The sequence below is a fragment of the Natrialba sp. SSL1 genome (assembly GCF_001861355.1).
Taxonomy (GTDB): Archaea; Halobacteriota; Halobacteria; order Halobacteriales; family Natrialbaceae; genus Natrialba.
On the sequence record NZ_MASN01000041.1, the window covers coordinates 1 to 56,841 of the forward strand.

Consider the following 56,841-nt stretch of genomic DNA (forward strand, 5'->3'; position numbering starts at 1 on the left):
TGCGCTACGCGAGTCAGCACCCGGACAAGGGCTCGTACGCGATCTCGAACGCGCAGGATATTCCACGTGGGCGCGTTCGCGGGTGGGTCGACGACGATGGAATGCCGGACGCCGCTCGCGGAATCGAAACCGCTCGCGAGCTGGGCTGGTTGGATGCAACCTATCGCGACGATGCCTTTCTCGCGCTCAACACGCTCGTCGCGAACGTCTTTTCTGGCGGTTCGATCGCAACCGAGACGTACACGCCTTCCTTTGCGCTGAACCATCGCGACCACCGATCCCACGTGATCGACGCGCTGGAGATGGCCGGCCTCGAGCACGAGTTCTACCACGAGGAGTCCGAAGAGCGAGCAACAGAGGTCCGTCCGACCACGGGAGGGACGGTTCTCGGAAGGACGCTTGCGGTCCTCGGTGCGCCAGTCGGACCGAAAACCGAAATTGACGATTTGACTCTCCCCTCGTACTTAGCGGAAGCGCCGTCTGAAGTGCGTGAATTCTTTGTACTCGCCTATCTCGCGAATCGTGCAATCCATCATCGCGACAAGGAGACGGTGCAGATCCAGGAGGAGCGACCCAAATCCTACCGAGAAGAACTGGCTGCGCTTATCGAAGACACTGCGAACGAATCGGTGACCGTTGGGCCGAAGCAGGTGACGATCCCGGTTGCTGCTGCACGCTCGCTTGGGCTTCAGCCGCGGTATCAACAACCACACGAATCGTCTGAATAAATCACGTCTCAACTGCTACGGTTCCGGCTCGAGTTCGTCGGCCTCGAGGTCTCCGTTCAGATACGCGCGCCCGCGGTCGGTGATCTGGTAGAGTCCTTCGTCGACGCGATCGACGAGATCGGCGTCGTGCAATTTTCCGAGTCGCGTGCTCAGATAGTGTCGCGAGTAGTCGGTGTTGACCGCCAGCACTCGCGGAGAGAGGATTAGCTCGCTATCTGAGAGGGTCTCGAGAATGCGGTCGTCTGCCTGCGTCATCCACGAAACCCTCGGTCTTCGCATACAGGAAGGTGCGAGACAACCATTTTATCAATACTGGTTACTGTGATCGGTAGCAACATTCGATTCACTGTAGATTAACGTACGGTCGGTTAATTATAAGTAGGTACGATGTTTCGGTGTCGGTGACGGAAGCCAGACGGACCCGCCGCTGCCCGGTCGGGTCCCTGGAAGAACGCGGACCCGGTGTTAGGGGCACCGGCCCGCCTGGCCTCCGTACCTAAACTACGGAAGCATGCAATCGCTCGACGTAACGGGGGATAAACTCCCCGATCGACAGTATCGATTAGACTCCGGCCCACAGCCCACGGCCTGGTCAATCCGGACCCGAACCACTTCCGGAAACGGAATCGGAAAGTATCGGAAATCGGAAGACGTACGCGAGAGGCTTCAACAGCCACGAATTTCACGAAACCCCGATTTATCGGAAGAATCGGAAACGGCCCTGCAACGGCTAAGTATCAGTGGTCCTTTCGATCAGATCTACCGACGGACAGCGACCGTGCGCGCCCCCAGGTACCAACTAACGGCGCGCACGGTGAGTCCGCGGTCCCACAGACGTGAGACCATGACAAACCAGACACCCGATCACGGTAAGCGTATCGCATTTTCAGATCACAGCGGCGCGTGCGGAGTGCGTCGATGAGTCGGCGACGCCGCCGTCCGGACCCGGAAGACTTCACTCCTCGAGAAGCGGTTCGCCGGTACCTCCGTCGACGCGAAGCGGACTCCACCGAAGGGAGCCTCCACGGCTGGGAGTACCGACTGAAGCTGTGGGTCGAGTGGTGTGAGTCGGTCGGCATCGAGACCGTTGGCGATCTTCGTCCGTACGATATGGACGAATACTACGAGATTCGTGCATCCGATGTCGCCCCGGCCACGCTCGAGGGCGAGATGTGGACGCTACGGAAAGTCGCCGAGTTCCTGGAAGACATCGGTGCCGGCCAAGATGGGCTCGCTGACGCGGTCCGTATCCCCGATCTCGACCCGGAAGACCGATCGAACGATACGAAACTGCACACCGACGATGCGGCTGCACTGCTCCGGTTCTACCGGAACAGCGAGACAAAGTACGGAACGCGTGCGCACGCGTTTCTGGAACTCGCGTGGTACACCGGTGCACGACAGGGCGGGCTCCGTGCGCTCGATCTCCGCGATGTCGAGCTGGGCGACGATCCGTACGTTGACTTTCGCCACCGGCCCGATACCGGAACGCCGCTGAAGAACAAACTCGGCGGTGAACGGCCGGTCGCGCTCACTCGAGAGACCGCGCACGTCGTCAAAGAGTACCTGCGGAATCACCGGTACGACGTTCACGACGATCATGGCAGGCAACCGCTGCTCGCGAGTGCGCAAGGCCGTCCGGGAAAGAACACGCTCCGCGTCTGGAGCTATCTCGCGACGCTGCCGTGCCGATACGGCCCCTGTCCGCACGGAAAGGAGCAGGAGGCCTGTGAGTACACCGACTACGCGCACGCGAGCAAGTGTCCCTCGAGCCGGTCACCGCACCAGATCCGAACCGGGACGGTCACCTGGCTGTTGAACCGCGGCTGGCCGCCCGAGGACGTTGCAGAGCGAGTCAACGCGACGGTGAAGACGATCGAACAGCACTACGACAAAGCCGATCCCGAGGAGCGACGGCGACGCCTTCGCGAGCGCATGGAGAAGCGGCGTCGATCGCTCGTCGAGCAGCTGGATTTCCACCAATGAGACAGAGCAACACAGTTACGACGATTTCGCACAGTGAGCAACCCAAGGGTACGCAGTTTGCGGGTAGTTCCCCGCTGCGCCGGCCCATCTCCCCCACCAAACAACGACGGCGAGCGAAGCGAGCCGTTCGGACCGAGGCAAAAGAAACCAAGCAGACCCGAGCAGACGAGGCGCGCACAACGGAGCGCGCACGTCTCGGCAAGTTCGCAATCTGTGCCCATCCCCTGGATATCTCCTCGCTCCCTGCGTCCTCTGACAGGTAGCGGCCGCTTCGGAGAGTCGTCTGCTGACGGTCGCACCGTGGCTGTCCGTCGCCACTCAATCCGCGACTCCTGTCGAGCCACGTCACCGATCGGTTCCGCCGCGTCTTCGGTAGAAATCGTGATTCCAAGCGCGCAGGGTACTCGAGTACCACGTCCAAGTACCACACAGCCACAACGAGGAATCTCGACACACGAGCTATCGACGCAGACCGTATCCGGGTGGCCTATTCTGCGGTCGTCCGATCCGGTGAGGGATCATCGTCGCCGTCGCTCTCTCTGCCAGGTTCGGTTTCGATCGCTGCTTGGTCGCCGTCGCCGTCCGCATCATTGACCGCTGCTCGGTCGCCGTCATCATCCCCATCATCGACCAGCACGAAGTCGGTCGATCCACACGGGCAGCCATCACTGCCGATCATTTGAATATCGCCGTCCGGCCACCGTCGGGCCGCATAGACGGAGTCACAGTTCGCACATTTAGCTAACTCTCTGGAAACATCGTCTCGATTCGCCATCGGTTTCGACCGTGTAGTAGCAATATCTCCCGAATTAGCGTTTCTATTTCCAAATCTGTCGTCCCACTGGAAGAACCGCCCCTATCCGATTCGGTGTGGGCTGCTCTCTGGGACGAGACGGTGTCACCAACCGCTGCGAGACCGGGAAACCGCCACCCCTCATAGCGGGTGTGACACAGCTGCGACACAAGCCGTACTCGAGTTCACCCTCGGAGTTACCGCTTGCTTGTCTCCTTCCAGTCGCCGGTTTCGACGCCGTGAATCTCGCCTTTTGCACGCCGCTCTGCCGGCCAGGCTGCGATGAGCACCACGGCGAGGTAGAACAGCGCCAGCCCGGTTGCGACGGCGATTCCGGGAACGCCCGGCAACTCCGCGGCTTCGGTCCACTGTGCTTCGGGCGTAAAGAGTGTCACCTTGCTGAGCCAGGCGACGCCAACGATGGCGAACAGGAGCGCATATACCCGCCGAACCCGTCGCGAGAGCGCTTCGAAGAACGACACCTTGAACGTCGGTCGTCGGAGGTCCTCGCCGACTGCCTCGCGCCAGCGGGGGTGTTCCGCACCGGCGGGATCGAACGCGTTCGCGAAGACGTTCTCCTGCAGTAGCCGCACGCGAGCGCGCCACACGTCGTAGAATCTGTAGCGACGCACCTCGAAGAAGAGGAACATCGAGAGCAAGAGCAGGCCGACGAGCAGCAGGTACGCTGGCATGTCCGCACTCGAGAAGACCAGCGAGAGCAGCGCGGCGATCAGGGTGATCGCCCAGTCAGTGGTGCGGTCGAGTCGGTCCTGTGCGCTGCTGGCCTGGCTGACCTCGCCGCGGTAGAAGTGGGGGACCATCGCGAGGAAGTCGTCGGGATCGGTGGCAGCGGCCGCGCCGATCTCTTCGTCCTCGGTGTCGAGTGTGTCGTTGTGTCTGTGCCGGTCCATGCTGGTCGTACGTCACCGACGGCTATAGCCTCGCAGCCGTCGAGAGCCAGAAAATCGCCTGATCGGACAGTTCTGGTCCGGGAACGCTCGTTGGCCCCGGAACAGACAACAGAAGCGATGTGGTCAGCGGTTCGGCGGCGAGCCGGACAGCGGGTCAATGGTGTCGTCATCGCGTTCCGACCTGTTGCGCTCGCTGCTGGTTCGTGCCGAGTCGCGTGTTCGTTCCCGGTCGCTGTTCGGCTCTTGTCCATCTCGCTCGTCTCGGCCATCTCGCTCGTCTCGTCCGTCGTAATCGACAGCCGTCTCGAACCGATCGAGCGTCTGCGAGAGCGCGGCGGCCTGGTCTGCAAGCGAGTCGACGCTGTCGGTAACCTCGGTGAGCGAGGCCGTCTGCTCTTCCGCCGCGGCCGAGACGTTGCTGGCCTCTGCGGCCGACTCCTCGCTGCTGGTCGCAACTTCGTCGACGGCAGTGACGACCTCCTCGGTCGAGGACGCCTGGGCGTCCGTCGCCGCGGAAATCTCCGTGACGCCGTCGTTGGTGTCCTCGGCGAACGAAGCGATCTCAGTGAGCGACTCGACCGCTGGCTGTACTGCCTCGGTCCCCTCCTCGACTCGTTCGCTCGTCTCCTCGACGACGCTGACCGATTCGTCGGTCTTCTCGCGGATCTCTTCGATCCGGTCGTCGATCTCGGCGGCTGCCTCCTTCGCGTCCCCAGAGAGCGCCTTGATCTCCTGGGCGACCATATCGAAGCCACCCGCCTCACCACCCTCACCCGCTCTCGTCGCCTCGATACTCGCGTTCAGCGCGAGCAGGTTCGTCTGATCCGCAACACCCGAAATGGCGTCGACGAGTTCGGTGATCTCCTCGACCTCGTTCTCGAGTGACCGGATCGTTTCGACGGCGTGGTCCGCCTTCGTCTCGACCGCGGCCATCTCCTCAATCGCGGCAGTTGCGGCCTCACGGCCCTCGCGACTGGACTCGACGGTGCGCTCGGCGACGGTCGAAACCTCCGTCGCGGTGGAGGCGATCTCCTCGGTCGTCGCCGAGAGATCGGACATTTCGGCATCGACCGTCTGCAACTGGTCGCTCTGGCGCGCGGAGGCGTCCGAAATCTCCTGGACGGAGTCGGCGACCTGCTCGCTCGCGCGCTGGACCTCCGTACTCGAGGCGCTGACCTGCTCGCTCGCCGCGGCGACGTCCGTCGCGAACTGCTTGACGTCATCGACGGTGGACTCGAGTTCCTCGAGCATCGCGTTGAACTCGGCACCGATCTCTTGCATCTGCTCGTTGTCGGTGTCGACGTCGGCGCGGACGGTGAGGTCGCCGTCTGCGGCGGCGCGCATGGTCTGGCTGTACTGGTCTGCGGCCCACTGGAGTTCGTCGGTTACCTCGGCCAGCCGCTCGCGTTCGGCTTCGGCGTCCTCCTGTGCCGCTTCGGCGTCGGCTTTCGCCGCCTCGGCGGCCTCCTGTGCGGCTTCCGCATCAGCCTGTGCCTCGCGGGCTTCGGTGATCCGCGTCTCGAGTGCGCCGCTCATCTCGTCGAACGACTGGTAGAGCTGGCCGACCTCATCGATACGGCTCGTCGAGAGGTCGACGTCGAGGTCGCCGGCCTCCATGCGTTCGGCGCGGTTGCGGAGGTCCTCGAGCGGGGTAACGGTCTGGCGGGCGAGGAAGAAGCCGCCGACCAGCAGGGACAGAAGCCCGGTACCGATCACGGAGAGCAGGGTCCAGCCGACAGCATTGCTCGCGGCAAAGGCCTGTGCTGCTGGAACGGTGGTCACCGCGACCCAGTCGTTGTCGGCGGTTGCGCCGTAGCCGATGACGAGGCCGGCGTCGTCGTCACGTTCGAACGCGGTGCCCTCGCGGACGAGACCGAGTGATTCGACGATTTCATCGTCCGGCTCGCCGGCGAGTTCGTCGCTTGCGAGCACGGTGTCGCCGTCGGTGTTGAGGATCATCGTCTCCTGGTCTTCGTGGAGCTGTCTGAGCCCGTCCACGCGGTAGTCGATCGTCCCGACGACGACGGCGATTCGCGCTTCGTCGCCCTCGATCGGGCTGGCGAACGCGATCACCTGGTCGTCGAGCGACGTGGACTCGTAGGCTGTTGGCGAGTACCAGACGTCGTTTGCGGCCGTCAGGTCGACGCCGGGTTCGATCTCGGTCCACGGTTCGTCGACGGCACCGAGCGATTCGCCGCGCAGTTCGCCGTTGGTGCTGGTCAGGACTGCGTCGTCGTTCGTATCGACGACGTGCACTGCCCGAACGTCGACCGGGAGTTTCGCCTGTTCTTCGACGACGTACGCCTCGGCGGTCTCTGCGTCGGTACCCGCGAGAGCCGACGCCGAGGAGAGCGATCGCGTATGCGATTCCATCGCGATCGTCCACTCGTTGATCGAGTCCGCGTGCATGTCGACCGTCGCAGTGAGTTGCTGCTCGGCGTCGGATTCGACGGTCCGCTCGGCGTCGACGTAGCCGATCGCCCCGACGGCCGAGATAATCACGAGGATGAGGAGGATCGAGATGATGAACTTTGCACGGTAGCTCCCCCGAATCATCGTGGGAACCGCTGACCGAATTCGCTGTCTGACGCCACCGCTGTCGGCTGTTACTGGTGGCTCGTTTGCGGGGGCCGTCCCGTTCTCGCCCGCTGCTTCGTTGCTCGTCGGCGTCTCGTCAGCCGACGTATCAGCCGTCATTGTGCCACCCCCTCTGGCTCGTGTTCCGACAGGGGGTTGACGCTGTCCTCGCCGAACGTGAAGTACTCGTAGGTGATCGACCCACCATCGCCGCTCTCGTCGAACTCGATTTCACCGGACGCACCGCGGTATCGGATCGGCTCACCGGCAGCGGCGAGTTCGAGCCCGTCGGCGAGTTCGCCCGGCTGGATCTCTGTGCCGTCGCCGGTCGTCACCTCGATCATCTGCGATCGAATCGCCGCACCGTCGTTCTCACCTGCAGCGGCGTTCGCGAGCAAGATCGTCGCGGCCGCATCGTAGGAGTTCGCCGTGAATATCGCCGGATCTGCCCCGAACTCATCCCGATACATCCGAGCGAACGTCCCCTGCCCAGGCCCCGATGAAACCGGTGCAGTGCCGTAAATATCGGAGAACGAGGCGTCCACACCCTGTGGAATCGAGTCCTCCTGCAGTCCGTCGCTGACGAAGACAATCTCGTCGCCGGCATGCCCGTCATAGTAGTCCGAAAGCAGGCCGACTCCGTCCTCCATGTAGGAGACGAGAAACAGGATATCCGGCTCGCCCGAGAGCGCTTCAGCGATCGGCTCGTCGAAGGACTCGCTCCCCTCGTCGAACGACACCTGTCGTTGAATCTCGCCGTCGAACGACGCCGAGAACGCACCAGAGAGCTGCCGTCCGTAGTCACCCGCGGTATACAGCGTTGCTGCCGTCTCCGCATCGTGTTCGGCGACTGCAAGCTGTGCTGCGACGACCGCCTGCATCGAGTCATCCGGTGCGGTCCGGAACGAAAAGCCGCGGTCGTTGAGAATACCGACCGTCGGCGACGTACTCGCTGGCGAACAGGAGACGACCTCCGCTGGAATCGTCGCCTGCTGTGTCATCTGCAGCGTCACGTCCGACCCCGCTGCGCCGACGACTGCCGGATAGCCGTCCTCGATCAGGTCAGCGACCGCGTCGACGGCTGCCGTTGGCGTCGTTTCCGAGTCGACACCCTCGTACTCGATTGTCACATCGAGTTCCGACTCTTCGAGTTCAGCGATCGGTAGTGTCGTCGCGTTCTCGAGTGCCCCACCGACTGCACCGAGGCCGCCCGACTGTGGGAGCACGCCGCCGTAACGCAGCGTTCGCTCGGACAGTGCAGGCCGGCCATCGCCGTCGGTGTCGCCGATGAGTCCGTCTGACAGACAGCCGGCGGTTGCGACCAGTGTCGCTCCCGCCGCTGTCGACAACAGGTCTCGTCGTCCAATTCGCTGCCGTTCACGCATCGATATCCCCCGGAAGCACCCGATTGCCCCTTGCCATCCAATCCATGGCTATGTGTCCAATTTTCAGAGTTTCAACGTTGTGGCCATCTTCTGATTCGTTGACGGCTCTGTCGACACACCATCTGTCGAGGGCCACTGGCTGTCAATACGCGCCTGAAAATCGGGTGTCTTCCCTTCCTCAGAGATCGCGAAGTCGAATCCCGTCGTCGACGAGTCGTGCGTTTCGCTCCCGGTCGATATGATCCGCGAGGTCATCGTGTTCGTACAACTGGGCAACGACATCCGCGTACAGCGTCCGCCAGGCAATCGCGTAGATCGGTGACTGGCCCCACGCGCGAAGCTCCGGTACCAGGTCGTCGTAGGTCTCATAGCGCGCTTCGAACCGGTCGATCACGTCGAGCAGTTGGGCGGCCGCCGCCCGGTCGTCTTCGGCGGATTCGATTATCTCGTTTACTTGCTGTTCCCAACCGCCGACAGCCCGCTGCATATCGGATGCAGCAACGTCGTCGTCGGCCGGTAATCGCTCGAGCAACGGTTTCGGAACACCCAGTTCGATCTCCTCCATACCTCGGTGTCTGTCAGCAACCCTCAAGAAACTGTAGGCCACGCCGCGAACAGCACCTCGTCGACGTACTCTCCGTCGATCCGATAGTGCTCCGCCCGCTCGCCCTCTCGATCCCACTCCGAGAGGAACGCAATCGCCTCCGTACTCGTCGCTGGCACCCCCTGTACCAGCTTTCGGTACCCCGCCTCGCCCGCCCACTCGAGTCCGTACTCGAGGAGCGCCTGGCCGATGCCCTGTCGTCGGTGGTCTGGGTCGACGCCGACGGTTACCTCGGCTGTGTGCGAGCGGGACTCGAGTGCGGGGGTGTCGAGGTGGAGCCAGCCGACGAGTTGGTGGTCATCGTGACTGGTGGCGGGGGTGTCGGTGTCGGTGTCGATGTCATCACTGCCGGTGTCTGCGTCGATGTCGTCACTGTCGGCGTCTCCGTTACTATCGTCACCAGTGGCCGCTGCATCGGTGTCGAGCACGGCAACAAAACAGATCCGAGACGCTGCGCCGTCTTCGGTGCCGTTCACGCGAACCAGCGCTGGCGCACGTTCGAGTCGCGTCGCAAGGTCGGCAGCGACCACATAACTGCCATCGGCTGCGACAGTGCGCATCATCTCGAAGAGAGCCGTCCGATCGCGTTCCCGTGCGCGCCGGATTCGAAGTCGCCCCGCGTCGGTCTCTCGTTCCGTCGGTGCACCGGGGAGTGAGACCCGAAGGGTTCCCTCGCGCTCGGTGAGCCACCCTTCGGCTACCAGGTTGTCGAGACACGTCGCCAGTTCGGTCGGCGACAACGCCGCCTCCTGCGTGTATCGACCGGAGCGCGCCGGCTTCGAGTGGGTCGGTCCTGCATCGATCCGAACCGATCGCAGCACCTCCGTACGTGTTGCCGTTCCGTGTCGCTCGACGAACTCGTAGACCGCACGTTGACGGTCGTCGTCGAACGATGGGGTCGCGTCGCTTTGCATACCTGCTGGCCCACCGAGCGGGCGTATGAGTGTGCGGGTTGCAGACGAAACCTGCGCGTCTCGGTTCGTGAGTAGTACCTCCTGATCGCTACTCACCAGGTGCTCGTCCAGAGACGCCGGTACCGCTTCGTTGACCGATCCTCCCCGAGATCAGCGCAGGTACTCGAGTTACCGAGCAGCTAATCGCCACTATTGGGTTCTATATACCGGCATATGATTCATTGGAACGGTTTCGCTTGCGCACACCCAAAAGACACCCTTCTGTCGGTAGTCGTCAGCCACGCTCCGAGAGCACGCTCTGCCCGCACGTGCCTGAAATCGAACCTCGAGTTCGTGGCTACCAAAGAGCCGGTACTCGAGTCCCAACCTACTGCAGCTGTCGATATCGGTCCTGCCGGTGGGTGACTCGTGAATGGTAGGCCCGGTCCCGTTTCTAACACCCCAAAACGATATTTGATCACTGGTTGCCCGGTTCAGGGCCGTGTCGGCCCAGTCTGTTGTGACGGTGTGACGCGACCTTCGGATCGTGGCAGATACCAGCGTCTGTTTGTAAACCGGGTATTGTGGGGACCCATTTGACACCGAAATACGGGGGGTTTCAGGCTTCGAACTGGGTATCGAATCAGCTCGATCAGGGGGGTGCTTCGTTTGCACCCGATTTCGTGCGTGGCTGTGGAGAACGTGTTCGGGTATCGAGTGTGGATGGTCTGGGCGAGGGTTCCCACTATCGGTAACACAGAATTGTATTGCTGACCGAGATTGTTTCCACTGTGGTAACGACCGCGACCAGTGCACACTCATCGCACGCTCGCTTGCGGGTCACTTCGGTCTCCCCCTTATCTGGCCCCACTCATTTCGCTCACGACCCACACGCTGTTGCTCGTTCGCTTTTCTGCGGCTCGGAACGAACGAAGTGAGTGAGGAACCACACTCGTCTCGAACTGTACCACTCCGAAATCGCTCGTTCGTCGTCCGACCGGCGTGCAGTGACTCCCACTGTCTCCTCTGCACTGGGGTCACGGCTTGCGTTGTTTGAGGGTGCGACCGTACGATGTGTACGCCGACCTGCCTGCTCATCGTCGGATTCATTGTGAACTCTGCGAACGAGTCGCGCCAGGGATGACCGCTGCGTGGTGTCTGGTCGGTAACCAGTGGCCAGTGTCTCGCCACCGCGAGATCACCACGAACTGATTGACTAACTGGCAGTCTATTCTGATTCTTGCTCGACGAGCGCCGGCAGGCTGTCCGGTTGTAGCCACGTCCTGCACGACACCGGTGTAACGTTCTCCGGCTACCGAACAGCGGACCTTTATACCACATAACGATATACAGAATCGGGTTGAGACAGTCATCTGCACCGACCACTTATTGTGATTGGTAAGCAACCCTGTCTGTGTGATCGTCGACGACCGTGTGCTGCGCGAGGACTTCGTTCCCAGCGAAGTCGTTCACCGCCACGACGAGGTCAACCTCCTCTCCGAGTCCCTGGAACCGCTGCTTGCCGGTCACCGAACCGACCCGGCGTTCCTGTTCGGACCCACCGGCGTCGGCAAGACCTGTCTCGCTCGCTATACGCTCGCTCAACTGCAAGCACAGGACCCCGACGTGCGCGTTGCCTACGTCAACTGTTGGCAGGAGTACACGCGCTTTCGGGTACTGTACAGCCTTCTCGAGGCAATCGACCAGACGACGTCGATCCATCGGTCGACGCCGAAGGACGAACTGTTCGGCCGCCTCGACGACGCAGGCGACCGACCGCTCGTCGCCGTCCTCGATGAGGTCGACCAACTTGAGGAGACCGCTGTTCTCTACGACCTCCACCGGCTCCCACACGTCTCGCTCGTGCTGATCGCTAACCGGGAGGAGGAACTGTTTGCGAGTTTCGACGACCGGGTCCGATCGCGGCTCCACGCCGGGACCCGCGTTCAGTTCGATCGGTACGGAACGGACGAACTCGTTGCTATCCTTCGCGAGCGCGCGATACAGGGACTGGAGCCAAACGCGGTCCGGACCGAGCAGTTGCGGACGATTGCTGAGGCGGCCTCGGGGGACGCTCGCGTCGGCATTGGTATCCTGCGCTCAGCAGCGCGACGTGCCGAACAGGCTGGCGACGAGCAGGTAACCACCGCGATGATCGACGCTGCGATTCCGGATGCGCGGACGGCGATCCGACAAAAGACGGTCGAAGGGCTGCTCGAACACCAGCGGGTGCTGTACGACGTGATCAACGATGCCGGTGAAATCGAGCCAGGGACGCTCTACGAACGGTACGAACAGCGAGTCGAGGAGCCAAAGACGACTCGGACACTGCGGAATCATCTAACGAAGATGGTCCATTACGACCTGATCGAATCGGTCGGGAAACACCGAGGGCGGCGGTATCGATTGGTTGCCGACGAATCCAACGAGTCCGACCAGTCTGGCGAGAACTCGTAAGCTATCGGAGCCGCTGCAAGTCATTGTACTCCTGATCGTGCGACGGCAGCGCGGTTCGACGAGAGTGCGGTTTGGAGCGAGCGCGGTTCTCACTCACTTCGTTCGTTCCGAACCGCGGACGTGCGATCAGTGTGTAACTGGTGCAGTCGTTCCTCTAGCCCGGTACACTGACCGCTTCAGAACTCCCGTTTCTGTCTCTTTTGACGAATAGTGGCTCAAAACTATCTGACATTCAGAAGAGTCAGCCGATACGAGGTGTGAACACTACATTTATCCCTTCTAGTCGACTTTGCGGTAGTACGAGATGGCCGCTTTTCCCTGGCCGTGGTCGAACGACGATACACGCGTCCGTCCCGGTCACACTTCAGCGCTGCCTCCTAGTCCCTACTGTCGTCGAACATCCGTCTTTGACCCGACTACAGTCTGCCGTTCTCCCGTCTGGTTCCAATCGGCCGGGCACCACCGTTCCTGCTTTCCACTCTCTCTTACTTGCGAATCCCTCCAGATGTCGTCACCGGCCCGTACCACAACTCCGCGATGCGACCCCACTGACACACCCACCCAGCAATGACCACCAGACGCCCATCATCACCCACAACAGCACAGATACTCCTCGTCGAGGACAACCCCGGCGACGTCCGCCTCACCAAGGAAGCGTTCAAACAGGGTCGCATCGAGAACGACCTGCACGTCGTCTCCGACGGCACGGAGGCACTCGAGTTCCTCCATCAGCAAAACGAGTACGGGGATGCGCCGCGACCGGATCTGATCCTGCTCGATCTTAACCTCCCGCGGACCGACGGCGAGGAGGTACTCGAGGAGCTCAAGGGAGATTCGGAACTGCGCTCGATTCCGGTGATCGTGCTGACGAGTTCGCGAGCAGAAGAGGACGTTGCGAAGTCCTACGAGCTGCACGCGAACGCGTATCTGACGAAGCCGGTGGACCCGGACGAGTTCATCGAGACGGTCCGAGCGTTCGAGAAGTTCTGGTTTTCCGTCGTTCGGCTACCTCCAGAGGGTGATCAGCCGTGAGCGGTGGTCAGCGCGGGAGTGGTGGTGACGGCGACGCAGAAACTGGGGCTAAACCGGAAGCGGAAACCGAAGCCGAATCCAAATCCGGACGAACGGATATCGAATCCGAGCGAACGGACTCCAAAACTGGGCAAACGGATACGGTAATCGAGCGAGAGTTCCGAGGCGTCAAACGCACCGACGGCGGCGAATCCACCGGCACTGGCGTTGCAGAGTCATCAGAGGAAGAGACCACACCGAGCCTTCGGATCCTCCTCATCGAGGACAACCCCGGCGACGCGCGCTTAATCGAGGAGATGTTACGCGGGACCGAGGAGCTCGCACAGCGGGTAAGCTCCGACGAGACAGCCGGTCGAACGCCCGAGATAACCCGTGCCAACCGACTCGAGGAGGGACTCGAGTTGTTCGAGCAGCGCTCGATCGACGTCGTTTTGCTCGACCTGAACCTCCCCGACAGCCAGGGACTCGAGACACTCGAGACGGTCTCCGATGCGAGCACCGCAACGCCGATCGTCGTCCTGACCGGGCTCCGCGACCAGCAGGTCGGCATTCAGGCGATCCAGCAGGGTGCCCAGGACTTCCTCGTCAAGGACGAGGTAACCAGCGAACTGCTCGTCAGAACGATCCACCACGCGATCGAACGTGCACGCCAGGAGCACGAACGCCGACGCCAGCGCGAGCAACTCGAGACGGTCAACCGGTTGAACGATATCGGGCACGACATCATCAATTCGGTGATCACGACCGAGACCCGCGCCGAGCTCGAACAGGCAGTCTGTGACCGCTTTACCGCGTCGGACGGTTACCGATTCGCCTGGGTCGGCGAAGTTAATCCGGGTCGCGACGATGTCGTCCCGAAGGCCGCCGCTGGCATCGAGGAGGGCTACCTCGAGGACGTCGAGATTAGCGTCGACGAGACCGACGCCGCCGGACAGGGGCCGTCCGGAACCGCGATCCGAACCGGCGAGGTACAGGTCGCAAACAGCATCGACTCCGATCCCGACTTCGAGCCGTGGCGCGAGGAAGCCACGACGCGAGGCTATCACTCCTCAGCCGCGGTTCCGATCATCCACGAGGACCTCATCTACGGCGTGTTGAACATCTACTCGAGTTCAACACGGGCGTTCACCTCGCCGGAAACCCAGATTCTTGCTCGGATTGGTGACACCGTCGCACACGCGATCACGGCGATCGAGCGCCGTGATGCACTCGTCAGTGACGCCGTCATCGAACTCGAGTTCAGACTCGAGGAGATGGTGCCCGAGCTGGTGGGCCTCTCCGAACGCGAGTCCGGCCACATTTCGATCAATCAGCTCGTCCGCGGCGATGAAACCCTGCTCGCCTACGGCTCGGCGACGGACATTGCACAGGAGGAGTTCGAAGAGACGGTCGAACGAATCGACGGCGTTAGCGATACCCGGTTCCTCTCGGCGCGACGAGACGAGTTCGAGTTCGAGTTCGTGATGCCCGCCGCGGCCTCGCTGTTCGAGGCGATCGCAACCCACGGCGGCCGTGTCGCCTCGGCGACGATCGCAGACGGCGAGTTCCGGTTCGTCGTCGAGCTTCCACGTGGCCGTGACACCCGCCAGATGATCGAACTCATCAAGGAACAGCGCCCGGACGCCACCTATCTCGCCCAGCGGACGACCGAGCGAAGCGATCGCAGCGGCTCGAGTCGTGGCTCGAGCGCAACGGCCGTCCTCGAACAGGACCTGACCGAGAAACAGCGAGCGGCACTCGAGACGGCCTACTTCGCGGGCTACTTCGAGTGGCCCCGGGAGAGCACTGGCGAGGATATCGCAGACCGGCTGGGGATCGCACCGGCGACGTTCAACCAGCACCTGCGGACGGCAGAACGGAAGTTCTTCGATTCGGTACTCGACGACCAGGAGCAGTGAGCAAGGCAGCCGCCGCTCAGTGGTCGGCCAGTCCGACCGCGTCGGCGAGTAGTTCGTGCGACCGACATACGTCGTCGTGATCTGCGATAAGATTCTGGACGATTACGTCGTCGACACCGACGCGGTCCGTCAGCGTCTCGAGGAGCGTGCCGACTGTTTCCGGGCTGCCGGAGAGCGCACGGGGCCACTCTCCAGACGGGATCGACTGCGGCGTCGGCTCCGGGACGCCGCCGAGTTCGTCGATCGCTTCCTCGACCGACGGCAGGGAGCCGACGACGCCGCGTTGCATGCGCTTGTACGATGCTTCGGCGCTCGCACGGAGCCGTGCAGCGTCCTCGTCGGTCTCGTCGCAGGCGACGTTCACCGCGAGCATTCCCTCCGGTTCGTCCAAGCCAGCGTCTGAGTCAGTTGGCTCGAAGTGCTCGTGGTAGGTCTCGAACGCTCGTTCGGCGAGGTTTGGACGGATGAACGCAGCAAAGCAGTATCGAAGCCCGAGTTCGCCCGCGATCTTCGCGCTGGAGGGACTCGAGCCGAGCACCCAGATCTCCGGTACGTCGCTTTCGGAGCGCGCGAGGGAGAGCTTCGAGTAGGGATGGTCTGCGCCGAACTCGTCGTAGAGGTGGGCGGCAGCCTCCTCGATCTTCTCGGCGTGGTCTTCGTCGGGGTTACGTTTCCGGCGCTCGGTACGGAGCGCGCGGTCGGCGGCGGGCATACCGGTGGCACGACCGAGGCCCAGGTCGATGCGGCCGGGGGCGAGGGCGTCGAGCGTGCTGAACGACTCGGCGACCTTGAACGGGCTGTAGTGGTTAAGCAGGACGGTGCCCGAGCCGACGCGGATCTCGTCGGTGTTCGCGGCCAAGTGGGCGATCAGGACTTCGGGCGTCGTGCTCGCGATCGAGTCGGCCATGCCGTGGTGTTCGGCGACCCAGAACCGCGAGTAGCCCAGTTCCTCGGCCAGTTGGGCGAGTTCGACCGTGTTCTCGTACGCTTCGGTTGCGCTCGCGCCGTCGGGGACGGGCGCGAGATCGACGATCGAGAGGTTCACGCAGTGTGCTCGGGACCGAAGGCCGAATAACGGCTCGCTTTGTGGACGTACGTGAGGTAGTTGCTGTTTTGCTGTCTGCTGTTGGTTGGTTAGGGGGCTCCGTTGCTGTCTGCTTTGGTAGTGGTAGGGTGCTCCGTGACAGGGCGTTCGCTCACCGGTCGAGTACTGACATCGTCAAAAGAGGTCGAAAACGTTGGTAGGCGCGCGTCACGCGCTTACGCGGCCCGTGGCTCGCCCGCCGTGGTCGTTTCTTCCATGTTGCGGCCGGTGATAGCCACGATGCCCATCGAGAGGCCGGTCATGAAGAGGCTGATACCGACGAGCAGGCCGATTGCCCAGGCTGCGTCCGCCGGGAAACCGACCCAGAGCAGACCGGCCAGAACGAGCGAGAGAACGCCGCTCGCGGCGACGGACATTCGGCCGGGCTGGTCGGCCATCCGCATCGACAGCCAGAGTTCAGCCACGCCATCGGCCAGCAGGTAGGCAATCGCGAGCAGCGTGAGGGTCACGAGCCCGATGACGGGGTTCGCGAGTACGAGCACACCCGCGACGACCGAGATGACGCCGAGTGCGAGTTGCCACATCGAGCCGCTCCACCCGCGTGCGGTGAAGGCGTGTGCGCCGTGGACGATCCCGCTCAGGACGAGCAGTGCGCCGATTACGAGGGTAACAGAAATGCCCGTCGCGAGCGGGAACGCGATCGCTAGCAGGCCGATGAGCCCGACGACAGCGCCGGCGATGGCCAGTGTTCGCCATCCGCGCTTGAGTGAGTAGCCGTGCGATTCGTGGTCAGCAGTTGCTGTGTTTGAGGACATAATCGTCTCCACAGAGACGTACGCAGTGTACGGAGATAACACATTTTCACAGTTTGACAGTAGGTCGCGGATATGGACCGGTCCGAAAGTCGGATACACTCAGGTTCTGGGGCCTCGAAGGCGCGCTGCGTGGTCTCAGACGGCACCATACTGTCTGTTCGGACATATCTCCCGTCGAATCACTTCAATTGTCATATCACCCTTCACAGACGATCCAGCGTGTGTTCGCACACACCTCGAAGTCACCCTGTTCTCCCGGCTCAGTCCGAACCACATAGCTGTGGCTCAGAGATGAACTCGAGTCGGTCGATCACAGCGACACAGTCAGGGCAGCAGGTGGCGTGCGTGTGAGCCTGTTGCGAATACTCACGGATTCGACCGCGCTGTGGAAGGGAGTGTCACTACGTTCGGAACGTGACGTTGCCCCGTTCCAACCGTTTGATATCGCTTGTCGTTACCGCAACCTGGTCGACGAATTGGCTGTTGAAATGACCCTCATTTCTTCTCGACACAATAGTTGAAATTTCTCCATGGAGGCTTCTCAGGTCATTAATGTCTTTGTCAGGAACATCCCCATTCTGCTCGATCATGTTGTTTATCTCCCGTTTCTTTTTCTCATATGGTCCAATAAGTTCGTTAATCCTGTTCAGATCCTCTGAAACGGGTTTGTTGTGTATGTAGAGGAAGGGATACGCAATGGCTGCCAGAGCAAGGGTAAGTAGTGCTGAACTGATGATTGACTGACTCAGTAGTGAGAATACGACAACGCCCGGAATGCCAAGAATGAGCAAGATAGAGACGGTGAGTCCATGTGGCGTGTAGTCTTCTGCCGGAAGGGGATCATTCTGACCCAGTGTACTGAGTTGAAGCGTTGTCGTTACTGTGGGATCGGTACTTCGATCTACCGTTACACCAGCGTTGTCGGCGACTGCAGAACCAGACCGAGACCGCTGGCGTGTCGTGGTCTCGTGACTAGAGCCATAGATGTCGTCCGCAATCCGCTGGAGGTTTTCATCAGCCGGACCGTCACTGATCTTCCACGTCTGCTTGGCTGTATTCGATGACGCGGAGGAGCGTGTTGACACGGCTGGTCGATCTGTGCGTGCCTTCTCTGTCATCGGCTGGACAAAATGATCATGGGCCTCGTTGTGGCATCGCCAACAGAGAGTTACTAAGTTCGAGGGATCATCACTGCCACCTTCACTTTTGTGATGTATGTGGTGTGAATGCAGTTCAGCGGGCCCGTATTGGCGTCCCCTCACCCCACACGATTGGCAGGTATAGTTGTCGCGATCTTTGACATACTCTGAGATATCGTCCCAATTATCGGCGTATTTTGCTCCCCACTCCTGACCCATCTCCCCAAGATACTATACAAATTCTCTTAAAGCCATCTTTGTTGATACCCCACTAGATGCGCTGGTAACTTCTCGGGCTCTACTCGCCGCTCATCTGGCAGTACTGGGGAATACGCGAACTGTTCGCTGCCTTTTTATGAATAAATCGAACCTATGATTAGCGTCATATTCAGCAAATATTTACTGTAGGCGAGTGAGCAGCGACTGTACTCACTATGCGTCGTCGCCCGTTCCTCGTGGCCGCATCGGCTACGACCGTTGGCCTCGCTGGCTGTACCTCCGCTCAGGAACGCCTCGGGGACGTACGCCGCAGTGCTCCAGAGCGTCGCGTTGAGGCGGACTGGCAACCCGGACCGGGCACGTGGGCTGAGGACGACTACGGCCCCGCAAACCGCCGGTACAACCCACACGCAACACCGCCACGGACCGAACCCGAAATCGACTGGCGATACGACCTCGAGGACCCGCTCGGTGATGGTTCACTCGTCGTCGCCAACGGAACAGTGTACGTCACGACGCAAGATCGACTAGTGGCGCTCGACGCCGCCGACGGGACGCGCCAGTGGGACTACGACCTCGACAGCGCTGCCAGGCTGAAATACGTCGATGGACGCCTCTACCAACTGCACTGGGGGCTTCAGGAATCGACCCTGGTAGCACGTTCGCCCACCGGAGACGAGCAATGGCGGGCTACCGTCCCGGACCAACTCACGGGCGTCCACGAACAGCGCGGCTACGTCTTCGTCGCCGGTCGAAACCGGTACTGGACGCTCCACGCAGACACTGGCGACATCGTCCGCGAACGCGAGCTATGGGTCCGAAATCTGGCGTCCGCCAACGGCATACTGTACGCGGCCTTCTCGGACCTGCTCGCCAGCTACGAGGCAGACGGTCGCACGCTCACAGAGCGGTGGCGCGTCCAGACCAAGCCCGCGGCCGAAGCAGGCCCGCCAACGATCGCGGACGAACAGCTCTACGTCCCCCAGTATCACCCTCCCGCCGATGCTGCTACCATCATCGTCTCCACCGTCGACGGCGAAACACAGCACAGCATCGAACTCGAGTACGGGTCGGTCGCGATCACTGCTGCCGAGAGCGGGCCGATCGTGTCGCCGGTCGCGACGAGCGGTGCTGCCCTCCTTGCACTGGAGCCTGACGGGAGCCGCCGGTGGAGCGCCGAGGTGAGTGGGGCTGCCGGCGCGATCGTCGCCGACGGGACAGTGTACGCTGGCTACCCGCTGACCGCGATGGATGCCGATTCCGGCGACCGTCTCTGGGAGTGGGGCGGAGGGAGGGATGGGGACGACGCGGTCGGAACTGCCCGATTTGCCGTTGCGGACTCGACACTGTACGCGTCGACGGCGGACAATCACATCGTCGCCTTGCGCGAGTGAGCAACCTCGGTCGACGGGGATCGCCACGGCAAATCGGGTGATTCGGGGCCTCAACGGAACCGAACTGTGCACTTGTTCATGAACTCCACTGCTGTTCGGTCTGATGAGGTGGTTGGCAGAATTCGCGGTTGTCTTTCGCTCGCCGGCACCGATCGCTATCCGGCAGCTAGCGGTTTGTCAAAACGGGCTACTCGAAGTGCGTCTACCCCTCACAGGCTATCGTGCGAGAGCCGAGTCACTTCTCCTTGATGACGACCTCGTCAGCGAAGGGGCCATCGAACCGACTATCGACTACTGATTCAGCCCGAACCGGTCGACCCCGATCCCGATCCCGATCTCGATCCCGGATCGGCAGCGAACTCGAGTAGCCCGATGGCAGCCACACAGTCAGGACACCAGACCCGGCTCGTGGCTTCGTAGTGGGCCGTCGCGTCGGGACCCGGACGCGTGGTGAGGCAAATCCAGTGATCGGTTTTGAGGATGCGGTCACAGCGGTAGCAGCGCGTCTCGGTTCGCACGTCGAGGTCGGCTGGCTCGTGGGAGGCCGACTCGAGTGGCGTCGACTCGTCGGCGTGCTCGTCGAACCGTGCAGTCATCGAGACCACCGTCGACGATCGGGGAGGAGACGGTCCGGAGTGGGTTCCTGCTCGGAACCGCACGGTTCTGTGCGCTGGCCGTGAGTCCGCTGGTCGTGAGTGCGCTGCTTGGGAGCGATACCTGTGTCTGTGTCTGTGTCTATACCTGTGCGTCGTGCGAGACCTTTTTGTCTCGGTAGGAGTAACGGAAACATGGCAACCATTGCGTGCCGCGATGGAAGCCACGTCTCGGGTGTTACAGCACCCGGGGCATTTCGTACGCATGCCCCCGCGCATTCGTTTTGGTGGCTTCCGTTGTGACAGTTAGTTAAGGATAGTAATATAATTACTGGAATTTCCGTGAAGAAAGAGGGTCGAACGTCACCGTACTCCTCTGTGGGCCGGGTTAGTTCGTCAGTTGTAGTGGTTAGTATCGGATACGGGGGAGAGCATTAGTATTATGATATAACGGTTGTTGAAAGATGGCCTGCTGAATACAGAGACTAAATTCAGCAGCGAAAATCTCTCTTTTGCGTGTTTATCGAAGGCTGTTCAGTGTCGTTAGAGCAGCCACTGCTGAGAGGGCCGTGTTGTGATAGCGCCATCAGTCGTGATTTAGTGCTCGGCTCATATATTCTGCATATGGCTCAGCAGACGGATATCCAGGAGACGATTGCGATGGCTTCGGAGCCGTCGGATCCGTTCACAGACTTGCCACTGAGAAAGTGGCGTGATGTGTTCTTCACACTCCCGGAAGAGGTACAAGAACACCTCATCGGAGACATGCATCGGTCTGCATTGGAGATGTTTATCGACGGTCTCGATCCGGACGAGGTGACGGACGTTCTCGGGTACACTGACGAGGAAACACGTGAGGCGCTACTCACGACGCTCGATAGTGAACGCCGCGAGAAAATCGACTTCCTACTCTCGTTTGACCCTGAAAGTGCAGCCGGGGTAATGAGCCTCGATTACGTCACCGTTGATGAAACGCGGGACTTCCCAGAAGTGACCGAACGCGTTTGTCGGTTCGAAGAGAGAAGGGGACGTGTTCCGACGATTTTCGTTACTGACGATGGGGAATTACAAGGCGAACTCCCTGGTGCAGCACTGTCCGTGGCCGATCCTGAAACCGAGACGATCAGCGACTACGTTCAAGAGACACCGCATGTCCGGTACGACCGCGACGACGAAGAGGTCCTCGAGGTATTCAGGCAAAACCGCGAGCGTTCCGTTGCCGTCCTCGATGAAGAAGAAGACATCCTCGGAGTGATTCATGCCGAGGACTTGTTGCGGCTACTCGAAGACGCGCGGGGGCAAACGCTCTACGAGTTCACCGGGGTCGCTGAAGAAGAGAGTGTTCTCGATGGTCCAGGTACCAAGGTACGGCGACGATACAAGTGGTTAATTCTCAACCTCGGAACGGCGTTTATGGCTGCAGCGGTGGTTGGGTTGTTCGAGTCAACCATCGCTGCTGTCGCCATCTTGGCAGCATACATGCCGGTCGTCGCCGGGATGGGCGGAAATGCTGGCACACAGGCGATGGCGGTCACGGTTCGTGGAATTTCACTCGATGAGGTGTCACTCAACACCGGCAAGCGTGTCATCTTCAACGAAGTCGTTGCCGGTGCCGTCAATGGAATTATTACCGGTGTGCTTGTCGCCGTTATCGCTATCGCCTTTTCATTCGGCGAATTTGGTCTCTTACTCGGGGCCGTTATTGGCATCTCAATGGTCGCAAATCTCGTGATTGCAGGCTTTTTCGGCGCTATTACGCCGCTGTTACTCGATCGGGTGGGATTCGATCCAGCCACGTCTGCGACGATCTTCATCACTACGGCGACCGACGTGCTAGGCTTTTTCGTCTTCCTCGGATTGGCCCAGGCGATCCTGTTGTAAGTGCCACCGGTACACTTCTGTCGCTAGATGTGCTTGACTACGCTGGTAACACCAATCTGACTGCCCTCTATGCGAGATCTGCTCCCTGTATTCAGCACGCTTCCAGGAACAGTACGTGGAACTCACAGAAATGGCGTTGCTCGAGAAGCACACGTTGTGCACGACAACTCACAGAAACAACTACCCGATGAATCGAGCTGCAACAGAACCGTCCGTTCGAGAGAGGTTCAGCCCCCTGCCTACCAGACGAACACCACGGACTACTTCTCTTCGACGTGGCGAATCTCAGCCGCAATCCCGCGCGAACTCTCCGCCATCTCGCGGCCGAACATCTCGGCGCGGCCGACGCCGAACGCCTTCGGCCCCTCGACGACGACCTCGTCTCCCACGCGAATCTCCTCGTCGGCCTCGACCACCCCCGGCGCGAGCACGCTCCCGTGGGGAACGAAGCCGTCGATTTCGACACGCTTGACCGGTGCGTCGCTGTCGACCCAGCGGCGTGCGCCTGCGAGTGTGAACGAGAGCGTGCCGTACTGGGGCACCATCGTCGCCAGTTGCGTGTCCTCGCGGTCGCGGACCTGAATCTTCGGGTAGCGGCTGGTCGTCTGGATATCCTCGAAGAGGTCGTCGCCGGCACCGTCGCCGAGCAGGTAGTCCGCGATAGCGCGGACGGTGTTGTGCTCGCGCTCGCGTTTGGAGTACTTGAGTTCGCCCGACAGCGCCTCGCTCAGGTTCGCGAGGGACTCGTCGTCGGTCGGGTGCTCGTCGACGGTGTAGGTGATGTCGAGATCCAGCTCCTCTTCGACGCGGCCGACGATGTCGCGGTACCCCTCGTTGGGGACGTGGGCGATGATCTTCGGGTACTCGTTGCGCTCGAGATACCGCCTGAGTACCTCGCTCACGAACTGCTTTTCGTCCTCGGACCAGCGACCCGTGACCACGGTGTCGTAGTGCTGGGCTGGGTAGGTCGTCTCGAGTTCCTGCGGGACGACGCCGATGGGGCTCGTCATCGAGACGAGGTGGGCGCGCCACTGGATGGCGTCGTGGAACTGGCGGTGGCTCTGGGACTCGCTGTAGGGTTTGGCCGCCGAGCAGGGGACAAGCACAAGCGGGTTCTTGAATCGGTTTTGGTACCGCGTCGTAACCCGGTCGGCGTAGCGCTGGATCTCGACGCGGCGGAGGGTGTCCTCGGTCGCGGCGTCGATCTGTGCGTCTCGGAGGATCGGCGTCCGTTCCGCCAGGTAGCCCCACTGCGAGTCGAGTTCGCGCATTGCGGCGGTGAGCCACTGATCCTGTCGGGCCTGGCCCTCGACGTAGTCACGCAGGCGGCCATCACGAATCCGTCGGCGGACGATGCCGAGTTCCGCCTCCAGGGCGTTGACGTTGTGGTCGACGCAGTCTTCGCGGGTGAACGCCTCGCGGGGCTGCTGGCAGGCCGGACAGGAGCACGGCAACTCTTCCAGATCTTCGAGGAAATAGGCCTCGTCGGTGGTCAGGTACCGGCCCTCAGTTCCCTTCACGATGGCCGCGGTTCGGTCGAACAGGTCGACGCCGGCGTATGCTAACAGCGCGACGTTTCGCGGCGTCGCGACACCCGAAAAGAACAGCGCGGTGTCGGTCGGAATCTCCTCGCGAACGTTGACGACGGCCTCGACGAGTCCCGCACCGTGGCCGGTGAACGACTGCACGTCAGACACTGCGTAGGCATCCGTCCCGTGGTCGTCGACATGGTCACTCGAGACGACTGCCACACTGGGAAACTCGACGTCCGGATAGTCGACGGCGAACGATTCCTGCACCTCGTCGGCCGTCCCGCCCGGGAACGACCGGTGCGGGAGCACCGTCAGTGCGGAGTCGTCGCCGTCCGGGAACTCGCGCTCTGCCGACCAGAGTGAGCCCGCGTCCTCGAGTACGTCGTCGACGAGCGCGGGTGTCGTTTGGGGTGGGGTTCGGTCGGGAGCAGCGTCGGGGTTCGAATCGGTGTCCGAATCAGCATCGCCAGCGACGGCCTCGAAATCGAGGCGCAGCTCGCCCACGCGCGCGGCCCCGTCGCGCTCGTGGACTTCGAAGTACTCGGTCATACCAGAACTGGGTGGGGGAGCGCGAAAGAGGCTGTCGGTGTGGATCGCAGCGTCCGTGTCGTGTTCGCGTGCCGGACAGAGTCATTATCACAGTTCGCTCGAAAGGAGGGTCATGGTACTCGAACTCTCCGAGTCAGCGCTCGGAGTGGCGCTCGCAGTCGTCGGCGCGCTGGCGTTTGCTGGCCAGTTCCTTTGCGTGCGCCTGGGCGTCGACGACGGCGATGTCACCGACGCGGTGCTCGTCGTCTTGCTGTGTAACGTCGTCCTCGTCGGTCTCCCCATGCTTGTTCTCTACCCGCCGCCGTACACGGGGCTGTACACCCCAACCTCGCTCGCGTCGTTTGCTGGGGCCGGCCTCGTCGGGATGTTCGTCGCGCGACTGCTCATGTTCAAGAGCACGGACGAGATCGGTGCGAGCCTGACCTCGCCGATCGTGGCCTCAAACGTGCTTTTCGCGACGGTGTTCGCCATCGTGCTACTCGATGAACGACTCACGCTGATTCACCTCCTCGGCATCGTGCTGGTCGTCGTCGGCCTGGCCGTCGTCTCCTGGGAAACCGCCGCGACGACGGCACGCGAGCGGTCGCTCCGGGAAACCGGTATCACCCTCCTGTTGCCACTCGGAGCCGCGGTCTGTATCGGACTCGAGCCGATCTTCGTCTCCGTCGGCCTGTCTGAGGGGACGGCGATCCTCCCGGGTTTGGTCGCCATGGCTGGTTCGGCGACAGTCGGATTCGTGAGCTACCAGCTCTGGACCGGCTCACTTCGCCGAATCCCGATTCGCGAACGGGCTACGTTCTGGTACGTTGCCGCCGGCGTCTCGACGACTATCGCCTTCGTCGCGTACTTCGCGGCACTCGAGATCGCGCCCGTCGTGGTAGTCATGCCACTGTTGCAGCTCACGCCGTTGTTCGTCGTCGTGCTCTCTGCACTCTTCTTGCCGACGCGACTCGAGCACGTCAGCTGGCGCGTCGGTGTGGCTGCAGTAATCGTCGTGCTGGGGGCGTCGTTCGTGTCTATTTCGGGCTAACGGCGAGAGTGCAGGCCGGAGAGACCGCGATCAGCTCACGTAGGTTGCCGTCGCCGACGTGTGTCCGCGGTTGAACGAGAGAATAGAGATCCGGATCACGTCCGTCGGTTCGTAGTGACTCGGCACGTCCTCGACGAAGATTACGAAGCCTTCGACCTTGCAGACGGCCTGGCGCTCGCCCGTGTGGTGTTCGGTGAACTCCTGAATTGCGACCTCGTGTTCCTCGCCGACGTCGACCGGTGGGTCGCGCCCCTGGGCCTCTTGGTGGCTTTCCAGAGACTCGCGCTGCTCATCGGAGAGCGGTGAGCCGCGCACACGGCGGATAAGCCACGACGCGAACAGTATCATCACGAATACCCCGAGGACGAGCGACGCTGGTCCGAGCATACTGCCTACTGGCTCGCGCTCACACCTTTGTTGTTTCTGATGACGATGGTGATTCTGCTGACGATGGTCATTCTGCTCTCGATGGTGGGATGGCCAGGACGGCAGCTATCGCGTGCTGGCTACAACAGCAGCCATCGCGTGCAGTGTGTCACTCACGCCCTTTCGTGAATCATACCAGACCGGATTTACAGTACTGCTGCTAACTTCGCGTATGAACGGATGGAATCGGTCAGCAGGCACCGACCGACGGACGACACGCCGAACGGTCCTCGCAGGGGCGACGACGGCCGCTCTCGGTCTGGCAGCCGGCTGTCTCAGCGACGACGACGCAGAACCAGCGCCCGATCCAGTCAGTATCGACAGCGAACAGAGCTGTGACAACTGTACGATGGGGATCGGAAACCAGCCGGGGCCCGCAGGCCAGCTCCACTACGAGGATCCCACCACGGTGCTCGATGGGGACGACCGACCGGCCCACTTCTGTAGCTCGCTGTGCACGTACACCTTTGCGTTCGACCACGAAGACACCGCAACGCCCGAGGTGACGTACCTGACTGACTACGCCGCCGTCGACTACGAGGTCGACGAGAGCAGCGACAGCGACAACTACGTCCTCAATCGTCACCTCGACGCCGACGCGTTCGCAGCGGCGACCGGACTCGAGTTGGTCGTCGACAGCGATGTCGAGGGCGCGATGGGTGGGTCGATCGTTGCGTTTAGCGATGGTGACGACGCGACTGCGTTCAGCGACGAGTACGGCGGCGAGCAGTACGAGCACGAGGACGTGACCCAGGAGCTCGTCATGTCTTTGATGTGAAAGGTCGAAACAGAGGCCGACACGACAGTTCTCAGCGGTTTAGTACCCAACTCGCGAGCGCAAGCGAGCCGACAGTCCAGCCGACCAATCCGAGCACACTCGCCAGCGGTGAGGCGACTGCCGGACCGGTGCCGGCCGCGACGACCACTACAGTATCGAAAACCAGCCCACGAAAGGCGCTGAGCGGACTGAGCGCGAGCGAGTGGACGAGCGCGCCATCGCCGATCAACCCGGACGTAAAGCCGTAGACGAGCAGCAAGTCGAGACCGACCAGCAGTACGACGAGTGCGACGACCGCAAGTGCGAGCGCACTCCGCGTAGCGCTTACCGCCGCCGAAATCGCAATCGCAACGGCGAGCACCGCCATCGCGAACAGCGCCGTCAGCACGACGAACCTGACGAACAGGAGCGGCGAGTCGACACCCGCGTGGCTAGCATAGATCAGTATCCGATCCTCTTCGGCCACGGCGACAGCCACCGCGACGAGCACCAGCGGGACGACGATCGCCACGAGGAGTCCGATCAGCCGTCCCACGTAAACGCCGAGGACGATCGACCGGTTCGAGACAGGGTACGTCTCGAGAACGTCGAGTTCACCGCGCTGTTCGTCGGCGAGCACGGCACGGTAGCCGAACGCGACGGCGACGACGGGAACGAGTAACTCGAGTGGCGTCAGGAGATCGACGGCGGTTGGGACGAACCCGGCCCGGATTCCGCCGCCGGTCCAGGCGACGCCGAGGACGACGGCGGTGAGTGCGAGGGCGAGGACGTAGAACGTTCGTGTTCGGGCGACCGTTCGGAGTTCGCGCGCGATGATGGTTTTGAGGATGTGTTTCGTTTGGGGGTGGGTGGTGGTGTTGGTGCTGGTGTTGGTGTTGGTACTGTCGGTGCTGGAACTGGTGGTTTCTCGGCTCTGTGCTTGCGTTTGTGCCTGCGTCCGATTCTCGTCGCTCATGTCGACTCACCCTGGACGGTAACCGTGTCAGTGTCGCCGCCGGTCGCGTTCCGGTAGACATCCCACAGCGAGTCTGCGTCTAGGCGGCGCTGCAGGTCGACAGTCGAGCCGCGCTGGATAATCTGTCCGTCGTCTAAGAGCAACACGTCGTCGGCGACCCGTTCGACCAGTTCGAGATCGTGCGAACTCAGGAGGACTGCCATCCCGTCTGCGGCGAGCTCCGCCGCAACGTCGAACACGTGCATACTCATTCCCGGATCGAGCCCGCTTCCGGGTTCGTCGAGGATGACGACGGGCGGATCACCGATGGTTGCCTGTGCGATGCCGAGCAGGCGCGTCATCCCGCCCGAGAGCGCGTCGACCGGTCGCGAGGCCGCGTCGGCGAGGCCGACTCGGTCGAGGTGTGCTTGCGCCGTTGGCACCGGGTTGGGTGCACCGACGAGCGACGCATAGAACCGGACCGTCTCGATGACGGTGAACCCGGGCCGGAACGACGGCTGCTGGGGAAGGTAGCCAATCTGGCGCGCCGTATCAGGGCCGTGGTAGGCGACCGTTCCCGCGGTCGGCTCGTGAAGACCCGCTAACGCGCGGATCAGCGTCGTCTTTCCCGAGCCGTTCGGTCCGATCAGCGCCGTGACCGTCCCCGGCCGGAGCGAGACTGAGACATCCTCGAGAACGGAGACCGCTCCGTACTCGTGGTCGAGTCCCGTCGCCTCGAGGATGGGTGTCTGTGTTGACTCGGATTCACAACCCGAACCCGATGCCGTCTCCCGTTCGGTGTGCAGTTCAGTGGCCGGCTCTTCGTTCGGGGCCGGCCCTGATTCTGGTTCTGACTTTGATTCTGATTCAGGCACCGATTCTGCTGGCGATACCGAAGCGTGCGGCGATGATCGCGACGGTGTCGAGTGCGATGAGTCGTCAGTCATTGGTCGAAGTGGGTGCGTCAACGCACGACCAGGCGGAATCGGCCCAGTCGGTTCGGTCGAGTAATTCCGGATTGTTCGGCTCACAGGTCGGCGTTTGATCGACGATGCTCCCCGTCCGCATGCCCGGAACCGAGCCCTCGAGTCCGGCAAGCGCCTGCAGTGCCGGCGCTCGGACGAGCGTCTGTGTGCCGTCGGTGCGGTGGAGTCGTTCGTCGACTGCATCGGTCGGCGTGTACGAGCGGTCTGCGTGGGTGCCGTCGGCATCGCCCGCGATTGCTGCCCCACCCTGCCAGTAGTTGCCGCTCTCGCCGTCGCTCCAGAGACGAAGCGGGCCGGACGTGGTCGTCGCGTGCTCGTCGTTCTCCACGAAGTCGTTGCCGACGACACGGTTCGTCGGGAGCATCGACGTCACGTCCGCACCAACGGCGTTGCCGGCGAGGACGTTGCCCTCGTAGAACGAGGTGGTCGTCTCTACGTGGAGGCCGCGTTCGTTGTCGGCGGCAACGTTCGATGCGACGTACGTCTCGCTGCCGCCGATACTGAACCCGGTGTCGCTGTCGCGAACGTCGTTTTCGACGATCGCGTTCCGTTCGGGGCCGGTCATCACGTCGACGCCAGCGACAAGATGGTCGCGGAGTTCGTTCCCGTGGATCAGCGTGTCACTCGTGTGCATCAGGTGGACGCCGATTTCGTTGCCGCCAACCTCGTTCGACCGGAGAATCGTGTCCGGTGAGCGATAGAGATAGATGCCGTTTTTCCCGCCTAGCACGGTCGAGTCCTCGACGACGCTCGACGACTGAAACAGCAAGATACCGGCGAGACCATCAGACGCGTCTTCGGGACCCGTAACCGAGACGTTCCGGACGACAGCATCCGTGCTGTCGTAGCCGATTACCCCGCTCGCCGGCGTCTCAACTTCGACATCCTCGACGAGGAGGTTGTCAGCACCGTAGGCACCGATTCCGGCGTCCGTACCGGCGTAGTACGTCGTAAATGTCGCGTCCCACTCGTCCTCGTCGATGTCGACGGGGAGGTCCTCACCACCCTGCGTCTGATTGCCGACGCCAGTAATCGCGAGGTTCTGGATTCCGATGTTCCCCTCCGTGACAGTGATAACAGTGCTGTTGTCGTCACCGCGAATCGTCACCTCACCCTCGCCGGCCAACGTGATCGGCCGGTCGATTTCGAGTGTCTCCTCGTAGCTCCCTTCCGCAACAACGACGGTCGTGTTCGCCGGTGCCTGGTCGATCGCCTCCTGAATCGTCTCCGTCTCCTCGCCCGCGACGATCGACGGCGGCCGGTCGGCGAACGAATCAACCGCCTCGAGTCGGTCGTCGGCCAGCTGGTGCTGGCCGTCGACACGATCGCGAGCGACCGTCGCATCGTCTCGGTCGAACGACTGCTCGAGTACCGACTCCCAGTCGGAGACGCTGCCGCCGTGGTCGCCAGCGAACGCCTCGGCATCTTCGCGCTCGCTGAACGGGACAACGGTGTCGCCGGCCGGCGTCTGCGCGTCGCTGTCGACGACGAACCACGCGGTCTCGGCGTCGGTCCAGCCGGGTGACTGCTCGAGAATCGGGTAGTCCTCATCGCTCAGCTCGAGTGCGGTGTCGCTGTAGTCGGAGACGTACACCGTCAGCGGGTGGCCGAACTGCTGTTCGTGGCCGGCCTGCTGGCGCTCGCTGACGAAGGTCTCGACGCCGTAGTAGCCGACGACGTACTGGTATTGCGAGTAGAACACCTGTGCTTGCGGGAGGGCGACAGCGTCATCGAGACCGCGCTCGTCCTCGAGCGTGAGTCCAACGGGGACGGTGTCATCGAACTCCGCGGATGGTGGTGTCGTCGAGCCGGCGTCGACGACGAAGAGGCCGGCGAGGCCGATGAGGAGCACGGCTCCGACGACGAGCAGTAGCCCAAAGCGTAGCCTGTTCCGGGAACGGGCGCGCACAGCGGACGTTTGTACCTCGATGAAATATACGGTCTGGTCTGGCCGTCGAAGAGCAGTACGTCGGGCCGTTGAAACCCACCGGCTCGACAACCGACTACTCGGCGTCGAGATTCACCAGTTCGACCGCCGCGGGCACCGACTCGAGTACCGCCGCGGGCCAGCCCCGGTGTGCCAGCGTGAACTCGGTGTCCGGATTCGTCTCGACCAGCCGCGTCACACCGTCTGCAGCGGCCTCGAGTGCCGCACGATCAGTCCGATCCGGCACCTCGGCCGTGAGCGGGTAGCTCTTCGAGAGCGCCCGCGGGAACGGGCCGAACGGTGGCTCGACGCGCCAGGAGTCGTCGAACTCGTCGCCGCGCGGCGAATCACCTTCCGTCAGGAGCAGCGAGTTCGGCACCGAGAGCCGGTCGAGTCGCTGGTGGTGTCGCAGCACCTCGGGTCGGCGCGCGCTCTCGTGGGATGTGTAGAAGAACGCTCCCTTCGAGACCGGATCCGTCTGCTCGAGTGCCCCAGCGTGATCGAGCAGTGCCCGGTAGCCGTCGAGCATCGTCGGGTGGGCGCGAGCGCGCTGCTCGACGAGTTCGAGCAGGGTGCCGGCGCGGATGGCCTGCTTGATCCGGCGGATTTCGGCGAACGTGACGTGGAGGTTGTGAGCGGCGAGTTCTTTTTCGCGCTCCTTGTCGGGAAGTTCACGGATGTCAGCCGGCGAGTTGGCGGCACAGACGGGACAGGAACACGGGAAGTACTCGAGGTCCTCGAGATTCCGAGTGCCGCGAACGGTGAGGTAGCGGTCGTCGCGCGCGTAGAGTGCATAGGCCGCGGAATCAAAGAGGTCACAGCCCATCGCAGCGGCGAGTGCGAACATCATGGGGTGGCCGGCACCGAAGAGGTGAACCGGTGCGTCGGCACCCAGGCCGCGCTTTGCGGCGGCGACGGCGTCGATTACGTCGTCGTAGCGGTAGTCGTTCATCAGCGGGACGACCGCGCCAACGGGGAAGACATCGAGGTCGGTCGCGTCGGCGTGACGGCCCGCCTCCTCCCGGAGATCCGGGTAGGTCGAGCCCTGAACGGGTGCGGTAACGAGCATCTCGCCCGTGTCGACGCCTTCGGCAGCGTCGAGGCGTTCCTGTGTCGTCGCGAGTTCCTCCTCGGCCCGCTCGCGAGGAACGTCCGGCGGCGTCGGAATGTCGACCGGCGTGCCGATATCCGAGCCGATCGCGTGCTGGAACTCCAGAATCTCCTCCGTCGTAACGTCGATATCGCCGTACTCGGCGAGCTGGAACGAGCCCGAGTCGGTCATGATCGCCCCCGGGAAATCGAGCAGGTCGTGGAGCCCCTTCTCGAGTGCCTCCTCGCGGACATCGTCGGTGCCGTGGATGATGTAGGAGTTCGTGATGAGAATTTCAGCGCCGAACTCGTCGGCGAGCCGACGGGGGCTGATCGTGTCCAGATTCGGGTTGATCACCGGCAGGAGGGCGGGCGTTTCGACGGTGGTGTCGGCTCGCGGAACGGTCAGTTCGCCGAGCCGGCCGCCAGCGTCGGTCTCCCGGATTTCGAAGCACTCGCGCATCGACAGTGTGTTGACGAGCGAACCGGTAAACGTTCCGTTCTCCGGGCGTTTGCTGGCAGCGGGTCGACGGGAAGCAAGTCGGTGGCTGGTGAACAGCCAGCTTCTGGTGTGTCCGTTCTCGAGCCCGGGCTGACTCGTCTCGGGCTACGACATTCGCAGCCGATGACAGTCACACAATCAGTAATGAATGGGCCATTAGCGACGATTGCAGGGCTTCTAACTGCCATTTCCATCCTGACATGACTGAAACAGTCAGCTTGTTTTAGCCGCTCGCGTGGGGAAGCCCCGAGCGCATGGTTTCACGATCACAGCAACTCGGTGTCGTTTTCGTGGCACTCCTGGTCGCGCTGTCGGGGGGTCCTGCCCTCGCCGGCGGATCGGGACCAGCCGCGGACGACACTGAGGACGGAGACATGGGCGCGACGGTCGAGAACGCACAGGTAGGGACACTCGAGTTAGACGAAGTCACGATCGAAGAGGCGACGATCGAGGAGTTAACTGTCGAACAGCTCGACGTTGACCACGAACAGCTTCATGCGTTGCTTGGTGACGAGCACGAGGAGGCTGACGAGCCCGGTGTTGACGACGACGGGCTCGACGATGAGAACGGTATCGACGACGCTGACGACGAGTACGACGACAACGGCGTCGATGATGCCGATGACGAGTACGAGGATGATGGCCTCGACGAGAACGGTGTCGAGGATGACGGTGTCGAAGACGACGAATACGACGACAATGGCGTCGAGGATAACGGCATCGAGGATGACGAATACGACGACAATGGCGTCGATGACGACGGCCTCGACGAGAACGGCGTTGACGACAACGGTATCGACGACGCCGACGAGATGGATCACGTCACCATCTCCGATATCCAGATCGACCAGCTCGTTCTGACCGACATCTCCATCGAGGATGTCGAGTTCGAGCACGAGGACGAGCTGATGGATGAGGATGTCGAGGATGAGGCAGACGAGGACATCGTGGTCGACGAGGATGAGGCCGTCGACGATGACGGCGTCGACGACGATGAACTCGACGACAACGGCGTTGACGAGAACGGTGTCGACGATGCCGACGAGTACGAGGACGACGAATACGATGAGAACGGTGTCGACGACGCTGATGATGAGTACGACGACAACGGCGTTGATGACGAATACAACGACAACGGCGTCGAAGACAACGGCGTGGAGGACGACGAATACGATGACAACGGTCTCGAGGAGAACGGCGTCGATGACACCGACGACCACGACCGCTTCGACGAGGACGCTGACGAACTCGTCGTCCAGGAGCTCACCATCGAGTCGATGACCGTTGCACAGCTCACCATCGACGAACTCGTCGTCGAAGACGAGATTGCCGATGACGAGCTGGATAACGGTGTCGACGAGGAGGATGACGTCGAAACTGATGACGACCTCGTGGATGACGAAGACGACGAACTGGTCGATGAGGACGACGATGAGCTGACAGACGATGACGAAATGACGGACGACGACGAGGCTGCTGTCGACACGGATGACGAGATGGTCGACGAGGACGACGAGTTGGCCGACGATGACGAAGCTACTGACGACGACGATCACACCGGCGCCTGCTGCGGTGCAGCAGATGACGAGAACGGCGTCGATGACGATGACTACGACGAGAACGGCGTTGAGGACAACGGCATCGACGACACCGACGACGAGTACGAGGATGATGAACTCGACGAGAACGGTGTCGACGACGCTGACGACGAGTACGACGACAACGGTGTCGAGGAGAACGGCGTTGACGATACCGACGACACCGAACTCGACGACAATGGCGTCGACGACACCGAGGAAGCCGTCCACGAAATCAGCCACCTCACGATCCAGCAGTTCACCGTCGACGAACTCACCGTCGAATCGATGACCGTCAGCGCCATCGACGACGAGATGGACGACGGCGTCGAAACCGACGACGAACTCGAGGAGCCTGACGAGGAAGCAGCACCTGATGAGAACGACGACGAGTACGAAACTGACGAGACCGATGCTGCTGTCGACGACGATGACGAGGCAGTAACCGAGTGCAACGTCGAGGAGACTGACGAGCACGCGGAGTACGATGACGGCGCGGACCACGACGAGAAAACAGATGACAAAGACGCTCACGATGACGAATACGACGACAAAGACGCTCACGACGACGAGTACGACGACAAGAATGCGGTAGATGAGACACACGACGACAAACACGACGAGCACGCGGACGACGATCACACCGTGGAGAACGACTACGAGGAGAACGGCGTTGACGATGCCGACGAGGTCGATGCGAACGGTGTCGACGCTGACGACGACTATGACGACAACGGCGTCGACGACAACGGTGTCGACGATACCGACGACACTGAACTAGACGACAACGGCATCGAGGACGATGAAACCGACGTTGACGACATGGACGACGTGACCATCGAATCGCTCTCCGTCTCGTCGATCACCGTCGGTGACGCGACTGCTGACAGCTTCTCGGTCGGCGAAGCGACCGGGATCGACGACTACGATGACGAACTTGACGACGGACTCGACGATGACGACGAGTACGACGATGATGCCGACTACGACGACAACGACGAAGAGTACGCACTCGCCGTCTAACGCGAAAGAGGAGACGAAAGCGAAAGCGAAACCAAAACCGGAACCGAGACGAGAAACAACCAGCTAGACGAACGGCACCGACCGCCTCTCGGTCGGTTCGCTGGTCAGTTATCGGCTATTTTTGACCACCAATCCGCAGCCAGTGTCCGTTCCTCTCTTAGCAGCTCGTCCGTGCGATAGCCCAACTGTACCCGCATACAGTAACTGTACCGCACACAGTATCCACACTGGTCGCACGACAGCTGTGCGATCTGTGTGGAACTAGTTGCAGTTGTTACTATATCCGTCCGCGAGTCAGGCCAACTGGCTCACGCTACTCGAGTACCATACCACCACCACTCATCACTGGAACAATCCGTGCTCGTGTCGGTCATCGATTGAGTACAGTCACCGGAGAGGTACTGACCGGCGGTAAATGAGTGGTTCCAATAATCAAGTGGCAGCCGCAGGCACAAACGCAATTCAGTTCAAACGGGTGGGCGAAATAGCCGCCGAAGACGTAAACGAAATATGATATGATGAACGAGTGATTAGCGACGATTGCACGAGTTCTAACTGGACTTTTCGGTACGATAAGCCTGTAACAGTCGGCTCGTTTTAGCCAATAGTAGGCGGTATGTCAGTCCGCATGGTTTCACGACCACAACAGATCGGAGTCGTCTTCGTTGCACTGCTGGTCGCACTGTCGGGGGGTCCTGCCCTCGCCGGCGCGACAGCACCTGCCGCGCAGGACGACACCGGAGACATGAGCGCAACACTCGAGAACGTACAGGTTGGCACACTCGACCTCGATGACGTCACGATCGAGGATGCCACCATCGAGGAGCTAAACGTCGAGCAGTTCGACGTTGATGCTGAAGAACTCGAAGAGGAACTGGACGAGAACGACGAAGCAGATGACGAAGAGAACGGAGTCGATGACAACGACGACGCTGCTGACGACGACAACGGCGTCGACGAGAACGATGAGAACGACAACGACGTCGCTGACGACAATGGCGTCGATGACGAGGACAACGGCGTTGACGACGCTGACGATGACGCCGAGTCCGTAATGATCTCTGACATCGAGATCGAGCAGCTCGAACTCGAGGACGTCTCGATCGAGGACCTCGAACTCGATGAAGATGAGATGGAAGACGAGATGGACGACGAGGAAATGGACGAGGATGACGACGCTGACGCCGACGACGAGAACGGTGTCGACGATGAAGACAACGGCGTCGATGATGAAGACGACAACGGCGTTGACGACAACGACGACACCAACGCGGACGACGAGGACAATGGTGTCGACGATGAGGACAACGGCGTTGACGACAACGACGACGCTGACGACGAAGCGACTGACGACGAGTTCGATCTCTTCGACGAGGACGCTGACGAGCTGACCGTCAACGAACTCACCATCGAAACCATGGATGTCGATCAGATGACGATCGACAACCTGGAGATCGAGGATGACGACGGTGTCCTCGACCAGATCGGTGACTTCTTCGACGGTATCTTCAACGATGACGACGAGAACGACGAGGCAGATGACGAGGACAACGGCGTCGATGACAACGACGACGCCGCCGACGATGACGCCACTGACGACGACAACGGCGTCGACGACGAAAACGATGAGAACGACAACGGCGTCGCTGACGACGAAGACGACGCAAACGGTGAGGAACTCGAGCACCTGACCATCGAGCAGTTCGACGTTGACGAGGTCACCATCGACTCGATGACGATCGAGTCACTCGAGGAGGCCGACGAGGATGACACCGACGACACCGAGGCAGATGACGAAGACAACGGTGTCGACGATGAGGACAACGGTGTCGACGATGACGAGAACGGCGTCGATGACGAGAACGACGACATGGCCGACGAGGATAACGGCGCTGTCGACGACGAGAACGGCGAGGATGACGCAGATGACGAGAACGGTGTCGCTGACGACGAAAACGACATGAACGACGAGGAGACCGTCTCGCACGCGAGCGCATCCTCAATCTCGATCGGCGACGCGACGGCAGAGACCGTCACGCTCGGTGACGCGTCCGACCTCGAAGACCTGACCGAGGAAGAGGACGAGATGGATGACGACGATGAGATGGACGACGATGACGACACCGACGAGGACAACGGTCTCGACGACGACAACGACAACGACGACCAGAACTCCATCGCAATCCTGGGCTAAGCTGACGCCAGCGCTCCCGCCCGGGAGCCGTTGAACGCAACCGTACCGACACAGACACGTTCCAGACACCCACTCGGCCCCGGCGTGCCATCGGCGCGCCCGGGCCTGGGGTCGCATTTTTCGTACACCAGACGCCATACCGACATCGCATACCGACATCGCGTCCCCGCGACTGTCTCCTCACTCAACCAGACAGACAAACAGCCAGCCAGACCCGGTCTCGAGTACAGTAGCGACAGCGACAGTCGGACGGGAGGCCTCACACGAGGTGTACAGGGTACCACCTGTTGCGCTCGCTACTCGGCACCCTCCTGCAGCTGATAGTACGACACCGCAAGCGCCAACCGCCCATCGCGAACGTCGCCAGCCAGCAGGGATTCGAGTACCGTCTCGAAGGCAACGGGTTCGACGCGGATGCTCTCGTTGTGGTCGAGTTCCTGTTCAGCCGTTGGCTGACAGTCCTCGGCGACGAAGACGTGCAGGACGGAGTCGGCGATGCCGTTTGCGGGTTCGACGGTGACGAGTGGCTCCATGCGGTCGGCTTCGTAGCCGGTTTCCTCGCGGAGTTCCCGGCGGGCGGCGGCTTCGAGGTCGGTGTCGTCGGGTTCGGTACCGCCGACGGGGAGGCTACGATTGACGCGGGAGACGGCCTGTCGCCACTCGTCGATGCAGACGACGTCGCCGTCGGCTGTGAACGGGAGGATGCAGACGCTTGGCGGTTCGGAGAGGTAATCGAAGTCGGTCTCGGTGCCGTCGGGCAGGCGAACGGACTCGTTAACGATATCGAAGCCCGGACAGGTGTACGCTACCTCTCGGTCGGTGGTTTCCCAGGCGAGCGGATCGGTCGGCATACCGACCGGTACGGCGCAGTCTGGCAAAAACGCGGCGTCACGGAGCGAGCGATGAGGCACTCGAATCTATCGGGGGCTAAATCGGCGGACAGCAGGCTATGCAGTCCGTTCTCTGGCCTGCAGTGGTCGTACAGGCTCTATAACAAAGCCACGAATGGATGAAGGTTGCAATTCAGAGGATGATCCATGGATCAGTTAACCGGATTCCAGCGTGATTTGCTGTACGTAATCGCAGGGAAGGATCGACCGTCCGGCCAAGAGATTCTCGACGATATCAATCGGTATATCGACCAGCCGGTCACTCACGGACGGCTGTATCCGAATCTCGATACACTCGTCGAGAAAGAACTCGTCGAGAAGGGGCAACTCGACCGCCGGACGAACTACTACGCACTGACACCGAAAGGACGACGGATCTTACAACGCCGTCAGGAGTGGGTCAACCAGTACGTCGACGTCTAAGCACTCCTGACGAGTTTCGTGCGACTTCTCGCATACGGATACTGCTGCCACTCACTGTGTAGACGTACCACTGTCGCCGTTCAGACATCACACTGTCACCGTTCTGCCTCGTCGCTGTCACCGTTCTGCCCTATCGCTGTCACCGTTCTGCCCTATCGCTGGCACCGTTCGGATACACCGCAGTCTGTCGCGTCGAATCTGTGACCTGCACCCCTCTCCCCGTACCTACTTGTGCGTCTGGCCCACTCGTTAAACCGCTCAATGACGGACCAGAGCCGTGACGTACTCTCCCGGTGGCTACTCCTGACAGGGAACCGTCTCCTCGTCGCCGTCGTCGTGCTGGCTCTCCTCTCGATAATCGCCGGCATCGCCGGATTTGGACCCGTTCGGGAGAACCACTCGCCGCTGTACTACCTGCTCGGCAGTCTGGTCGCCGGCAACATCACGCTTATCACCGTCGTCGTCTCGATCAACCAACTTGTCATCTCGCGTGACTTCGGCACACCGGGCGAACTCCAGCGCGAAATCCGCGAGACACTTGCCTTCCACCGCAGCGCGACGAACGGCTCGGCCGCTTCGCTCACACCCGCCGGCTTCCTCCGAGCGGCGATCGCTGACCTCGATAGGACGACCGCGGAACTCGGCACCGACGCACCCGAGGAGACACCGCTTCAGGAGTCATTACTCGCCGTTCGGGAACGCCTACAGGCACACACCGACCGTGTTTCAGCACGTCTCGGCTCCGATGACGACAGTCTCCGCACCGTCGTCCTCGCCATCTACCCCGTCCGCTATCTCGACTATGTACAGGACCTCTACTCAATTCAGGCGACCCATACTGCGAGGAGTTCCGCTCACACCGACGACCGACTTGCCCAGACCGTGGTTGCACTCGAGTCCCTCGACATCGCGCGGTACTACTTTCTCTCGATGTACATTCAGCAGGAACTCTCGCGGCTGTCGCGGCTGCTGGTCTATGCGGGGCTGCCGGCGATTGCGCTGGCTGGCGGTTCGCTCGTTCATCTCAGCGGGTACGATGGTGGTGCAACGCTCTCTGGAGCGTCGACGACGATCGTGACGGCAACGCTGCTGTTCGGTCTGTTCCCGATTGCGTTGCTCGCGGCTGCCGTGCTTCGGATTTCGACGATCGCACAGTCGATTTCGATTACGCCGTTCGATCCGAACTGAGAAAGTGACTGCCGGACTGTGATGCGCGTCTGCGGTCGGTGCTGGTCAGTTCCCGTTTTCGTTTTCGTCTCCGTCTCCGTCTCAGTCTTCGTCTTCGCCGTTTTCGCCACCGTTGTCTGCTGTGTCTTCGTCCTCGTCGCCCTCGTCTTCGTCCGCACCGTTCTCATCCGCTCCATTCTCGTCGTCCGTCACATCGGTTCCGGCCTCTTCGTCTCCGTCCTCATCCTCGTCGTCTTCGTCTTCGTCTTCGATATCCTGCCCGTTTCCAGTCCCCTCTTCAGCTTCTGGTTCGCCATCCTCGTCTTCCGGTGCAGTGTCCCCACAGCCCGCGATGAGCATCGCCGAAATCGTCGCGCCAGCCGTTCCGAGTAGCCGCCGCCGCGTTTGGTCACGTTTGGTTGTCATACTTCCGTTTCCCTACGGACGCGAATAAGCGCTGAGCCGACACCTGCGTGCACGTTCCACACCGTGCCGGTCTCTGTACTGTGCCTCTGTCACTGTCCGAATACAATACTCATCGCTCGTAGCCGTTCCCATCACAGCAATGACCAGATCGGCAGTCCTCTCGCCACACGCGCCGCTCCGACGCCCGAACTTATGTCGAATCCGCTCAATTAGCGCGTATGGAACTCACACTCCGCTTCTTTGCGACGTACCGCGAGGCAGTCGGCGAGAAAGAACGCAACCGAACCGTCGACGACGACGCAACCGTCGGCGACGTCCTCGCCGACCTCGAGTCACAGTACGACGGCCTCGACGGACAGCTACTCGAGTCCGGTGCGATTCGCCCGCAGTTGAGCGTGCTCAAGAACGGACGGGACGTGACGCACATGGCGGGTGCGGAGACGGAACTCGAAGACGGCGACGTTGTGTCTGTGTTCCCGCCGGTTGCGGGCGGTGGACGGCCGCAGTTGTGAGCAGCGCCAAGTCGTGTTGCTGGCGGTGAGTCAGTGGGTCGACCACAGCAATTTCTTGCAGCCTGTTTTCAATGCCCGAATGGATACGGCCGCGCCGGCCGGCGATTCCGAGAACGCTTTACGCATCGGTCCGCCGAGAGATAGCGAAGAGTGATCGAATGGAGAGGAACCCAGAGACCGACGTGTATCCCACGCAGGAGCGATCTGACCGAGAAATCGAGGATGGGACAGCGGGTGCGGACGAGTCGGAGACCGTAACTGGAACGGAGTCGGCGGCAGAGTCTGGTACCAGGGTGTCCGAACTGGAGTACGACTCCGACTCTGACCCCGACTCTGGTTCTGACTCGGACTTGAACCCTGGTGCTGACTCTGACCCCGATTCGAGCCCCGGCGCTCCCTCCGACACGGGCCAGAATCCGTCCCCGGATCCCGAAACCGTCACGTTCGGTTGGGAAGGCGTTCGAACCGGCTTTCTCACCTGTCTCCCCGTCGCACTCGGCGTCGGTGGCTACGGCATCGCCTTCGGCGTACTCGCCAACCAGGCCGGCCTGAGCGTCGCCGAGGCCGCGCTGATGAGCGCGACCGTCGTTGCTGGGGCCTCACAGATCGTCGCCGTCGAACTCTGGGCTGATCCGATTCCGATCGCTGCGGTGCTCGTCACGACGTTCGCGATCAATCTCCGATACTCGCTGATGGGCGCAGCGCTCCAGCCGTGGTTCAAACACCTCTCGCCGGCGAAGGTGTATGGGAGTCTCTTCGTCATGGCCGACGAGAACTGGGCGCTGACGATGCGAAACCTCCGATCGGGAGCCGGCTACGGCGCGTTCTTGCTCGGCAGCGGCTTCGCCGTCTGGCTCTTCTGGGTCGGCGCGACCGTCATCGGTGCCGTCGCCGGCGGTGTCGTCGGCGATCCGACCGAGTACGGCTTCGACTTCATTCTCGCAGCCGTTTTCCTCGCGCTTGCCGCCGAACTCTGGGAGGGAAAATCCTCGCTCGTCCCGTGGACCGTCGCGCTCGCAGTCGCTATCGTCGCCGCAGAACTCGTCCCGGGTCGGTGGTACATTCTACTCGGCGGCCTCGCAGCGGCCGCTGTCGAGGTGGTCCGTTATGATCAGTGACGCGCTGTCGCTCGACCCGCTCGTCGTCGGTGTCGTTCTCGCGATGGCCGCCGTCACGGTTCTCACGAAGGTCGGCGGCATCTGGATCGTCCGCCGCTTCGAACTCAGCGAGCGACTCGAGGCCGGCCTGAACGTCCTCCCGGGTGCGATCGTGATCGCCGTGCTCGGTCCGGAACTCGTGAACGGCGGGCCGGCAGAGTGGGGCGCTGCAGCCGTTGTCCTGGTCGTCATGTGGCGTACCGAGAGCATTTTGCTCGCGCTCTGTGCGGGTGTGCTCTCGGTCGTGGGATTCAGAGCGTTACTCTAGTGCGACAGCGGCGTGGACAGCGGATCGCCGACGCGCCTTTATCATCTCTGCGAATAAATGATCCGTATGACCCGCCGTATCGAACGCTCCTTTCGGGGAATCTCCGAGCGGCTCGCGATTCGGTACCTGACAAACCTCGGCGGCGAGCGCGTTGAGTCGGCAGCCGAGCACATATCCGCATCTGATTCCAACGGTGTGGACACCGGTTACGAACACGACGACCATGACGACCACCACGACCACGATACACCCAGCGACGGCACACCGCCAACCGTCGTGGGTGACACCTGGCAAGCGACACTCTCCTCAGAGTCCGTCCAGATCGGGCCGACGCTCACGCTAACCGAGGTCACCGTCGTCTTCGAAGGCCAGGAATCTGCCCCACTCGAGACGCTCGTCGAAGACTTCGCTCAGAAAGCCATGCGGGCGGGGGGATAGATGACCGAACCCGGCGATCCAATAGAGGGGCAGATCCTCCTGCTCACGGCCGCCAAAGCGAGCGTCCCGCCGGAGCGCCTGCCCGACCTCGTCGATCGGGCGCAGACACTCCTTGCACCCCGGCGTGACCGCTACCGCCGCGAGTTCGAGCGCGTCTACACCGATGCCGACCGCGAGGTGTTCCTCGTCGACTGGGGTCACTGGGACGACCTCGGCGAGGAACTCGAGTTGACCGAGCGGGAGACGGCAGCGGTACGGCGGGCACACGAGGAACAGGTGCGTCGAATCGGCCGTCGACAGGACCGTGAGGGGGAGTTCGAGACGGCGTTCGAGATTCGGGAGCCGGTGCTTATTGCGCGGTGACTGGTTCTGGTCCCGTTTCGCTCTTCGACGAATTTGCTGGCGACGACAGGGACGGGCCGCCGCCAGTTGAATCGGGTCGCACTCGAGTTGCCTTACTCGCGAAACGCATCACCGTGTCGACTCAGTCGGCACCGGCCGCCGCTGCCTCTTGTTCCTTGAGATGGTCAACGATTTCGTCGGTCTCGGCGACGAACTCGTCCATGTCGACCTCGTTGCCGTGCAGGGTCGTCGAGAAGTACCGGGTCGAACTGGCGAGTGAGACTGCCTCCTCGAGTTCGGCCTCGCTCACGTCGGCCAGCCGGGCTTCCTCGCGGTGGAAGTGTTCGCAGTACGGACACGCGATGGCGGCGGCGACGCCGACGCCGATAAGGCCCTTTTCGCGCGCCGAGAGCTCTGTTTCGCCGAGGGTAAGGTCTCGAAAGAGTCCCCAGCTGTGGTCGCCTGCGGGGGCTGCGATGTGTTCCATCCAGCTCGGTACCTGGCCGAGTGTCTGTTCGATTTCTTCCTGGGTGTCTGGTGTTGTCATGGTCGCGACCTCCATTGAAGCGTACAGGTTCCTATCGTAGATAGGCATCCGTTAGAAGTAATGCAGTGGCTGCCCGGCGTGCATGGGATGCACTCGAGCCGCTTGGTGCGTTCGGGTCACTGTCTGCGAGTCGATGGAGGGGTCGTAGCTACTGTTCCCGTCGGTGCTGGTCCGGCCGTTGTTGTTGTTCCGACCGTCGCTGCTCGCCCGCCGACGCGATCCACTCCGGCACCATCGCGACGACGGGCGCTGGGAGCCGCTCTAGCAGCCACTCACCCAGTCGAGCCAGCGGGTGCCTGAGTGCGGCGTACCCGATCGAAACCAGGAGCAACATCACAACCGCCGTCTCGATCGTGGCGTTCGCGTCGAAGACGAACAGGGCGGGAAACGCGAGCATCGCCGCCAGTGCGAGATCCGACGGCGCGCCGTCGTAGCGAATCCAGCGCCGCGGCGCGAGCCACCGGCCGTGATAGTGGCTGTAGACCGCCCGGTCCGAGGTGCCGAGCCAGGGTTTGAACTCGAGTCCGCAGCCGAAGAGATCCATGACAGAGTGCAGGCCGGCGGCGACGAGGAAGATGGCGAGCGCGACGGTAAGGTCACTCGGTGCGAGAACGGCGGCGAGCGACGCGGGTATGGCGAGCACCCAGTAGTAGACGGGAAAATGAAGCGTGCGACGATGGCCTGCGACGAGGTCGACATCGGGAAAGAGGCCGCCGAGAATCGCAGCGACGGCGGCGACGGTGCCGAAGGCGGGGGAGACGGTCGCGATGGCGGCGGCGAGCGCGAGCCCGGCGAGGGCGTGGGTCGTGGCCATCATCGTGCGTCTATCCGTGATTGGGATGGGGCTGGTATAGCAGCATCGGGTCTGAAGTGGTCGGAACCTGGGCGGGTATGCGTCGACTCGTTTCCCATTCGACCCTCGACATTCCCGACATTTCCGACACTCCCGCCACTCACGAAAGGGCCGCGATCAGCGGGAGCGCGATACCGGTGAGCGTGAGCACGAGCCCGATGCCAGCGAGTGCGACGCCGCGGGTGTACTGCGTTCGCGAGGCCGCCGATTCGCTTCCTGTTGTGAGCAGGTACTGTTCCTGTTCCCGTTTTCGTTCTCGGTCCCCGGTTTCCGGTCCCCCCACGACGATATCTATCGTCTCTCCCCACTCGTCGGGCCGGTCAATAATTCGTCCACCGAAGACGTGCACGTCGTCGCCGGGCTCGAGTCGCCGGTACTGCAGTCGATACCGAGTATCCGACCCGGCTGACGGGTGATGGCGTCGCTGGTGGTCACTCCGGTGTGCGCGCCAACTGCGGGTGCTCTCCGTTGTCTCTGACTCGCCGGACTCGAGTAGCGCCTGCAGTTCGGGTCCAGAATCGTGGCCGACGAGGGTGGTGTCGAAGTCGGGGTCGCCGTGCGTCGTCTCCACGGTCTCCCACTCGTCGAACTCGGTCGTCGCGCCGGTCGGGTCGACCTTGGCATGAACGGGGCCGTCGACGACGAACGGGCGTGCGTACTCGCCGTCCTCGCTCTGGCCGATCGTCACCCATCGCCCGCCGCGCCGGTCGTCCGACTGGCTGGCTTCGTAGCGCTGGATTCGGACCGAGGCACACAGCGCCGGCGTGACTGGGGTTTCTGGGTCCTGATTCTGGACTTGGTCCTGGTCCGGCTGTGACGACCGCTGAGTGCTGGAGCGCGGCGGCTGCTGGGTCAACGGCTGTGACGATTGCTGGGACGAAAGTTGTGACGGCTGTTGGGAGGGTGACTCGAGTACCGTGTCATCTGTCTCGGTCTCGGTCTCGGTCCCGGTCCCAGTCTCGATTCCGGCCCTATTCCCGCCCACGCTCTCTTCGAGCGGTCGTGCAGTACCCACGAGTTCTACCGGTTTTGCTGCGCTCGAGAGGGTTTTCGGTGTGAGCGGATCGCCAGTCGTGATTCGGTAGGCTCGTCGCAGGTAGCGACTCCCGTGGAGGACCAGTACGAGGCCAATCGTTGCAAGGGCGAGACCAAGCAGGAGGGGCATGCGTGGCTGGTATGGACGCGAGTTACAAAATAGTGGGTTTCACTGTCACGGGACGGTCGTCAAGGAGCACGACCCGTGGTCAGTCGTCTGCCGGTGCCGGCGAATCACCGGCGGAGACGCCCGTTCCCGGACCGATTTCGATCTCGAGGGCTTCGAGTTTCTCGTCGGGCACGACGCCGTCGACCCAGCCGCGGTGGTCGTAGTACTCCTCTTTCATCTCCTCGAGTTCGCAGAACTCGCCCTCGCTCGCACCCTGGCCGGGGATGCCGTCCTCGCCGTCGAGGAAGCGCGCCGGGAGCGAGTCGTCAGCGCCGTCGAAGCCGACGAGGTTGTTGTAGTAGCGCTCCAAGTTGTAGATGCGTTCGCCGGCTTCGAGCAGTTCGTCCTCGGTGACGTCGAGACCGGTCATGCCGTTGTACTGGAGCACGTATTCCTCGATGCCCTCCGCGAAGGCGTTGAACTTGCAGATGTCGAACGAATCGCTGATGGCATGCAGATCCTGGAAGGCGGCGGTGAGTTCGCCTTTCCCCTCGTACTCGTACGGGTCCACCTTTTCCGGAATGCCCAGAATCTCGGCGGCGGGCGTGTACCCGCGCAGGTGGCAGGCTCCACGATTCGAGGTGGCGTAGCCGATACCCATTCCCTTCATACAGCGCGGATCGTAGGCCGCGATCGTCTGGCCCTTCACCGCGAGGGAGTTGTCGTGGGCCTCCTTGCGATCCGCAACGCGGCGTGGCCCCTCCGCGAGCAGATCCGCAAGGTCGTCCTCGCGACGGGCGATCCGCTCGATCATGTCGATCATGGTCTCGGTGTCGCCCCACTCGAGTTCTCCTTCGTCGAGTTTGCCTTCCTCGGTCATCTCCATGGCCATCGCCATCATATTGCCCGTTTCGATGGTGTCGACGCCCATGTCGTTACAGCGGTCGAGCATGAGCGCGACGGCGTCGCGGTCTGTGTGACCCGAGTTCGGGCCGAGCGCGTAGGCGGATTCGTACTCGTAGGATTCGGTGCGGACGTTCATCTCCTCGCCCTTGTGCATCGCCTGCACTTCGACTTCCTTTTTGCAGGCGACCGGACAGGAGTGGCAGGTGGGTTCGTCGACGAGGATGTTCTCGCGGACGTTCTCTCCGGAGACGCGTTCGGCGTCGATGTCGACGCCCTCTGCGTCGCGCATGGCCTCAGTCGAGGTATAGCGTCCGTTTTTCGTTGGCAGGCCGTCCATCTCCTCGCCGATGTTCATCAGGACGTTCGTCCCGTACATCGAGAGGCCGCCCTCGTTCGGCGCGGTGACTTCGGATTCGGTGATCGCCTGCATCGCCTGCTGGTGGCCCTCGCGGAACGTCTCCTGATCGGCGGGCTGGGGCATCTTCGTCGTCGACTTGATGACGATCGCCTTGAGGTTCTTCGACCCCATGACACAGCCCGTGCCGCCGCGGCCCGAGGCGCGGTCGTCCTCGTTCATGATACAGGCGTACTTGACCTCGTTCTCACCGCCGGGGCCGATCGCCATCAGCGAGAGGTTCTTCCCGTAGCTGCCGTCGACCTCCTTCTCGAGTTGGTCGCGCGTTTCGTGGACGCCCGCTCCCCAGAGGTCGCTGGCGTCGCGGAGTTCGACCTCACCGTCCTCGATGTGGGCGTAGACCGGGCTGTCGGCTTCGCCTTCGAAGAGGAGGCCGTCGAAGCCGGCCCACTTCAGGCGTGCACCGGACCAGCCGCCGTGGTGGCTGTCAGTGACGGTGCCGGTCAGGGGTGACTTCGTACAGACGGCGATACGGCCGCTCATCGTCACTTGTGTCCCCGAGAGCGGGCCATTCATGAACGCGAGCAGGTTGTCCGGCCCGAGGGGGTCGACGTCTGGACCCTGTTCGAAGACGTACTTCACCCCGAGGCCGCGTGCGCCGATATACTTGCGAGCGTCGTCCTCGTCGATCGACTCGTATGCTACTGACTCCTCAGACAGATCGACTCGAGCGACTCGATCCTGAAAACCGCCAATTTCGGTCATGATAATCCTTCCCAAATTACTTGGACGGCTATCCTGTTAGTTGTTCACACTCATACGAAACTAATTTCGGTTACGTGGCGCTCGGACCACGGTCTGGTCCTCGACAGTCTCTGCGCTGTGGCAGCCGTCGTCCCGCCAGTGGAGCAACCAGGACGGCGCGCTACAGGAGGAGCGCGACGATCGCCAGCACGATGAACACCAGCACGAAGATCCGTGCGATTTCCATCGAGATGCCGGCGACACCCCTGGCACCGACCGCAGCCGCGATGATTGCGAGGACGAAGAAGACGATTGCCCAGTACAGGAATCCATCACCGGCGAGCTGAAGCGGTGGCGCGAACTCGAGCATGGAGCCGGCTATCACCCCGCCCCACATAAACGCCGAGGACCGTCAACCAGAGTTTGGGACGCTAACTACGGGCTACAGCCGAGTAAGGGCTGGTTCCGTGGGTCGTTTCAAACCGATGGAGTCGGTTTCGTATTGCTACATACGATTGATCAACGTATGTTGTGTCCACATCTCCGTCACCCGTATTATCCGCTAGAGCCCCGATTTCAACCGTTCTAACCAGTCTCGCCGCTAACCAGTGACCCCAACGGTTAAGAGATTACGTGTGCTATGATAGCACATGTCTACCTACCGCTCCCCCTTCGACCGACTTCGGGCGAAGTTCGACGAGGCCGAACTCGAGTGCCGGAAGTGTGGGTTCCACGACGAGAGCGGCGGGTGGCAGGTCAATTCGTCGGGTAGCCGCGTCCAGTACCGATTCGTCTGTCCGTCCTGCGACGCGGTGGAGACGCGGGAGATGCGGCTCTGAGTCGCTCTGCATCGTCGCGCGGTCGGCTCTGTTTTACGGCGTGTGTGGCCCCAGGTCCAGACGAAGGCGCTTTAGGCGCTGGCCCGCTTTGTCCTCCCAATGAGTCAACCCACGCCCGAGGTCTACGAGCAGGGCAAGGGCATGGACGCCCACAATCAAGTGATGCGGGAGATCCGCTCGCGCAAGGAGGCGAGCTACGACCCCCACGAGCCGACCCGCGTCTGGCTGGACGAGGACAACACCCCCACTGGCGTCAAGCAGAGCCTGACGATCATCCTGAACACCGGCGGCTGTCGCTGGGCACGCGCCGGCGGCTGTACGATGTGCGGCTACGTCGCCGAGAGTGTCGACGGCGGCAGCGTCAGCCACGAAGCACTGATGAATCAGATCGACGTCTGTCTCGAGCACGAGGCGGAAAATGGCGACGAACCCGCCGATCTCATCAAGATCTACACCTCCGGTTCCTTTCTCGACGAGCGCGAGGTCGGCGCAGAAACCCGACGCGCGATCGCCGACACCTTCGCCGACCGCGAGCGCATGGTCGTCGAATCCCTGCCGGACTTCGTCGACCGCGAGAAGATTGGCGACTTCACCCAGCACGGCGTCGACACCGACGTCGCGATCGGACTCGAGACGGCCACGGATCGCGTGCGCCACGACTGCGTGAACAAGTACTTCGACTTCGCGGATTTCGAGGACGCCTGCGCCGAGGCTGCCGCCGCCGACGAGGAAGCCGACGATACAGCAGACGCCGGCATCAAGGCCTACCTGCTGATGAAGCCGCCGTTCCTCACGGAGTCCGAAGCCGTCGAGGACATGATCTCCTCTGTCGAACGCTGTGCCGCCGTCGAGGGCTGTCACACCGTCTCGATGAACCCGTGTAACGTCCAGCGCTACACGATGGTCGACGACCTCTACTTCAATGACGGCTACCGCCCGCCGTGGCTCTGGTCTGTCGCACACGTACTCGAGGAGACCGCCGATGTCGACGCCATCGTCGTCTCGGACCCGGTCGGTCACGGCTCCGACCGCGGGCCGCACAACTGCCAGGAGTGCGACGACCTCGTCCAGAAGGCGATCAAGGATTTCGACCTGCGACAGGACCCGTCGGTCTTCGAGCAGGTCTCGTGTGAGTGCGAGCGGACGTGGGAGGTCGTGATGGAGCGCGAGCGGAGTTTTAACCAGCCGCTGACTCGATAGCGGCTCGTTCTTCTCGAAAATAGGTCTTGTATCACTCCGCAGTGAGCGGCGGATACGCGACTTCCCAGAGGTGTTCATCGGGGTCCGCAAAATAACCCGAATAGCCGCCCCAGAAGACCTCTTGTGCTAACTTCACCACCTGTCCACCGGCGTCTTCCGCTCGTTCCAGAATCGTATCTACGTCCGTCTTCGAGGAGACGTTGTGTGCCAGCGTAACGCCGGAAAACCCGTTCCCATCGTCCGAAACGGTGGCATCTTCGGCGAGACGATCGCGCGGGTAGATGGCCAACCACGTTCCCTCGAGTGGGAAGAACGCAATATCGTCGTCCGGGTCGCGCTCGCGAATCGGGAACCCGAGTCCGTCCCGGTAAAACTGGATCGAGTCCTCGATATTCGAGACTCCGAGCGTAACGAGCGTGATTTTCGGGCCCATACGGACGGCCCAACGTCGTCCGCGGTGATAATGGTACCTCGTCTGTCAGGCCGATTCGAAGCCGCGCAGCACGCCCTGCCCGTCCGTCGGCCCGACGTCCGGGAGCGTCGCGCGCTCGGGGTGGGGCATCAACACGGCGACGGTCTCGCGGTCGCCGAGAATACCCGCGACGTTGTGCTTCGAGCCGTTCGGGTTCGCCTCGGCGCTCGGTTTACCGTCCTCGTCGCAGTACCGAAAGAGCACGCGGTCGTCGTCCTCGAGTTCGGCGAGTCGGTCCTCGCTGATCTCGTAGCGCCCTTCGCCGTGGGCAATCGGGATCTCGATGACGTCGCCCTCGTCGTAGGCAGCGGTCCAGAGTGTGTCGTCTCGTTCGACGCGGAGATAGACGTGCTCACACTGGAAACGCGCGCTCTCGTTGGTCGTGAACGCGCCGTCGGTGAGGCCGGACTCGCAGCCGACCTGCGCGCCGTTGCAGACGCCGAGGACGGGCGTGCCGTCGGCAGCGGCTTCCCGGACCTCTGCCATGATCGGTGAGCGAGCCGCCATCGCGCCGGCGCGGAGGTAGTCGCCGTAGGAGAAGCCGCCGGGGAGGACGATGCCCGACGTGTCTGCCGGGAGACCGTCCTCGTGCCAGACGATTTCGGCGTCGATGTCGAGGTGAGCGAGCGCGCGCTCGGCGTCGCGGTCGCAGTTCGAGCCGCCGAATCTGATGATCGAAACCGTCACAGTCGACACCCCTCGGTGGTGTGACCGGCGGTTTCGATCAGTGTGATTGAAACGGTCATCTACCGTTCGTCGACCTCCACGTCGTAATCGTGGATAGTCGGATTCGCGAGCAGTCGCTCTGCCATCTCGTCTGCACGCTCGCGCGCAGCCTCGCTCGAGTCCGCCTCGAGATCGATCTCGAAGCGGTCGGCCGAGCGCAGCGAGTCGAGTTCGAAGCCGAGCCGTTCGAGGGCCTGTTTCGTGGTTTCGGCCTCGGGATCGAGGACGCCGTGTTTGAGTCGAACCGTCACCGTCGCGGTGTAGGCGGTCATCACCTGAAACCCCGTAACCGTGCTCAAAAACGCTTTCGGCTTTGGTCCGTGATACACATTCGTGCATAGGGTCCGCCAGAGAGCCAGCCGACGGGATGGTCACGGAAGCGCGCGCCGGACGAACGAGGCGAGACGATACCCGAGCGATCCGTTCTGGTAGCCGCTCCAGCGTCGCATCCCGCCGGCGAGCGTGACTGCCTCGTAGCCCTCCTCCTCGAGTACGGTTGTCGCCTTCCGTGCGACGACGCCGGCTTTGCAGACCGTGACGACGGGTTCGTCTGCCGGAATCTGTGACAGCGACTGGCGGAGTTCGGCGTCGTCCCCGCGGCGCAGGTCGTTGTAGACAGGAACGTTCTGGCTGCCGTCGATGTGGCTGCGCTGGTACGATTTTCGAGGTCGAATATCGAGGATGTATGGTGATGCTCCGGTAGAGAGTCGGTCGTCCAACTCCGGTGGACCGATCTTGTTCATAAAACACAATACTATGTGGGCGTACTAAACGGTGTGGATCGCAGCTTCCGTATGTGCCCCGCTGCTGGCGCTCTCGGCAGCTGACGGTACCGACGCGGTCAACCGGTCTGCCGCCCGTCGGGCACCGGCGATGTTCGCTGCGAACGAGCCAACGGTTCCCGCCGCCAGCGCGCCGGTGGCGAAAAGTGCGGATTTGGAGCCATCAGTTTGCATCCAGGCGAGCGTTTCGTCGTCCAGGACCGGGAGGCCGCGGTGACCGCACTCGAGTTCGAGTTCCCGTGCAAGCCGGTCGACGAAGGGGTGGTCGAACACCGGTTCGAAGCCGGTTGCGAGCACGACGCGGTCGCCGGTGAGACAGCCACCGTCGGCCAGCAACAGCCGTACGCGTCCCTCGGCTGTTCGAGCGGAGCGAACTGTTCCCTGTCGGCGTTGCAGCGAGCCCGCATCGACGGCCGACTCGAGTTGGTCGGCTACCGTTGGTGGGACTGTTCCGTCGTTTCGCGCGGCCTGAATCGTGTCGTATCGCGCCTTCGAGCCGGGTGGATGGCGGTGGAGCTGACGTTCGATGTGGTTCCAGTTGATCCAGTGTGGGTCGGCTTCGATGGCGGCCGTCTCGAGGTCGTGTCGCGAAAGGAGTGTGGTATCGGCGCTCTCGGTGGTCCTGGAAGCAGGTTCACCATCGTGCTCGGCGAGACAGCGCGCGAGCTGGGCTGCGGTGACGCCACCGCCGACCACGATTGTCTTCCCCTGTTCGTCTCTGGCTCGAGCGGGGTCGAAGTCGTCGTCCCAGACGTGCGTTATCGATTCGACGCCGTCGGCCCACGACGGCCGCCGATAGCGGTCGCCGGGACCGATCGCGAGGACGCACGTTCTGGTGCGGATCGAACTGGTTCGGCCCGCCCGATCAGTGGTCTCGACAACGAGCGGTCCGCTCGAGCCGTCGCGGCGGATCGACGTGACGGTCGCCTGTTGGTGGAGGTCGTCGATCCCTGTCCGATCGATGACGAATTCGGCGTAGTCGAGGAAGAGCGACAGCGACGGCCGGCGCGGATAGCTCGGCCGCGGGAGGAGTTCGTCTTCCCGGTCGCGCGCCTCCGCAAAACTCTCCAGGCCGAACGGATCGGTCCCGACGTGGTGGACGAACGTCGATCGCAGTGCCTCCATGTCACAAGCCCGAGCCTTCTGTCGGAACGACTCGAGTAGCTGCTCGTGTGGATCGACGATACAGAGATCATCGCGCGTGAGGTCGGTATCGTCGAGGAGCCGCTGGCAGCAGTAGGTGCCGTGGATACCGCCGCCGACGATGACGCACTTGTTCATGGACCGCTGCTACGCGATGTTATTATTTTAAACCAATGGGTTGTTAACTCCTGGTATAGTATGGTGACTTGGTTGCTAATCATCTACAGAAAACTGTGCCGTTGTCCAGGGTGGACGGAGCCGCCACGCGAACGGTGGGAATTTTACTATTGGATTGCGAACAGGAATACATGAGCGAACCGCAGGCTACGGGCCGGTCGTCACAGATAGCAGTTGCGTTCCTTCTCGTTGCACTGCTTGCGGCGTTCGTCGCGCTCGTGGTGATCGACTCGTCGGTCGCAGTCGTTCTCGGGATTATGGTTCTCATCTTCGGCGGTGACCTGCTCCGTGACCTCACATCGTCACTCACTGCACCCGCACCCGCGTCCGAGTCGGGCACTTCCAGTGATGACGAGACCGATGTCTCCGACGAACCCGAAGACGCCCTCGAACGGCTCCGGGTCAGGTACGCTGACGGCGACCTCTCCGACGCCGAGTTCGAGCGTCGACTCGAGTTACTCCTCGAAACCGGTTCTCTCAGCGACGCCGAGCGATACCTCGCGGGCGACGATGCCGGCGAACCGTTTGAGGACGATAGTGGACGTGGACATGGGAATGGCCGTGCACGCGGACACGATAATAGGCGCTCGAACATCGAGGATCACTCGAGTTCCGAACTCGAGCGGTCGACCGAGTGAGGAACGTACAACGATCCGCTTCAGTAGACGTACTCGTCGGCCATCTCCGCGGGCGTAATCACGTCCAGCTCGCCCGCCGCCGCGTGCGCCTCGATCCGGGAGAGCGCCGCTTCGAACCCTGCCCGTGCGTCCCGACTCGAGAGTCGGTGGAACGCGAACGTCGTGATCCCGTTCCACCGGACCGTTCGTTCGAGCGCCGCCGTCGCCTCCTCGGGGGTCGGGTTGGCGAGCACCGAGCACCGGTGTGGGTTCCTCGCGAATCCCTGGGCGGACGAGCGCCCCGCGAACGCGAGATCGTAGTTCTCCCGGACGAGTTCGGACGCGGCCTCGGAGTACTGGGAGTAGGGATACGCAAAGAAGCGGCCCACGTCGTCGTACCCTTCGTCGGCGAGCCAGTCAACGGGGTCGACGACGGCCGCTTCCACACGGTCCGCGTCGGCGGCCTCGAGGTGCCGGCCAGCGGCGGACTGAACGCCGATCGTCCACCCTTCGTCGGCGAGTTCGCCGACCTGTTCGCGCGTGAGGCGGTCCTCCTCGGCTGACTCCCCGCCGCGGAGTCGCTCGGGCGGGACGAACGCGGCCGCCGGGATATCGGCCGAGGAGACGCGCGACAGCGCGTCGGTGTAGTGTTCCTCGTAGCCGCCGTGCAACTGGAGCAGCACTTTCCCCCGCTCCGGTTTGGGAACGAAGTGGAAGTCGTCGACCCACTGTCGGCCCTCGGCGTCGCCGCCGAACCAGCGGATGACCTGGAGGACGACGACCTCGCTCAGGTCGGGATCGCCGCGCACGCGGGTGACCCCGAAGTTGTCGTGCGTGAGCGACGTCCCGCCCGGAAACTGCGTGCTGTACTCGAGGTAGTGGGCGTCCTCGTCCTGCAACTGGATGCGTACCACTCCCTGGTCCGTGTCGGTGGCCAGAGCGAGTCCAGGGGCGACATTCCGGACGTCGATAGGTTCGTCCAGTCGGCGGCGGATCCGGACTTGGCCTTCCGACTCCGGCGATGATGTCAGGAGCGCACACTGCGTTCCGTCGTACGAACGGCTCCTGTCAGCCTCGAGAAAGCCGATATCCTGCCACTCCCACCACTCGTCGAGATCCTCGAAATCGTCGAACGACCCGGCCAACTCCGGGTAGTCGTCCTGCTGGTCAGATCCGTCGGGGTCGTCGGTAGTGCCGTCGGTTGATCCGTCGTCGTCGGTCGATTCACCGCCATCGGTCGATTCGCTGCCGTCGCGGTCACCGCTGGCGTCCGGTTCGTCTGCTCCGCTGAGTTCCGTACACCCGGCAAAAACGGTCGCTGCACTCGTTGCGAGATACGCTCGTCGGTCCATCGGTTCATCGAACGTACATCCTGGGTCGGTCGATTGTTATGTGCGACGTATCCCGACCGTGCACGGCTGTATCCCGGCGGTGCGCACCAGTAACCGGGTCGAGCGAGGAGGGCGCGACGACCGATGTTCAGATGTCGGTCCTGCGGCCGCTATCGCCGTCTCGTTCCCTCTCCACGGGGAACGTACTCGAGTAGCAGCGAACTCGGAGCATCGTCGCCGTTCGCGTGACGAACGTTCACTAGTCACCACCTATCGCTCTCGCCGGCCGAACTGGTTCGGCCGGCTGCCGTGCAGTGGCAGTGGTCACTGACCCGGACTACCTGCAACAATGTTAATAATACAGAGTCCTAAGATAATAACTACTATTGGTGTCCATATAATGTTGTTAACTGATGGACGATTCGATCCCCGTCACGGTACTGTCCGGAACGCTCGGCGCGGGCAAGACGACCGTGCTGAACCACCTCTTACACGAGAGCGACCGGGACCTCGCCGTGCTCGTCAACGACATGGGCGAGGTCAACGTCGACGCCGAACAGGTCGCCGAATCCTCGGACATCGCGGACGAGGACGAGGAACTCGTCGAACTCTCGAACGGCTGTATCTGCTGTGAGTTGCGCGGCGACTTGCTCGATGCTGTCGGCGAACTCACTCGCAACTCGCAGGGCCGCAAGTTCGACGCGCTCGTCGTCGAGTCGACCGGCGTCGCCGAACCGCTGCCGGTCGCCCAGACCCTGACGCTCGGCTTCGACCAGTCGGATCTCGATCCGACCGAGTTCTACGAGGAAACCGGCATCGAGCCGCTCGAGAACTGCCACCTCGATACGACCGTTACGGTCGTCGACGCCCACCAGTTCCAGACCGCGATGGAGTCGGACGAGCGCCTCGACGACGATGGCACCGAGAAACACCTCGGCGATCTCCTCATCGAGCAGGTCGAGTTCTGTGACGTGCTCGTACTCAACAAGTGCGACCTCGTAGACGATGAGACGCTCTCCCAGATCGAGCAGACGCTCGGCGTACTCCAGCCGCGCGCGAAACTCATCCGAGCGGAACACGGCCGCATCGAGCCCGACGACCTCGTCGAGACCGACCGGTTCGACTTCGAGGCGGCCCGTCACTCCGCAGGGTGGATTCAGGAGCTCCAGGAACCCCACCAGTCCGCCGAGGAAGAACACGGCATCACCTCGTTCGTTTTCGAGGCACGCCGGCCGTTCCATCCCGAACGGTTCGCCGACCTGCTCGATCGGTTCCCCGATTCGGTCGTTCGGGCGAAGGGGCACTTCTGGCTCGCCAGCGGCGAGGATGACCAAAGCGGAGCCTCGACGACGGAAACGGGAGCGAAGCGACAGGTGAGCCGCGAGGACGAGGCCCTCACGGTCAACGTCGCCGGACAGTCTATTCGGGTCGCTCCTGGTGGACAGTGGATCGACTCCCTCCCAGCGGCCGAGCGCCAGGAACGGCTCGAATCGAATCCGGAACTCGAGTCCACGTGGCACGAGCGATGGGGTGACCGACACACCCGGCTGGTGTTGATCGGCGCAGAGATGGATCACGAGGCGGTTCGTGCGGATCTCGAGGACTGTCTGCTCACGGACGTGGAACTGGCTGCTGACAATCCAACGTACGAGGATCGCTTCCCGACGTTCGAGGTGCCGGCGGAAGACGGGGCGTCACCGGACGACGCTCCAGCGGACGAACAGGAGGCCGAGCGAGCCGAAGATGAGTCGGTGTCGAGCGCTGCCGGAGATGCAGAGGAGATTGGCATTGCGGATTGACGAAGTGCGAACTGAACGAGGGTACACCCAGTGACAGATCACGATTCAGAGAGACAGGCTGACGCACAGTCGTCGTCATCATCGCCATCGTCGTCACCGCCGTCGCCACCGACCTCGTCACCGACGCAATCGCCGTCCGCTGCCGGCGGGAGCGCAGGTGGAGAGCACGGCTCCGGCCGGGATGAACTACGCGAGGCGAAACGCTGCGAGGAACAACTACACGAGGAGACCGATGTCTCCCCGTGTTATCAGGCATACGTCGACCAAACCGACCAGGGTCGTGCCGTCTGCACCATCTACTCCGAATTCAATGCGAGTACGGCCCGGGACACCTGGATCAGGGCTGTCGGCGACGCCTTCGTCTCACGCGAGGAGTGTCGGTAGCGAACCAGATCGTTGCAGCCGTGACGCTCACCGAACGTGCCTACTATCGGCTCACACTCACTCGCATCCACCACCCGCCTCATCATGACTCACACGACAACTGGCAACGAGAACACCATCACACTCAAACCAACACCAACACTATCACCATGTCCACTCACTTCCAAACCGTAATGAAAACCGCCGTCAGCGACCAGCAGCGATACGACGCACTCGCCGAACTCGCCGCCAGCGACGACCGAACCGCCCTCGGCGTCATCGTCCGCACCGGCGGCCTCCGGGGCGAGTTCCGCCGGCAGGCA

At 62.2% G+C, this 56,841-nt stretch carries 54 protein-coding genes and 1 pseudogene (1 of these 55 only partly in view); 24 read left to right on the forward strand and 31 right to left on the reverse strand.

Annotated features, from left to right (window positions below):
* Positions 1-728: hypothetical protein (locus BBD46_RS15430; protein WP_071402590.1), on the forward strand; the 728-nt coding region annotated here is incomplete at its 5' end.
* A 15-nt stretch (positions 729-743) separates the two neighbouring features.
* Here BBD46_RS15430 and BBD46_RS15435 read toward each other — a convergent pair.
* The gene (locus BBD46_RS15435; RefSeq protein WP_071402591.1) at positions 744-983 is read right to left on the reverse strand and encodes a MarR family transcriptional regulator; all 240 of its coding nucleotides are present in this window, start codon (positions 981-983) and stop codon (positions 744-746) included.
* Positions 984-1,646: 663 nt separating this feature from the next.
* Here BBD46_RS15435 and BBD46_RS15440 point away from each other — a divergent pair.
* On the forward strand, positions 1,647-2,714 hold the full coding sequence (locus BBD46_RS15440; protein ID WP_071402592.1) for a tyrosine-type recombinase/integrase: 1,068 nt from the start codon (positions 1,647-1,649) through the stop codon (positions 2,712-2,714).
* 487 nt (positions 2,715-3,201) lie between these two features.
* Here the strand turns inward: BBD46_RS15440 and BBD46_RS15445 are convergent, their stop codons facing one another.
* The 6 genes from BBD46_RS15445 to BBD46_RS15470 form a co-directional block, all read right to left on the reverse strand.
* Complete coding sequence (locus BBD46_RS15445; protein WP_253184579.1) at positions 3,202-3,393, reverse strand: hypothetical protein; 192 nt, start codon at positions 3,391-3,393, stop codon at positions 3,202-3,204.
* Between the two features lie 311 nt (positions 3,394-3,704).
* Positions 3,705-4,418, reverse strand: a complete 714-nt coding sequence (locus BBD46_RS15450) for a DUF2270 domain-containing protein (RefSeq protein WP_071402594.1) — start codon at positions 4,416-4,418, stop codon at positions 3,705-3,707.
* A 123-nt stretch (positions 4,419-4,541) separates the two neighbouring features.
* Positions 4,542-7,115, reverse strand: coding sequence for a methyl-accepting chemotaxis protein (locus BBD46_RS15455; RefSeq protein WP_071402595.1), 2,574 nt, complete (start codon positions 7,113-7,115; stop codon positions 4,542-4,544).
* On the reverse strand, positions 7,112-8,380 hold the full coding sequence (locus tag BBD46_RS15460; protein ID WP_171908218.1) for an ABC transporter substrate-binding protein: 1,269 nt from the start codon (positions 8,378-8,380) through the stop codon (positions 7,112-7,114). Before BBD46_RS15460 ends, BBD46_RS15455 begins: the two co-directional genes overlap by 4 nt.
* Positions 8,381-8,558: 178 nt before the next feature.
* Positions 8,559-8,945 carry a hypothetical protein gene (locus tag BBD46_RS15465; protein ID WP_071402596.1) on the reverse strand — a complete coding sequence of 129 codons (387 nt, stop codon included), beginning with the start codon at positions 8,943-8,945 and terminating at the stop codon, positions 8,559-8,561.
* A 23-nt stretch (positions 8,946-8,968) separates the two neighbouring features.
* Complete coding sequence (locus BBD46_RS15470) at positions 8,969-9,898, reverse strand: GNAT family N-acetyltransferase (protein WP_071402597.1); 930 nt, start codon at positions 9,896-9,898, stop codon at positions 8,969-8,971.
* A 1,395-nt stretch (positions 9,899-11,293) separates the two neighbouring features.
* Here BBD46_RS15470 and BBD46_RS15475 point away from each other — a divergent pair.
* From BBD46_RS15475 to BBD46_RS15485, 3 genes are all read left to right on the forward strand, one after another.
* Complete coding sequence (locus BBD46_RS15475; RefSeq protein ID WP_071402598.1) at positions 11,294-12,334, forward strand: Cdc6/Cdc18 family protein; 1,041 nt, start codon at positions 11,294-11,296, stop codon at positions 12,332-12,334.
* Positions 12,335-12,901: 567 nt separating this feature from the next.
* Positions 12,902-13,366: a response regulator gene (locus tag BBD46_RS15480; RefSeq protein WP_071402599.1), complete on the forward strand. Its 465-nt coding sequence runs from the start codon at positions 12,902-12,904 to the stop codon at positions 13,364-13,366.
* A gap of 248 nt (positions 13,367-13,614) precedes the next feature.
* Entirely contained in the window at positions 13,615-15,264 is a 1,650-nt protein-coding gene (locus BBD46_RS15485; protein WP_071402710.1) for a bacterio-opsin activator domain-containing protein, read from the forward strand.
* 16 nt (positions 15,265-15,280) lie between these two features.
* Here the strand turns inward: BBD46_RS15485 and BBD46_RS15490 are convergent, their stop codons facing one another.
* The 4 genes and pseudogenes from BBD46_RS15490 to BBD46_RS23560 all read right to left on the reverse strand — a co-directional run.
* The gene (locus tag BBD46_RS15490; protein WP_071402600.1) at positions 15,281-16,309 is read right to left on the reverse strand and encodes an LLM class flavin-dependent oxidoreductase; all 1,029 of its coding nucleotides are present in this window, start codon (positions 16,307-16,309) and stop codon (positions 15,281-15,283) included.
* Positions 16,310-16,524: 215 nt separating this feature from the next.
* Positions 16,525-17,124: an HdeD family acid-resistance protein gene (locus BBD46_RS15495; protein ID WP_071402711.1), complete on the reverse strand. Its 600-nt coding sequence runs from the start codon at positions 17,122-17,124 to the stop codon at positions 16,525-16,527.
* 401 nt (positions 17,125-17,525) lie between these two features.
* The gene (locus BBD46_RS15500) at positions 17,526-18,242 is read right to left on the reverse strand and encodes a hypothetical protein (protein WP_071402601.1); all 717 of its coding nucleotides are present in this window, start codon (positions 18,240-18,242) and stop codon (positions 17,526-17,528) included.
* A 9-nt stretch (positions 18,243-18,251) separates the two neighbouring features.
* Positions 18,252-18,482: pseudogene (locus tag BBD46_RS23560) on the reverse strand (HNH endonuclease); the annotation flags it as partial.
* 215 nt (positions 18,483-18,697) lie between these two features.
* Here BBD46_RS23560 and BBD46_RS15505 point away from each other — a divergent pair.
* Entirely contained in the window at positions 18,698-19,876 is a 1,179-nt protein-coding gene (locus BBD46_RS15505) for a PQQ-binding-like beta-propeller repeat protein (RefSeq protein ID WP_071402602.1), read from the forward strand.
* Between the two features lie 299 nt (positions 19,877-20,175).
* On the opposite strand, the gene BBD46_RS15515 is transcribed toward BBD46_RS15505, so the two are convergent.
* Positions 20,176-20,472, reverse strand: coding sequence for a hypothetical protein (locus tag BBD46_RS15515; protein WP_071402604.1), 297 nt, complete (start codon positions 20,470-20,472; stop codon positions 20,176-20,178).
* A 621-nt stretch (positions 20,473-21,093) separates the two neighbouring features.
* On the opposite strand from BBD46_RS15515, the gene BBD46_RS15520 reads away from it, so the two are divergent.
* Complete coding sequence (locus BBD46_RS15520) at positions 21,094-22,350, forward strand: magnesium transporter (protein WP_071402605.1); 1,257 nt, start codon at positions 21,094-21,096, stop codon at positions 22,348-22,350.
* Between the two features lie 260 nt (positions 22,351-22,610).
* Here BBD46_RS15520 and arcS read toward each other — a convergent pair whose 3' ends face one another.
* Complete coding sequence (gene arcS, locus BBD46_RS15525) at positions 22,611-24,431, reverse strand: archaeosine synthase subunit alpha (protein WP_071402606.1); 1,821 nt, start codon at positions 24,429-24,431, stop codon at positions 22,611-22,613.
* 112 nt (positions 24,432-24,543) lie between these two features.
* On the opposite strand from arcS, the gene BBD46_RS15530 reads away from it, so the two are divergent.
* Positions 24,544-25,461, forward strand: coding sequence for an EamA family transporter (locus BBD46_RS15530; RefSeq protein ID WP_071402607.1), 918 nt, complete (start codon positions 24,544-24,546; stop codon positions 25,459-25,461).
* Positions 25,462-25,491: 30 nt separating this feature from the next.
* Here BBD46_RS15530 and BBD46_RS15535 read toward each other — a convergent pair whose 3' ends face one another.
* A complete protein-coding gene (locus BBD46_RS15535) occupies positions 25,492-25,848 on the reverse strand; it encodes a TRAM domain-containing protein (RefSeq protein WP_071402608.1) in 357 nt (118 codons plus the stop codon).
* A 211-nt stretch (positions 25,849-26,059) separates the two neighbouring features.
* Between BBD46_RS15535 and BBD46_RS15540 the strand changes: the two genes are divergently transcribed.
* Positions 26,060-26,665, forward strand: a complete 606-nt coding sequence (locus BBD46_RS15540) for a nitrous oxide reductase accessory protein NosL (RefSeq protein ID WP_071402609.1) — start codon at positions 26,060-26,062, stop codon at positions 26,663-26,665.
* A 31-nt stretch (positions 26,666-26,696) separates the two neighbouring features.
* On the opposite strand, the gene BBD46_RS15545 is transcribed toward BBD46_RS15540, so the two are convergent.
* The 4 genes from BBD46_RS15545 to tgtA form a co-directional block, all read right to left on the reverse strand.
* On the reverse strand, positions 26,697-27,620 hold the full coding sequence (locus tag BBD46_RS15545; protein WP_071402610.1) for an ABC transporter permease: 924 nt from the start codon (positions 27,618-27,620) through the stop codon (positions 26,697-26,699).
* A complete protein-coding gene (locus BBD46_RS15550) occupies positions 27,617-28,546 on the reverse strand; it encodes an ABC transporter ATP-binding protein (RefSeq protein ID WP_071402611.1) in 930 nt (309 codons plus the stop codon). Before BBD46_RS15550 ends, BBD46_RS15545 begins: the two co-directional genes overlap by 4 nt.
* Positions 28,539-30,494, reverse strand: a complete 1,956-nt coding sequence (locus BBD46_RS15555) for a NosD domain-containing protein (protein ID WP_071402612.1) — start codon at positions 30,492-30,494, stop codon at positions 28,539-28,541. The genes BBD46_RS15550 and BBD46_RS15555 overlap by 8 nt, the downstream gene beginning before the upstream one ends.
* A gap of 94 nt (positions 30,495-30,588) precedes the next feature.
* A complete protein-coding gene (gene tgtA / locus BBD46_RS15560; RefSeq protein ID WP_071402613.1) occupies positions 30,589-32,064 on the reverse strand; it encodes a tRNA guanosine(15) transglycosylase TgtA in 1,476 nt (491 codons plus the stop codon).
* Positions 32,065-32,357: 293 nt separating this feature from the next.
* On the opposite strand from tgtA, the gene BBD46_RS15565 reads away from it, so the two are divergent.
* Positions 32,358-34,703 carry an AAA family ATPase gene (locus tag BBD46_RS15565; RefSeq protein WP_071402614.1) on the forward strand — a complete coding sequence of 782 codons (2,346 nt, stop codon included), beginning with the start codon at positions 32,358-32,360 and terminating at the stop codon, positions 34,701-34,703.
* Positions 34,704-35,331: 628 nt separating this feature from the next.
* On the forward strand, positions 35,332-36,897 hold the full coding sequence (locus BBD46_RS15570; protein WP_071402615.1) for a hypothetical protein: 1,566 nt from the start codon (positions 35,332-35,334) through the stop codon (positions 36,895-36,897).
* A 296-nt stretch (positions 36,898-37,193) separates the two neighbouring features.
* On the opposite strand, the gene BBD46_RS15575 is transcribed toward BBD46_RS15570, so the two are convergent.
* Positions 37,194-37,748 carry an NUDIX hydrolase gene (locus BBD46_RS15575; protein ID WP_071402616.1) on the reverse strand — a complete coding sequence of 185 codons (555 nt, stop codon included), beginning with the start codon at positions 37,746-37,748 and terminating at the stop codon, positions 37,194-37,196.
* Between the two features lie 186 nt (positions 37,749-37,934).
* Between BBD46_RS15575 and BBD46_RS15580 the strand changes: the two genes are divergently transcribed.
* Positions 37,935-38,210 (forward strand): PadR family transcriptional regulator, encoded by a 276-nt coding sequence (locus tag BBD46_RS15580; protein ID WP_006654120.1) that lies wholly within the window; start codon positions 37,935-37,937, stop codon positions 38,208-38,210.
* Between the two features lie 261 nt (positions 38,211-38,471).
* Positions 38,472-39,398 carry a hypothetical protein gene (locus BBD46_RS15585; RefSeq protein WP_071402617.1) on the forward strand — a complete coding sequence of 309 codons (927 nt, stop codon included), beginning with the start codon at positions 38,472-38,474 and terminating at the stop codon, positions 39,396-39,398.
* Positions 39,399-39,479: 81 nt separating this feature from the next.
* On the opposite strand, the gene BBD46_RS15590 is transcribed toward BBD46_RS15585, so the two are convergent.
* Positions 39,480-39,803: a hypothetical protein gene (locus BBD46_RS15590; RefSeq protein WP_071402618.1), complete on the reverse strand. Its 324-nt coding sequence runs from the start codon at positions 39,801-39,803 to the stop codon at positions 39,480-39,482.
* Between the two features lie 218 nt (positions 39,804-40,021).
* On the opposite strand from BBD46_RS15590, the gene BBD46_RS15595 reads away from it, so the two are divergent.
* From BBD46_RS15595 to BBD46_RS15615, 5 genes are all read left to right on the forward strand, one after another.
* Positions 40,022-40,315 carry a ubiquitin-like small modifier protein 1 gene (locus BBD46_RS15595; protein WP_071402619.1) on the forward strand — a complete coding sequence of 98 codons (294 nt, stop codon included), beginning with the start codon at positions 40,022-40,024 and terminating at the stop codon, positions 40,313-40,315.
* A gap of 158 nt (positions 40,316-40,473) precedes the next feature.
* Positions 40,474-41,433, forward strand: coding sequence for an AzlC family ABC transporter permease (locus BBD46_RS15600; RefSeq protein ID WP_071402620.1), 960 nt, complete (start codon positions 40,474-40,476; stop codon positions 41,431-41,433).
* Positions 41,423-41,740, forward strand: coding sequence for an AzlD family protein (locus tag BBD46_RS15605; protein ID WP_071402621.1), 318 nt, complete (start codon positions 41,423-41,425; stop codon positions 41,738-41,740). Before BBD46_RS15600 ends, BBD46_RS15605 begins: the two co-directional genes overlap by 11 nt.
* A 66-nt stretch (positions 41,741-41,806) precedes the next feature.
* A complete protein-coding gene (locus tag BBD46_RS15610; protein WP_071402622.1) occupies positions 41,807-42,178 on the forward strand; it encodes a hypothetical protein in 372 nt (123 codons plus the stop codon).
* On the forward strand, positions 42,179-42,541 hold the full coding sequence (locus BBD46_RS15615) for a hypothetical protein (RefSeq protein ID WP_071402623.1): 363 nt from the start codon (positions 42,179-42,181) through the stop codon (positions 42,539-42,541).
* Between the two features lie 121 nt (positions 42,542-42,662).
* Here BBD46_RS15615 and BBD46_RS15620 read toward each other — a convergent pair whose 3' ends face one another.
* The 5 genes from BBD46_RS15620 to BBD46_RS15640 form a co-directional block, all read right to left on the reverse strand.
* Positions 42,663-43,067: a carboxymuconolactone decarboxylase family protein gene (locus BBD46_RS15620; protein ID WP_071402712.1), complete on the reverse strand. Its 405-nt coding sequence runs from the start codon at positions 43,065-43,067 to the stop codon at positions 42,663-42,665.
* A 148-nt stretch (positions 43,068-43,215) separates the two neighbouring features.
* Positions 43,216-43,884 (reverse strand): hypothetical protein, encoded by a 669-nt coding sequence (locus BBD46_RS15625; protein WP_071402624.1) that lies wholly within the window; start codon positions 43,882-43,884, stop codon positions 43,216-43,218.
* Between the two features lie 136 nt (positions 43,885-44,020).
* Positions 44,021-45,085 (reverse strand): hypothetical protein, encoded by a 1,065-nt coding sequence (locus tag BBD46_RS15630; RefSeq protein ID WP_071402625.1) that lies wholly within the window; start codon positions 45,083-45,085, stop codon positions 44,021-44,023.
* Positions 45,086-45,164: 79 nt separating this feature from the next.
* Positions 45,165-47,090, reverse strand: a complete 1,926-nt coding sequence (locus BBD46_RS15635; protein WP_071402626.1) for an aldehyde ferredoxin oxidoreductase family protein — start codon at positions 47,088-47,090, stop codon at positions 45,165-45,167.
* A 160-nt stretch (positions 47,091-47,250) separates the two neighbouring features.
* Positions 47,251-47,439 (reverse strand): DUF1328 family protein, encoded by a 189-nt coding sequence (locus BBD46_RS15640; protein ID WP_071402627.1) that lies wholly within the window; start codon positions 47,437-47,439, stop codon positions 47,251-47,253.
* A 280-nt stretch (positions 47,440-47,719) separates the two neighbouring features.
* Here BBD46_RS15640 and BBD46_RS15645 point away from each other — a divergent pair, with 280 nt between their 5' ends.
* Both BBD46_RS15645 and BBD46_RS15650 read left to right on the forward strand, forming a co-directional pair.
* Positions 47,720-47,908 (forward strand): HVO_0649 family zinc finger protein, encoded by a 189-nt coding sequence (locus BBD46_RS15645; RefSeq protein ID WP_004215107.1) that lies wholly within the window; start codon positions 47,720-47,722, stop codon positions 47,906-47,908.
* Between the two features lie 99 nt (positions 47,909-48,007).
* Positions 48,008-49,108: an archaeosine biosynthesis radical SAM protein RaSEA gene (locus BBD46_RS15650; protein WP_071402628.1), complete on the forward strand. Its 1,101-nt coding sequence runs from the start codon at positions 48,008-48,010 to the stop codon at positions 49,106-49,108.
* A 31-nt stretch (positions 49,109-49,139) separates the two neighbouring features.
* Here BBD46_RS15650 and BBD46_RS15655 read toward each other — a convergent pair whose 3' ends face one another.
* The 5 genes from BBD46_RS15655 to BBD46_RS15675 form a co-directional block, all read right to left on the reverse strand.
* Positions 49,140-49,541, reverse strand: coding sequence for a VOC family protein (locus BBD46_RS15655; RefSeq protein WP_071402629.1), 402 nt, complete (start codon positions 49,539-49,541; stop codon positions 49,140-49,142).
* Positions 49,542-49,586: 45 nt separating this feature from the next.
* On the reverse strand, positions 49,587-50,267 hold the full coding sequence (purQ, locus tag BBD46_RS15660; RefSeq protein WP_071402713.1) for a phosphoribosylformylglycinamidine synthase I: 681 nt from the start codon (positions 50,265-50,267) through the stop codon (positions 49,587-49,589).
* A gap of 59 nt (positions 50,268-50,326) precedes the next feature.
* Positions 50,327-50,578, reverse strand: coding sequence for a phosphoribosylformylglycinamidine synthase subunit PurS (purS, locus tag BBD46_RS15665; protein ID WP_004215112.1), 252 nt, complete (start codon positions 50,576-50,578; stop codon positions 50,327-50,329).
* 99 nt (positions 50,579-50,677) lie between these two features.
* Entirely contained in the window at positions 50,678-51,049 is a 372-nt protein-coding gene (locus tag BBD46_RS15670) for a rhodanese-like domain-containing protein (protein WP_071402630.1), read from the reverse strand.
* Between the two features lie 24 nt (positions 51,050-51,073).
* Positions 51,074-52,369 carry an FAD/NAD(P)-binding protein gene (locus tag BBD46_RS15675; protein WP_071402631.1) on the reverse strand — a complete coding sequence of 432 codons (1,296 nt, stop codon included), beginning with the start codon at positions 52,367-52,369 and terminating at the stop codon, positions 51,074-51,076.
* Positions 52,370-52,539: 170 nt separating this feature from the next.
* On the opposite strand from BBD46_RS15675, the gene BBD46_RS15680 reads away from it, so the two are divergent.
* Positions 52,540-53,046 carry an SHOCT domain-containing protein gene (locus tag BBD46_RS15680; protein WP_171908220.1) on the forward strand — a complete coding sequence of 169 codons (507 nt, stop codon included), beginning with the start codon at positions 52,540-52,542 and terminating at the stop codon, positions 53,044-53,046.
* A 20-nt stretch (positions 53,047-53,066) separates the two neighbouring features.
* Here the strand turns inward: BBD46_RS15680 and BBD46_RS15685 are convergent, their stop codons facing one another.
* Positions 53,067-54,377, reverse strand: a complete 1,311-nt coding sequence (locus BBD46_RS15685; protein WP_071402632.1) for a polysaccharide deacetylase family protein — start codon at positions 54,375-54,377, stop codon at positions 53,067-53,069.
* Between the two features lie 389 nt (positions 54,378-54,766).
* Between BBD46_RS15685 and BBD46_RS15690 the strand changes: the two genes are divergently transcribed.
* The 3 genes from BBD46_RS15690 to BBD46_RS15700 all read left to right on the forward strand — a co-directional run.
* The gene (locus BBD46_RS15690) at positions 54,767-56,155 is read left to right on the forward strand and encodes a GTP-binding protein (protein ID WP_071402633.1); all 1,389 of its coding nucleotides are present in this window, start codon (positions 54,767-54,769) and stop codon (positions 56,153-56,155) included.
* A 30-nt stretch (positions 56,156-56,185) separates the two neighbouring features.
* The gene (locus BBD46_RS15695; protein WP_071402634.1) at positions 56,186-56,539 is read left to right on the forward strand and encodes a DUF7511 domain-containing protein; all 354 of its coding nucleotides are present in this window, start codon (positions 56,186-56,188) and stop codon (positions 56,537-56,539) included.
* A gap of 173 nt (positions 56,540-56,712) precedes the next feature.
* A protein-coding gene (locus BBD46_RS15700) for a hypothetical protein (protein WP_394326833.1) crosses the window boundary here: on the forward strand, positions 56,713-56,841 show its 5' portion. Its footprint extends 105 nt past the window's final position; the window shows 129 of its 234 coding nt (coding positions 1-129); its start codon is at positions 56,713-56,715; its stop codon lies off the right edge, out of view.

Excerpts from the sequence above, each read along its gene's own strand:
- BBD46_RS15435 (WP_071402591.1), bottom strand. The coding sequence starts at position 983 with ATGACGCAGGCAGACGACCGCATTCTCGAGACCCTCTCAGATAGCGAG.
- BBD46_RS15440 (WP_071402592.1), top strand. The coding sequence starts at position 1,647 with ATGAGTCGGCGACGCCGCCGTCCGGACCCGGAAGACTTCACTCCTCGA.
- BBD46_RS15445 (WP_253184579.1), bottom strand. The coding sequence starts at position 3,393 with ATGATCGGCAGTGATGGCTGCCCGTGTGGATCGACCGACTTCGTGCTG.
- BBD46_RS15450 (WP_071402594.1), bottom strand. The coding sequence starts at position 4,418 with ATGGACCGGCACAGACACAACGACACACTCGACACCGAGGACGAAGAG.
- BBD46_RS15455 (WP_071402595.1), bottom strand. The coding sequence starts at position 7,115 with ATGACGGCTGATACGTCGGCTGACGAGACGCCGACGAGCAACGAAGCA.
- BBD46_RS15460 (WP_171908218.1), bottom strand. The coding sequence starts at position 8,380 with ATGCGTGAACGGCAGCGAATTGGACGACGAGACCTGTTGTCGACAGCG.
- BBD46_RS15465 (WP_071402596.1), bottom strand. The coding sequence starts at position 8,945 with ATGGAGGAGATCGAACTGGGTGTTCCGAAACCGTTGCTCGAGCGATTA.
- BBD46_RS15470 (WP_071402597.1), bottom strand. The coding sequence starts at position 9,898 with ATGCAAAGCGACGCGACCCCATCGTTCGACGACGACCGTCAACGTGCG.
- BBD46_RS15480 (WP_071402599.1), top strand. The coding sequence starts at position 12,902 with ATGACCACCAGACGCCCATCATCACCCACAACAGCACAGATACTCCTC.
- BBD46_RS15495 (WP_071402711.1), bottom strand. The coding sequence starts at position 17,124 with ATGTCCTCAAACACAGCAACTGCTGACCACGAATCGCACGGCTACTCA.
- BBD46_RS15500 (WP_071402601.1), bottom strand. The coding sequence starts at position 18,242 with ATGACAGAGAAGGCACGCACAGATCGACCAGCCGTGTCAACACGCTCC.
- BBD46_RS15505 (WP_071402602.1), top strand. The coding sequence starts at position 18,698 with ATGCGTCGTCGCCCGTTCCTCGTGGCCGCATCGGCTACGACCGTTGGC.
- BBD46_RS15515 (WP_071402604.1), bottom strand. The coding sequence starts at position 20,472 with ATGACTGCACGGTTCGACGAGCACGCCGACGAGTCGACGCCACTCGAG.
- BBD46_RS15520 (WP_071402605.1), top strand. The coding sequence starts at position 21,094 with ATGGCTCAGCAGACGGATATCCAGGAGACGATTGCGATGGCTTCGGAG.
- arcS (WP_071402606.1), bottom strand. The coding sequence starts at position 24,431 with ATGACCGAGTACTTCGAAGTCCACGAGCGCGACGGGGCCGCGCGCGTG.
- BBD46_RS15530 (WP_071402607.1), top strand. The coding sequence starts at position 24,544 with ATGGTACTCGAACTCTCCGAGTCAGCGCTCGGAGTGGCGCTCGCAGTC.
- BBD46_RS15535 (WP_071402608.1), bottom strand. The coding sequence starts at position 25,848 with ATGCTCGGACCAGCGTCGCTCGTCCTCGGGGTATTCGTGATGATACTG.
- BBD46_RS15540 (WP_071402609.1), top strand. The coding sequence starts at position 26,060 with ATGAACGGATGGAATCGGTCAGCAGGCACCGACCGACGGACGACACGC.
- BBD46_RS15545 (WP_071402610.1), bottom strand. The coding sequence starts at position 27,620 with ATGAGCGACGAGAATCGGACGCAGGCACAAACGCAAGCACAGAGCCGA.
- BBD46_RS15550 (WP_071402611.1), bottom strand. The coding sequence starts at position 28,546 with ATGACTGACGACTCATCGCACTCGACACCGTCGCGATCATCGCCGCAC.
- tgtA (WP_071402613.1), bottom strand. The coding sequence starts at position 32,064 with ATGCGCGAGTGCTTCGAAATCCGGGAGACCGACGCTGGCGGCCGGCTC.
- BBD46_RS15565 (WP_071402614.1), top strand. The coding sequence starts at position 32,358 with ATGGTTTCACGATCACAGCAACTCGGTGTCGTTTTCGTGGCACTCCTG.
- BBD46_RS15570 (WP_071402615.1), top strand. The coding sequence starts at position 35,332 with ATGGTTTCACGACCACAACAGATCGGAGTCGTCTTCGTTGCACTGCTG.
- BBD46_RS15575 (WP_071402616.1), bottom strand. The coding sequence starts at position 37,748 with ATGCCGACCGATCCGCTCGCCTGGGAAACCACCGACCGAGAGGTAGCG.
- BBD46_RS15580 (WP_006654120.1), top strand. The coding sequence starts at position 37,935 with ATGGATCAGTTAACCGGATTCCAGCGTGATTTGCTGTACGTAATCGCA.
- BBD46_RS15585 (WP_071402617.1), top strand. The coding sequence starts at position 38,472 with ATGACGGACCAGAGCCGTGACGTACTCTCCCGGTGGCTACTCCTGACA.
- BBD46_RS15590 (WP_071402618.1), bottom strand. The coding sequence starts at position 39,803 with ATGACAACCAAACGTGACCAAACGCGGCGGCGGCTACTCGGAACGGCT.
- BBD46_RS15595 (WP_071402619.1), top strand. The coding sequence starts at position 40,022 with ATGGAACTCACACTCCGCTTCTTTGCGACGTACCGCGAGGCAGTCGGC.
- BBD46_RS15600 (WP_071402620.1), top strand. The coding sequence starts at position 40,474 with ATGGAGAGGAACCCAGAGACCGACGTGTATCCCACGCAGGAGCGATCT.
- BBD46_RS15605 (WP_071402621.1), top strand. The coding sequence starts at position 41,423 with ATGATCAGTGACGCGCTGTCGCTCGACCCGCTCGTCGTCGGTGTCGTT.
- BBD46_RS15610 (WP_071402622.1), top strand. The coding sequence starts at position 41,807 with ATGACCCGCCGTATCGAACGCTCCTTTCGGGGAATCTCCGAGCGGCTC.
- BBD46_RS15615 (WP_071402623.1), top strand. The coding sequence starts at position 42,179 with ATGACCGAACCCGGCGATCCAATAGAGGGGCAGATCCTCCTGCTCACG.
- BBD46_RS15620 (WP_071402712.1), bottom strand. The coding sequence starts at position 43,067 with ATGACAACACCAGACACCCAGGAAGAAATCGAACAGACACTCGGCCAG.
- BBD46_RS15625 (WP_071402624.1), bottom strand. The coding sequence starts at position 43,884 with ATGATGGCCACGACCCACGCCCTCGCCGGGCTCGCGCTCGCCGCCGCC.
- BBD46_RS15630 (WP_071402625.1), bottom strand. The coding sequence starts at position 45,085 with ATGCCCCTCCTGCTTGGTCTCGCCCTTGCAACGATTGGCCTCGTACTG.
- BBD46_RS15635 (WP_071402626.1), bottom strand. The coding sequence starts at position 47,090 with ATGACCGAAATTGGCGGTTTTCAGGATCGAGTCGCTCGAGTCGATCTG.
- BBD46_RS15640 (WP_071402627.1), bottom strand. The coding sequence starts at position 47,439 with ATGCTCGAGTTCGCGCCACCGCTTCAGCTCGCCGGTGATGGATTCCTG.
- BBD46_RS15645 (WP_004215107.1), top strand. The coding sequence starts at position 47,720 with ATGTCTACCTACCGCTCCCCCTTCGACCGACTTCGGGCGAAGTTCGAC.
- BBD46_RS15650 (WP_071402628.1), top strand. The coding sequence starts at position 48,008 with ATGAGTCAACCCACGCCCGAGGTCTACGAGCAGGGCAAGGGCATGGAC.
- BBD46_RS15655 (WP_071402629.1), bottom strand. The coding sequence starts at position 49,541 with ATGGGCCCGAAAATCACGCTCGTTACGCTCGGAGTCTCGAATATCGAG.
- purS (WP_004215112.1), bottom strand. The coding sequence starts at position 50,578 with ATGACCGCCTACACCGCGACGGTGACGGTTCGACTCAAACACGGCGTC.
- BBD46_RS15670 (WP_071402630.1), bottom strand. The coding sequence starts at position 51,049 with ATGAACAAGATCGGTCCACCGGAGTTGGACGACCGACTCTCTACCGGA.
- BBD46_RS15675 (WP_071402631.1), bottom strand. The coding sequence starts at position 52,369 with ATGAACAAGTGCGTCATCGTCGGCGGCGGTATCCACGGCACCTACTGC.
- BBD46_RS15680 (WP_171908220.1), top strand. The coding sequence starts at position 52,540 with ATGAGCGAACCGCAGGCTACGGGCCGGTCGTCACAGATAGCAGTTGCG.
- BBD46_RS15685 (WP_071402632.1), bottom strand. The coding sequence starts at position 54,377 with ATGGACCGACGAGCGTATCTCGCAACGAGTGCAGCGACCGTTTTTGCC.